The sequence below is a fragment of the Vibrio sp. F13 genome, from assembly GCF_020806305.2.
Taxonomy (GTDB): domain Bacteria; phylum Pseudomonadota; class Gammaproteobacteria; order Enterobacterales; family Vibrionaceae; genus Vibrio; species Vibrio crassostreae_C.
Window position 1 is genome coordinate 173,014 of the sequence record NZ_CP170175.1, and the last position, 56,178, is coordinate 229,191.

The window sequence follows — 56,178 nt, forward strand, 5'->3', positions numbered from 1 at the left end:
ACCAAGAACGTCTTTCGCTTGGTGAAGTTCGTTGGTCACTTCTTGAATCTGTACAACTGAGATTTCGTTGTTCTGCTCCGTCGCTTTTTCAACAGCGTAGTTCATGCTGTTGTCGCGCGGGTTATCGATGAACATGTCTTTCGTTAGGTTGCCCTTTAGGAAAGAGTTGGTGAAATCACGGTTGAATACTTTGTGTAGGTTCGAATCGTCTTCGATCAACAAACCACTTTCTACAAAGCTATCAATCTGTTTACGCCATGTGTCTACCACAGTGTAAACGTAGTGTGCGCCTTTAATACGGCCTTCTACTTTCAATGAGTCGACTTTCGCATCAACCAATTCAGGTAGGTCGTAGTAAGCTGAGTTATCTTTCAGGTTAAGTGGGAACTTGTTGCCCGCGTTGGTAATTTCGTACTCATCACGACACGCTTGGCTACAACGACCACGGTTACCTGAGTTACCCACACTTACTGAGCTTGAGTAACATTGACCAGAGAATGCGATACACAGAGCGCCGTGTACGAACACTTCGGTTAATACGTCGTGATCGTGTGCCACTTCCGTCAGCATCTTGATTTCAGGCAGGTTCAACTCACGAGACAAGTTAACGCGCGTCGCGCCAATCTTAGACAAGAACTTAATCTGACCTTCGTTGTGCGTAGTTAACTGAGTCGACGCGTGAACGTCTAACGATGGGAAATGCTTCTTAACCAGGTTGAATAAACCCAAGTCTTGAACAATGATGCCGTCCACTTTGGTGTTCACAAGCTGGTTCAGCAGTTTGGTGATGCTCTTAGTCTCGTGCTCCAGTAGCACAACGTTAAGAGTCAGGAACACTTCACAGCCGTATTCATGAGCAAGGCGAATCACACCATTCAATTCGTCTAACGACAGGTTAGAGGCTCTGTTACGAGCGTTGAATGTGTCTAAACCACAATAAACTGCATTAGCACCCGCTACGATGGCGGCTTTTATCGCTTCTACATCGCCACCTGGGGCTAATAACTCAATTTTTCTGCTCATTTTTGAAGTCGCTCACTTACTTATAATTTTTAAGCCGCGTATTCTACCCACATCACGATCTCTTTACCACCGTACAACACTTTTCAAACTAAATGACCTCAATAATGCCGAACGAATCCGATCTACCTATCCTTTATTCTTTACGCCGTTGCCCTTATGCAATGCGCGGACGAATGGGCATCGCACTATCACAGCAAAAAGTGTTACTTCGAGAAATTGTTACCAAAGACAAGCCTAGCGAACTATTGGCCAGTTCGCCAAAAGGAACAGTGCCTGTATTGGTGTTACCCAATGGACAAGTCATTGAACAGAGCTTGGATGTGATGAACTGGTCACTTCAACAAAACGATCCTCAAGATCTTCTGCGTTCAAGCAATCCAACGCTTAGCGAACAAGTTCAGCAGCTCATTAAAACCAACGATGAAGAATTTATTGGTCACTTAGAAAGGTATCGTGCATCGGTTCGTTACCGAAACATCGATGTTGAACAACGCCGACAAGCCTGCGAAACCTTCATTAAGCAGTTAGAAGTGCGACTTACCGATCAGCCCTACTTTTTTGGAGAAAGCCCAAGCTTGGCCGATTTTGCGGTGATGCCTTTCGTCAGTCAGTTTGTGCGAGTCGAAAAGAAGTGGTTTGTGAAATCGGAATATCAAAACGTAGGACGTTGGTTAAGAGCGCACCTTGAAAGTAAGCTCTACACCCAAGTCATGAAGCAATACCCTTTGTGGAATGAAACCAAGCACGATTGTCTTTTTGGTGGATAATGGTAATTCAAGGATAGAGAAAGCGTAGTAATCAAGATAAGTACGTGACACTGTATCTTCTTTGTAATGAGCAGATATTCAAAGGCTTAACTGGGTTTCCGTTGTCTCTTTACCGGTAACTACTGTCTCTTAACTGGCAAACACAGTCTAAGCTAAGCCTTTTGTTCATTTTAACCTGATCACTGAATCGCTATCGAAATCTCGACTTCAGTTTCACCTTTGTATAGTTCAAAATCTGTCGTGTAAGTTCTCACATGTGGGCAGTCAGCAGCGCTGAAATACGCCCACACTTCACCCCATAGATCGATGACTGTTTGAGGAAGTTCACCTTCAGCAGAAAACGTCAGATATTTGCCTGCTTCAATCTTGGTTTCAATAAGATTATTTAAGTCTTGATCCGTTAACGCATTAGCACACGCGATAACATCAAACTCACCCGTAAAATCAGACTCGTAGTTAGTGTAAACGCCATACACTTTTGAATCCGGTGTTAATTTCGGAAATGCTTGGTCAAAAAAGCCCTGCCACAATTGCCCTATCTTGGCTCTTGCTGGGTCCATCTCATCGGTATTGGTGGTTCTTACTGAAAACCCATACGCCTTTACGGCTTCAATCGTTTCTACTTTCATTCGTTCTATTCCTAAGCCAATTGACGATCTAACTGTATTGAATCCAATGTTTTATAAGATAACGATGCTAATCTTGTATCTCTTTATGGCCACATTTTTCACAGACAAGGTGACGAGAAAACTCATCCATTGACGCGACAAACGGGCCAAGGAACCAACCTTTTATCATGCCTGCCCAAAACTCACTTCGCTTTTGGTTAGGTTTGTCTGCAAACGCACTCGTCTTTCTGACCAACACAACAACATGTTGTGTCTCTTCTCTGCACGCGGTGCAATAGCATTGTTCTATGGTGTTATTCATTTGAAAGCCTATGACGTTTTGAATGAAATCTGCTGAAAATGAGGGTTGTCGACACAAACTTCTAGTGTGGAAAGGTCTGTGAGTACGACAAGTTGTTCTACACCTTGAATACTGACCTTAATGCACTCTTCACGGCTATCATTGCGTTGAGTATCTAATCCGACACATTCAATCTGCTCGCCAGATTTCAGCGTTAATTTGATTGGGTATCGGTGCATACACACAATCTCAATATAATCGTAATCGTTGCAACTAATCATAATACCCTTCCAATTCATCCACCACGCTAATGCGACATGCCATACTATTCAATATCTTTACAATCAATAAGTTACTCGTATCACAATCGCATTGCCATAATCAGATTATTGAGTAATTTGTTAAATTTAATCTCGTTCTCACCATTCACATTTCATCTGTGAACGACAATTTAAGGCTTCAAGAATCCTTTCCAATAATGGTACAAACCACCAATGTCTGAAGAACACATTAGCGACATTGCGCCTTTGATTTGTTCTTCGCTCCATTCCCACCATTTCATTTCTAGCAACTGAGCGATTTCAGTCTCATTGAAACGATAACGGATATGGCGTGCTGGGTTTGAACCGACAATCGAGTATGGCGCGACATCTTTAGTCACAACCGCTCGACTTGCGATGATGGCTCCGTCACCAACCTTAACACCACTCATGATCATGGCTTCTGTACCAATCCACACATCGTTACCAATCACGGTATCACCAGAGCGTTCAAAGCCGTCTATCGCACCTTCAAACTTCTCATCGTCTTGATAGAAAAACGGGAAGGTACTCACCCACTGGTTTTGGTGGCCTTGGTTGCCCGCCATCATAAACACGGCGCCAGAACCAATCGAGCAGTAGCTGCCAATGATCAGCTTATCGATGTCGGTTCTATCCGGTAATAGGTAACGCGCACAGTCATCAAAGCTGTGGTTATGGTAGTAACCCGAGTAATAGCTGTGCTCGCCCACAATTATGTTTGGGTTGGTCACTTGCTCTTTAAGTGACTTTCCAACAAACGGGCTTTCAAAATAGTTTTTCATGTTTGTACTCTTAGTTTCGTTCTTTTAGTTGGGTACTTTTGTTGCGTGTTTATGGTTTTAACAGGTTTATCTTAGTGTAAATGCCAACGTGCCCTATCGACCGCCTGCAATATCAATAAACGAGCCGGTGACATACGAAGCTTCGTCTGATAATAACCACGCGATAGAGTTCGCGACTTCTTCTGGTGTGCCACCTCGTTGTAACGGTAACTGCGAAGCTAGTCTGTCTACGCGATCTGGCTCTCCGCCGTCTGCATGCATCTCAGTATAAATACAACCTGGCCTTACGCCATTCACTCGGATATTGCGTGAAGCTAATTCAAGCGATAAGCCTTTGGTGAGTGAATCCATCGCACCTTTCGATGCTGCGTAATCCACGTACTCAAACGGTGCGCCCGTTCGCGAAGCAGCAGACGATACATTCACAATAGAACCCGTACCGTCAGCTTGTTTAATAAAGGCTTTACTGCAAAGGAAGCAGCTTGATACGTTCGATTTCATCACCTTTTCAAAGCGATCCAATTCGATGTCAACCAAAGGTGACTGAGTAAACAAAATCCCGGCATTATTGACCAAGTGAGTCACTGGACCTAGCTTGTTACGAGCAATCTCGAATAAGGATTTCACGTCCGATTCAACAGACACATCCGCACGCACGCTTATGGCGGTTCCGCCTTGTTCACGAATATCATTAACTAGCTCTTCCGCTCGCGATTCATTGTGTATGAAGTTAACGCATACAGCATAGCCTTGACTGGCCAACAATTTAGACGTCGCTGCGCCAATGCCTCGGCTTCCGCCGGTTACAACCACTACCTTACTCAATGAAACCTCCTAATGTTTACTTATTCTGTGCAACCTGATTGTTGGTGACAAACTGATCGTATCGATACAAACTAATTGTTCGATACGATCTGAACCCACTGCGATCGCCACGCCGGCGCTTCGAATGGGTCTGGCCAAAACTCAGTTTGCTTTTGAATTAAACCGTCAACCACCGTGTGAAAGGTGATCACTCGGCCTTTCAACACACTGTCAGTGACCGAAACGTCCGTGACTACCGTATCACCTTCACAGACAATCGAATTGAGCGTGAATTCCCAAACACCATTGGCTGGGTATTCAGTATTGATTGCAGTGAAGTTGTCGCGCCCTAACGTCAATTCAGACGACTGCGGCCAATAGCCTTCAAAATCTGCGGTTAACCATTCAACTGCCTTTGCAAAATCATTACTGCGCATTGCATCCCAAAATCCCAATACCACTTGTTTTGGTGTCATTATTCTTCCTTAAAGTTATTTACGTGTGGTGATTTTTAAATGTCTGCTTCGTTATGCGTACTTGCTAATGATCGTTAAAAGATCATCGACACTGTTAGCAATGTAGTCCGGCTTGGTTTGCCAATTTTCAGGTTTCGATCGGCTATAACCTGCTGCAACGGCAATCACTTTTGCGTTTTTACCCAGCGCGGCTTCAATATTGCGAGCAAACTGTGTGTCCGCTTCATGGTCACCGATGTACATCAAACAAAGCTCGTTAGTCGGATCGGCGCCAAATATGTTCTCGACACATTTCACACCACCAAATGGATGGGGTTTTTGGTTACCGTTCGAGACATCGTCATAGCCCACGACCGATTTAAACAAATCACCAATGCCATAACTGTCGAGCACACCACGAATATTCAATTGAGAGTTTTGAGAGCAGATCCCATGTGGAAGATGAGCAAACTGATTAACCACGGTTTCCATTCCTTCAAACAAGGCAACGGCTGTTTGGTTTTTCTCTTGATGCTCTGCCCACATTCCACCAGCGGTCAACATTTCATCGTGTGATAAACCGTAATAATCGACATATAAGGCTTGCCAGTTTTTAGCCCCGTGGTTGGCTTCATGATAAAGCGCTTCGCTAAGCAAATATTTAGGTAAGTTGTCGCCTGACAAGTGTGGCGCGACTAAAGAGATAATGTCTTTTGTGATTGCGATATTCTTTGGAACGGAATTGACTAAGGTTCCATCGTAATCCCACAGGATGGCATCTAACTTCATACACTATCTCTTTGTTTCGATTAATAATTTGAATTTATCATTCATAAGCCTATTTAGGGAAATCTTATTGTCTTGAATTTGAAAATTAGTCCAATCCGAACAATGCTAGAGAGCAAACCGTTACTAGCAAACAATAACCAAACAGCCTTTGTTCACATCACTGCTTTATCAATTGCAATATATGCGTATAATCCCCGCTCCATTGCGCTATCGTCGTTAAAAATAGCGCCATTCAACATTTTTTATGAGTACCCAATGTCGAAACTATTTTTCAAAGGCCGTATCGAAACAAGACAGAACCACGTTCTTGCTGGCTACAACGTAAACCGCGATGTGAAAGCGGGTACTGAAGAATCTCCAATCGCAGTAATGGTTCAAACTGAAGCGCGCAAAGCAGAAGTTGAAGCACTAGCCGCTGAAAATTCTATCTTCGTTACTGTTACAGTCGACGAAGACAAAGAAGAGAACACCATCGAGCTTGATACTCTACTGAACAAGCCAAAAACGATGACGTTTGAAAAGACCCCTAACCGTAACGATCCGTGTTCTTGCGGCAGCGGTAAAAAATACAAGAAGTGTTGTGCATAAGGCTTCTCACTCAAACTGCCAATAGCACGATGAGTTAAGTAATATCTAACGGGAAGATCATTGAGGTCTTCCCGTTTTTATTTGCCTAAGCCAAACTCACAAACTCACAAACTCAGTCGAGGTTGTCTGGTGTATTCAGATATGTTCCACATTGGGTACATTTGTAATCACCTGTCGCGCCCGAACCTGTAACACCAAAAGATAGAAACTCCGATAAAATTCGTTGGAGTAAGCTCGGTTCTTTATCTTCAGCTTGTGGTGCCTTTTGCACTTGGCTACTGAACATCGTGTACCTATGCAGTGTAAGTTCCTTACAGTTACAGCAGAACGCTCTCGTCTTCTCACTTCCATACATAATATCTATAGCCTTAATTCAAAGCACAAATTCAACACATGGCAAATATGCCACATGTTGAGTTAAATCTATATATTTTCATGAAGTTATGAGCAAATTAAAGCGTTTCAAAGAAAGGTAAGCTCTCGACTGTTAAGTGACGTGTTGATGAACAAAGTTATTCAATTCAGTCACGCTTCTGATGATGTAAACCTCTTTCTCTTTAGCACGCAATTCTAACTGCGCTTTAAAGTCGTCATTCCAAAATTTAGGACACAGTTTTAGTGTCTTATAACTTTGTATCGTGCCTTTTATAACTGAACTTCCATCAGGCCAGCCTTCAGGTTTAACGAATAGACCTTTGAGCATTCGCTTGGTTACAAACCAGTAGCTAATTGAATAAGGAAGGTCGATATAAACCAAGGTATCAGCTGCATCTAAACGTGTGTTGAACGATCCTAGAGGGCCAAAACCATCGATGATCCAGCTTTCTGACTTAAGTATGCTCTCATGAGCCTGCTCGAATACTTCACGTTCAACAAACTCTCCGTTGGCCTTATAAACAATAGAATCTAACTGGTGAAGCTCTATCCCTGTAGCTAGTGCTAACGCCTTGCTGATTGTGGATTTTCCACTCCCAGGCTTGCCAAAAACCGCGATCTTTTTCATATGACTTCCTCTATTCAGATAAAACCCATAAGACAGCGACAAAAAACCCACCTTACGGGTGGGTTCGATAAACAAAGCGCATCAACAATCCCACCATTCCTATGGAATGATGATAATTCGTTGGTTAGATTGCGCTAAATTCAGTTTCATAAAACTACTTTTATATACTGTTGCTTAGTTGTCAACACAATGACTAATGGGCGATATCATCGTCATATCGCACCCATTAATAGTCTTAATGAGTGCTTATTGATCTTGGTTATTTTGCTTTCTTTTTCGCCACTGTCGCTTCTGATAGCTTGCTTAGTACACCCGATACTTTCTTAACGACCTCGTCACAGCCATTGATCGCGTGACGCTCTACCAAGTAATTAGGATCGTTGTAAGACAACCATACTTTCTTATTAGAATCCTCAGTGACTAACACCTTCTGCGGTAAATCTATCGCGACTTCTTGAGCACATTGCATTAATGGTGTCCCTACTTTCGGGTTACCAAAGATGATGACTTCCGTTGGTCTCAATTCAAGATCGACCTTACTCGCGTTTTTCTGATGGTCGATTCTCGCAAACAAGGTCAAACCTTTGCTCTTGGCGATTTCTTCAAAGCGGTCAGCGGTCTCTTTCACTGAATAATTACTTTGGTATTTAATCAAACCATCAGAAGCCGCAGCTGAAAATGATGCCGAGAGTAAAATGGCGCATAGTGGTAGTAATTTTTTCATCGTCACCTCTGAGATTTAACCTAATCAAACTTACATTCATAGCGCCACTTCCAAATTCAGCGACGTAACCCATGTCAGTATAGACGCGATTCCATTCTCAGTTTGCAGAGAGGATCACTTTTCTAATGCGTCTTATTATCATCAGTTTACCTAGGGTTTATTCACATCGTTAACTCATGGAGTAACTTAAAACAAGAGAGCTAATACATATAGCCAAGCCAATCAATATCCCCTAAAGGCCATTGTTTTCCGTTCAATGGCTTTACATATAGGTCATCAATTTCTTCAACAGCGACGCCATAACTAAGGTGCTCATGAAGTCTTAACCAAGAGTTAGTACTAGTAATTTGGATATACCCTTGTGAGGAATAGAAATCATGAAGATCTGATATCAAAATAATGAAATCGACATCCCTATTCTTTGCATACTCATCCAATTCACACAGCATAGATTTACCAACACTTTGCCCTCGGACATTCTCAGCAACACAAAAATCAATAACACCTAATACTTTGTAAGCACTGTCACCAACACTGACCATACGGTAATCAAGACCAAGGTAGCCGACCAGTCGTTCTTCACGGTATTGCAGAGCTCGCATATGAGGGAGTTGTTTATAATAAGAACGCTCTACCTGATGATCGGGGAAAGAGCTATTTCTCAGAGCGGTAATGGCTTGATGTTGCTTTTTGGACACTTCGATTTCGGATATGATTTCCATACAGTCCCTTGTAATTTCTGACTCATATTTATTATTGTCATGAGATTTACATCAAATGTTCATACCCAATCAGTGCCACGACTTAGTCCCACATTTCTCACATTGGTATTCGTAATCACTGTCTACATAAAAACCGGGAACATTATGGTCACCTCTAAACAATAACGTCACCAGGTACTCCATCAACACGCCTAACTTCCATTGTTTCTTTTCAGATTCAGCGTCCGCTTTAGATTCAGCATCGGAAGCGCTAACAGCAAGGTGCGGGGTAAGTGCGTCGCACTGCTCACAGTGATAAGGGTGTTTAATATACTTATTATCAAGCATTTATATAAGCCAACTGATATTTATAAATTTGATACATACTAACAACTTATCACTCGGTTCTCGAACTTATTGTTGTCCACTAGAGTTTTATTAGAAAGAAATGAGACACAAGGTAAGTGCCATGCATCTTGAATCAGTTACCATCGAGATCTCCCTCATTGAAAAGCTAAAGCTATTCTTACGCTAAGGATGAAATTAACTTTTACTTTAATAGCCCTTTTTCCGCAGCACCTTCAAGTTGCACTTCTAGCTCTTTCCATAAGGCACGACTGCCTTTAGAAATACGCTCGCCATTGAAGGTCAGTACTTTGTCTTTGGATATGTTGTGCTTCTTCCAGCTGTGACCACCACCATGGATGTTATGAAGCAAAGGCGGCACTCTATCGATCGCCTTACAAAATCTAGCTTCTGGTGACTCACCGGCTTCGAACTCAAGCCATAAATCCAAATACTCGCTTGTTGAATGGCTCGGCAATGATTTCAGCAACCGCTCGACGCAGTTTCTCTCTTTGAGCTTGTTTTCTTCGGTTTCACTGGCATAAATGATGGTGTCTCCGGCATCGATTTCCCCAAGATCATGAATCAGCAGCATCTTCATTACTCGCGTAATATCGATTTCTTCATTGGCATAGTCTTTCAACATGAGTGCGCTCAAACAGACGTGCCAACTGTGCTCAGCGGAGTTTTCATATCGATCCAATCCAACCGGTTTTGTCTGTCGATGAACATCCTTTAATTGTTCAATCTCGACCATGAATTGCAGAATGCCTTTGATTTCTTCCACGATGAGCTTCCTTAACTTAAGTTGATGATTTAGCGGTGCGGAGGGTTAACCTAACGACAGACAAGCGTTACTACCAATGAACCGACATTTTGTAATACGCAACACCCGATTTTTCAAATTCAGAGCCTTCTACAGCCATCCCAAACTTTTGATAAAAACCTAAAGCCGTTGTGCGCGCATCGCACCAAAAATATTGGATGTTTGATTCTTTGAGGTTAGAGATGGCATGATCAATCACGTTTGAACCGATTCCCTGCCCTTGGAATTCAGGCAGCGTGGCAAACTTTCTCAGCCTCGCTTCATTGCCTTGGATATAGATAGACGCGACACAAACCAACTGCTCACCAACAAACGCGCCGTAATGCGTTGCTTGTTCGTCATCTGGCACCATACAAAACGACATCGGTTTATCAGGCCAAAGCACTTGATGCCTAACCGGAAGTACCTCCGTCGCTGAAAGCTGTTTTATTTCCATATTATCTCCAATGTTCAGAAACCTACGTAAGTATGCAAGCTTGAAATGAAGCAAATCCTTTTCAACATTAATTTACTATTGAGTAGTCTTGGCATACATTTCACAAACGACTTCGACGTTTAGAAAATTACTTGTGCGCCAAAAAGGCTGGCGTTCAAAACCTCGAGTTGCATTTCTTTGTTTGTAGCCATCCGGATTGCGACCAAAATAAGATGTTAACCTTGCCGTCATATCATTTTCGAGCGAAATTCCGCTAATCGAAATATCGTAACCGCCCTGACATGGAGATACCCATACCCTCCCATTAGCCCCACTCAAACTAATATTCTTTGTTGTTATTTGTTGCTGATGTAGAACCAAAGAAACTGGCAAACGTTTATTTAAATCAGACACTATTCTATTCATTAGGGCATAAAGAACTTCAACTTGATTCATTCGGGACCTCTAGTAACGACTAAACATTGAAACAGAATTGGATGACGCTACCATTTGAAATTATCTATTGCACCGTAAACAAAGAACTCAAATTTGATTTTTCAATACTTAGAGCTAAGTTGTAGCTCACATCCTAACTTTAGATATCAGCTATCTGTATTCCATTAAATGATAACGCTCTAATCCCTCTCCTTTTGTGAATGAGATAACAAAACCTTGCGACTGGTAAAAGCCAATAGCATGTTCATTGGCAGTCAAACACTTCAAAGTCAGATCAGTGTAATGTTGTTTGCAGGTATTGAGTAAAGCAGAGCCTACTCCAGAACGTAGCGTTCGCGGGCACACATAGAGGTGATGGATGAAACTCTCAGGTTCCCAAACAGAGGCAAAACCTAAAACCTTGTCGCCAGAAACAGCCACCCATATCTGCTCACCTTCTGTATCTAATTCGAAATCGGATAACTCAAAAGCGTCGGCATCAGCCCAATGAAAGGTGTCCTGTCTTGATTCTAGATAGAGCGCCTGTAAAGCGGTTAAATACTTGGGTTGATACCTTGTGACTTCCATGTCGCTCCTGCCTATCCGTATGACCAGAATTAAGGTTGTTGACTAAGCTTTTCTACCTGTTAGCCATAGGGTGTTCAGGGTTTAACTGAAGCAGATCCCACAAGTTACCGTAAAGATCTTCAAACACAGCAACGGTGCCGTAGCCTTGCTCTTTAGGCTCTCGGACAAAGTTAATGCCCAAAGACGTCATGCGTTCGTAATCACGCCAGAAATCATCGGTGTTTAAGAATAGGAATACGCGTCCACCAGCTTGGTTGCCGATGAAATCGTGTTGCTCTGGCTTAGAAGCTCTAGCAAGTAACAGGCTCACACCGGCTGAATTTGGTGGAGCAACAACAACCCAGCGCTTATCTTCTTCTGGCAGATACGTGTCTTCGATGAGATCAAACTTAAGCTTGTTTACATAGAAATCAAGCGCTTCATCGTAGTCTTTTACCACGAGTGCAATGTGGACAATATTCTGTTTCATAACATACCTTGTTGGGGTTTTAGCTGCGTGGAATGATGCCATGAAGCAGGTAAAGACACTAGGTGTCGCATCATAAATCGTAGTATCTCGTCCGTCACAATCTAAAAGGTATACATCATTTATAACTGCCAGAATCCGAGCTCGACGCCACCTTGAATGACAATGGCACACATCCCGTGACGTGGTAACTCCATTGGTGGCACCGCAACTTCGGCGCCTAGTTTCTCGGCTGCAGTTACTGCAGACTGAATATCCTCAACCAACGTGTAATGACGAACAGTTGGTTCTTCAGTTTCACGAAGCGGTGCTCGAATGCCAATTACCCCGCCATTAGATAGCTTTGCGGTGCGCGCCCCACCAAGGTTCACATCTGCACCACTGAATTTCACGTTGTAGAGCTGAGCGTATGTTGCACAAACGACATCGACCTCTGGGGTAACCACTTCAAGATATTGCACCTTCATCAAATTTCCTTCTCGTGTTCTTTAAGACTCTCAACCTGCATACAGCTGTGTAGGTGTTTCTCATCAATAATTAATCGGTTTAATATTACTAAGCGATTTGACCGCGCATGATAAATTGCGGGCCTGCTGCGCCACCTAAATACTGTTGATTGGTATCTTCGAAGCCGCCTTTCTTATAACAGTTGAATGCGGCGGGATTTTTGCAATTCACGGTTAAATAAATCGACTCATACGCTGAGTAATTCGCTTTTAAATATGGAAACAAAGCCTCCACCGTGCCTGTTCCTAAACCTTTACCTTGCTGGTTTTTATCAAGCACAAAAGCTCTTAGCCCAATGCTTCCTTCAGGGCAAAACTCATAAGAATCTGCGTAAGCGATATCTAGCTTAAAGAAACCAACAACTTCGTTATTAGACTTAATTACGTGCAAGTGCGTCGTTTCACTGCCGTCTAATAAAAACTCTGCAGCTGTACCAGCGAACTTAACCTGTTCATCGGCGAGTTGGATGGCCTGAACTGACGCCACATCGGATTCTTCAAGCCTTTCGATAGTTATCATTGTTGTTCCTTCTGTATAACACGCGTGAAAAACCGACTAAAGCTCATCGCTAGTGTCTCGAGAACCGTAGTTTGGGAAATGCAACCTTAGTACTCAGTTAATACGTTTAGTCCATCCAATAATTTAGAGCAAAGACCAGCATTTGGTATCCAACCAAAAGGTCATGACTTAATGAATATCTTGGCAGAGCCTAAAGAGATAACCGTCAGGAGTTTGAACGATGAACTGCTTCTGAGTCGCGATCGAATCCCCACATTGATAAGACTTTGACTCTAACGCTAAGTAAATAGAATCAGCGGCGCTTTCGTTAACTCTCTGATAAAGTGGTTCGATATCGATAACGTCCCATTGGAAGTTAACACCACGCCCTAACGGAAACTCCAGATCACCTGAAAGCCATTTTCGACTTTTGCCCGCAATCCCTTCAAGCATCACATCAACACCGTCAAGCGTTAGATAAACAAACTCTTCATCTGAGCGCTCGTATTTCACTTCAAACCCCAACACATCGACAAAGAAGGATTTGCTCACATTAATATCGAAACAATAAAGCTCTGGAACTACTCGTAATGTCATGATTTACCTATTCACTAAATAGCGAGAGATTAGTAAGAATCTAATCAGGATTTCCACTCTAATATAGAGTTAATTAATCTGTGTACTTTAGCTAGCTTTATAAAGCCTTTCGTTAATCTCCCAAAGCGCGTTTCTGTTTGAGTCATATGTTAGAAGTTCAATAGCTTCTTGGTAGTCGCACCAACGGTAATCTGTGTGTTCACTTGATAGTTCAGGATCTTCTGTGACTTTAACTGAGAAGGAATGCTCAGGAATGACGAATGGATGCTCAGTCCAATTGTAATTCCCTGCATAAAAGACTTTTGGAAGCATGCACATTGAATCAAGCTGCTGCCAGTTATCACCGACTAACTGAGTTTCTTCAGAAAGCTCTCGTTTTGCTGCTTCAAGAATTGATTCATCATTTTCGCCACCACCGGATATTGCCTGCCATACACTATTGTCACTTCTGCGTACGATTAAAAACCGAGGTTTGGTGTCGACTATTTGATAGGGAAAGACTAAAACTTGAAAAGGTGCTCTCATTGATATGCCCTCCAATCGTTCACGTTTACGGCGCTAACTTCCCAAGGATGACCGGGTCGCTCAACAGATTCGTCAGAGGAAGAAACAATGGCTCAGGTAACTCATCTAGCTTAAACCATTTCCATTGCTTACATTTATCAGGCTCTGTCACCTGTGGTTTGCCGCTAGCATCAGAAGCCACAACAAACAGCGTTATATAGTGCTTGTTCTCTTTCTCAAAAATATCATTGGTAAAAGAGAGCTTTTCAAATCCACTAACAACGAGGCCAGTCTCTTCGAGTGTTTCGCGTTTGGCACACTCTTCAATGCTCTCACCCCATTCAAGGTGTCCGCCCGGCGTTGCCCACGTATGAGCTCCGTGAGAACCAATTCGCTCTCCAAGTAACACTCGCCCTTCACGTAGAATAACCGCAGCGATACCTACTCTTACTTCCTGACTCACTTAAAACTCCTTAATTCTTACCAAAAGACAAACGAACAGCTAAGTGACTAACAATGCCGAGATTACGCTCAAACTTACCACTAGCGCCAAGCCGAGTTAAATACCAAATGTTGAGAATGATCTCGTAAAGCTCTGTCGATCACACCCAAGGAAACACTTTTACTTGCTGCCATCTAGCCTTATAACCAGCGGTCATTTTGTTGTAGTTCGCTTCTGTCATTGCTCGCTTATTCGGTTTAATCAGCATATCAAACGCGTCCTCTACACCGTATGGTGCAAACAACTTGATATCGCCTGAATCATCCAGAGTAAACCCGATAGCAAGCGCAGAAAGCCAAGACTTGATACCTTGTTCAACACGATCGTATGGTTGAATCAAGCAACCGAACTTCTTAGCGTAACGCTCATGGATGGTCGCTTGGTTCTTTACATCCACGTCGACACGATGACTTAACCGCGAACGAATGCGGTTTTTGAATTCGTCCTCAGTGAGGGCTGATGCATTATTGAAATAGACAATATCTAAGTCTTTAACTTGGTCTAGAAGCGGTTTGTTTTCGATATCATTCCAGATTATTTGAGTGATGGCGCCGCCTGCAATATAGAAGTTTGGCAAACCCACCTCACGACATACGTTGGCTGTTTCGATTAGCTCAGGAACTTGTTGAATGAGGTTCTTTAGTTTTTGTTTATTCATCATTCCCTTTTTATCTAATCACGAATCGTACATTGCCCAACGGAAATAAGGTCTTTGACCATCCATTCGCTCAACCTTTGCACCCAACCTTTTGTAGAAATCATGCGCTTTCTTATTGTGCGGACTTGCCGTCCATGAGATGTGAGAGGCGGATGATGACTTCGCTTGTTAACAGACAAGAATGCCGCGCATTGCGAATCAGCTTACAGTGCTCTCAGGTTTTTGTTTCGCAGACGTTATTGCTTGAGCTATTTTGGCCCTGTGGTTTATTTCCCACTCAGCGAGTGTTAATGACGCCTCTTTACTTGCTTTCTTTGAAGCCATTCGAAACACTTCATCTTTTCTTGATTTAGGAATAACGACAATACCCTCTACATCAGCAACAATGATATCTCCCGTATACACCTTTGCTCCCCCGCAAGTGATTGGAGCACCCAATTCAGAATAGACCTCTTTCTTTCCCGGTACTGGATGAACACCTTTCGCAAAAACTGGAAAATTCATATCTGAAATTTCATTCAAATCTCGAATGACACCATCAATAATAAAACCTTTGATACCTCGACTCTTAGCGACTGCGCATACATTACCGCCGGCTACTGCATATTCGCTATCAACTCCATCCACTACAATGATGGAACCTTTTGGTGCTTCGTATATGGCTGAATGAAGCATTAAATTATCACCAGACGTTAACTGGACAGTAAACGCTTCTCCAAAAATTGGCGGCATTCCCTGCCAAAGAGGACCAATACTAAAGTCAATAAAGTGCTCGTTACTTAGTATGTTTCCGTAATCGGTTGTCGCTAATTTAGAAAAATCTCGCTTCATATTTACTCTCCACTTTCAAAGTGGGCAAATACCTCTGCACCAGTCATATTATGTGTTTCATTTTTAAATTCGTAGTATTCGGGCTTTTCATCGATGAATATCTGATGAGTTAACTTGTAGTCATCCCCAGACATCAATAAACCGACAGGAAGGTGATACTGATTATTTGGCACTAAAAAGTAAAACAAGTGAGTACCACATTTACCGCAGAACCCTCTCTCAGCCCAATCGGATGACTTATATCTCACTACATTTGATTCACCTGATATTTTGACGGAATCAGAGCAATCAATGACTAACATCGGACCGCCAGACCAATTTCTACACATACTACAATGACAAGCCCCCAATTCATTACTGGCGTACTCTACTTCCAACTCAACTGAGCCACATAGGCACTTTCCTTTACCTTTCATGAATCCTCCAATCTTTGCAGTGTGTGAAATGAATAGCAGATAACGCTTTTTATACCGATGACTTAATAAGAAAGGTTATTTTTTGTTTCCCTTCTTCGACAGATACGCGGCATACTTTTTAGAAATCCAATTATGAATATGAAGCCCTGTTTTACGAACAAGATACCAATCTATCGCAACTAGAATCACCAAACCGATTACAGTTCCCATTACAAAACCCCCATGCTCATTGAAATGCCACTCTACCAAATAGTTAAGAAAGGCACCGTGAACCTAAACTAGATATGGATAGTTACTTTAACTCAGGAAGAATGACGAGGCATAACGCTTAGCTACGCTGTAAGTGGATGTATGCCATGTCTGAGCGAAGCGAGTTCGGCACGCGTTTACGAATCAGATTTAGGCACCTTGTTATATGTTTTACTTACTAATATGCCAAGCCATTACACCACTAGCAATAAGTAAAAATATACCAATCAATCCGACATTAACTGCAAAACTTACTTTATTCGTTTCGTCTTGAAAGTCATTGGTTCGGGACACAAGTTCACGATGAATCATTAACGACAAAAAGTCTTGATTAGCTGGATTGTTACCATCAAATGTAATGCCTGCCAATACAACAAGTAAAACCCCGCTATATGCAATGTAGTCAACCAAGTCTATTGTGGATAGGTAATCAAAAAAATTGCGAGAAATTAGCAGAGCTACCGAGATCACAACAAGATAAGATAAAATCCCTTTGAGAAAACCCTTCATTGAAACTCCCTGTACATATAACAGCTATCAGACAGAAAAATTCTGCACTTAACTCCAGAATAATTTTGTCTAGTTTCTAAGATAGATAAGTAATATACAACCAAGCCATTGCATAACAATGACTTATGTCACAGCTAATTTCAGGCGTGTGAAAAACCGCCTACTTTAGTTCATCTGGAATGCGGCGATCTTTGTGGTAATACTCTCGGTCGCTCTCGTTGATTTCGCGTATCACTTTGCATGGGTTGCCAACTGCGACGACATTGGCTGGGATGTCTTTGGTGACGATGCTGCCTGCGCCTATTACTGAGTTTTCACCAATGGTGACACCGGGAAGTACGACTGTGTGCGCGCCAAGCCATACGTTGTTGCCAATACGAACGGGGATATTGAACTGCGCTGCTTTTAGCCTGAGTTCTGGGCTGATGGGATGTGTGCCAGTGGCAATGGTCACGTTAGGCGCTATCATCACGTTGTCGCCGATGAATACGTCTGTGTCGTCGACCAGAGTCAGATTAAAGTTCACGTATACGTTGTTGCCTAGGTGCGTGTGACGCCCCCAGTTCGCATGTAATGGTGGTTCAATGTAGCAGCCCTCACCGACTTCGGCGAACAACTGCTTCATGATTTGTTGTCGTTTATCACCTTCGCTCGGGCGAGTATGGTTGAAATCGTATAGCACTTCTAAGCATTGAGTTTGCTCAGCAACCAAATCAACGTCGTCACAGTAGTAAACGTCTTGGCTGTGCATTTTAGCCTTTATATCCATGTTTGAACCTATTTGATCATTGCCTTATGTCGGCATAAATAAAGAAACAGATGGATAATTTGAAGTTTTCACTGGCCTTAATGCAAGTTGGATGAATTAACGCGGCCTGATGTTTTCAGCCACACGCCACAGCACACCACTTGGGTCAGTGATACAAAACTCAAGCATTCCCCAAGGCTGTTCAACAACCTCGGAAACGTTGACTTCAAATTCCGACACTACATTAGAGTTTTGAATGTGTTGATACCAACTTTTTACGTCTTCAACCAGCAAGTGCATCATGTAATTGTGACAGTGCGCAGGTTCATAAAAATTTTGCAGAAGGAACGCACAACTGCCGTGTCGTAGATAGGCGATATCGTGAAATTCAGACATCACTTCGAAGCCGATTGACTGGTAAAAACGCTTAGATAAATCGAAGTCTTTCGCGGGCACGAAAGACTTAATTTCTGAGACTTTGAGGTTTTCCATCCTAGATCCTTATAGTGCTGATATTCTGGTCCTGACACGCTTAACGCTTTAAGTGGTTACAGCGTTTATTCAGAGTCTTGCTGAAATGAGTCGACTTCGGCTTTAGTTAGATAACGCCACTGACCTGCTTCAACATCTAAACGAACATCACCAATCTGCTCACGGTGTAGTCCAACAACTCGATTCCCTACCGCAGCAAACATTCGTTTTACTTGATGAAACTTACCTTCTGTAATGGTCAACAGCACTTCTTTACTGGTAATCACTTCGAGTTCTGCCGGACGCGTCAGTTTTTGTTCGCCCTGCAATTGAATGCCCGCTTTGAACTTGTCAGCGACATCATCTTTGATATCTCGTGACAATGTCACGCGATATACCTTCTTACATGACTTGGTTGGCAGAGTGATGTTGAATGACCATCGCCCATCATCGGTAATCAAGACTAAGCCTGTTGTGTCGGCATCTAAGCGCCCTGCGATGTGCAGTTCTGATGCTTTGTCTATCTCGATGTAGTTGAACAGTGAAGGATAAACTTCATCGACATTAGAACAGATAGTACCCGCAGGCTTGTGCATTAAGAGGTATCGAAATTCACGCAATTTAAGCGGCATGCCATTAAACAAGATGGCGTTGGTTTCATGAACCTGAGTCGATTCATCGGTGACTGTTTCACTGTTTACGTTCACCTCGCCATTATGGATGCGTTCAATCGCTTCAGGCTTGGTTAGGTCAGTGCTTTTACATAGGTATTTATCAAGGCGCATTAATCGTCGGCACCACATTTAGCACAAGGCTTGTAAGTTCGTTCACCTTGCTCGATAACCACATAGTCACCAACGCACTTGTCACATAAAGCGAGCTTTGGGTAAGCCTCTTTTTGTTTCTTTGCGTTAATGTTGCCTTCGGTGGTGTATACGGTTCTCATCTTGATGCCTTTGTTTGAATAACGTGAGAGGCGCAAATTGTATCACTGTTTACAGCTTTGATTGGAGTGGCGGTTCATAGATAAATTGATTTTAAGTACCGCTATTCCAAGTTCCCGCCCGTAACGGCTTAACCATGAACAACAAAATCAACGTGCCACGCCTATCAGTGGTAAAATGATAAAAGCTCACCAACTTATGAAGTCGATAATGAAAGATTGTAATCAATGCGGAAAATGCTGTATCAAATACGGAGATGGCGACCTTGCCGCGACTCAAGAAGAGATCGATTTGTGGGAGTTGTTCAACCCAGACATCTTTGAATATGTTCGAGGAAGCGAGATCTGGTTCGACCCTGAATCTGGCGAACGTTTAACTCGCTGCCCTTTTCTGGAGCTGGTTCCGACGAAAGACACCAAGGCTCAAGCCAAGTACACATGTAGCATTTACTTAGACCGACCAGAAGATTGCCGACACTACCCAAGCCTAATTAATGAGATGGTACGAGATGAGTGTGAAATGATTGAGGTGGTGGATTTACAAGACACGAAGAAAGCTCAAAGGAAACTCGACCTGTTGATGAAAGACAGCCGCCCTTCAAGCTATTCGTAAGCGATGATCTTTTGAAGATCAATCTTCAGTATTAGCTAGTAGCCGCTAAAACCTTAAGCCAAATACTGGTTCGCTTCTAACCAATCAAGCGCAACCAGTGCCGCCAATGAGCATACCGCTCTGTCGTTGCCATCCACAAACTTAAGCTCTTCAATTTCGGCATCCGGAGACAGTTCGCCGGTATAATCAGCAAGATAGCAAGTCAATTGCACCGATACGCCTTCCGCTTTGCCATCAGCTTGGCCTGTAAACGTCTCGACGTATTTGATGGAGTCAGGCACTAAATCAACTGAGATCTCTTCTTTGATTTCGCGAACCAGTGCTTGCTCATCACTTTCGCCAGCTTCACGCTTACCACCCGGTAGATAGAACAGTTCTTTGCCTTTTGATCTGACCATCAACAGCTTGCCGTCTTTGATGAATATCCAAGCCAGCTTATCAATTACCTTATGCATGTCGTTAGACCTTATTTCTGTTTTAGTTCTCGTTCTTACTGAATCAAGCCACACCATTAGTCGCGACCAAACAAAGCCTGGGTATGTTACACGCTGGAAGGAATATACTCTATTGAATCGAATAGGAAATATCATCGCCAAAACGAAAAATGACAGCGTTCGAGACAATTCTCGTCAACTGTCATCGGCGATGTTTACGAACTGCTCTCTAGCTGCCCGCGAATAGTATCAATCGACTAGCCACTTAAGCGCAGAGTCATGGTCTTCGAATGACTTAATCTCACCGGACACAAACCAACTGCCTACTTTTGATGCCATTTCTTGCCAGCTTTTATCACCATATATCGCGATTTTGTCTATCTTCGAATTGAGCTCTAATCCAAGTTTAAAATCGTCCCAAGCAGCACGTAACTCCCAACCCGTTAAGGTGGAGATGTCGACCAGCATCTTGAGTTCAGATGAATCGAGTTCTTCTAGCGTGGTATTTAGAATTGGCATCATTGCTTGATAGTCATCGTGTGTAAGCTTGCCTTTCGCTTTAAACACAACGATGGTTTCACCGCTAACACGTTCAATTCCAAACGATATTCCGTGACGTTCGATACTCATAGTCTAGCCCTTATAGTGGAAATTAGACTTAGCTTAGAGGATTAGACAGCAAAGAGATGAGAGATTGGCGTCAAAACAGACAAGCATCCGAACGGGTTTTAGTTACTGACATTTTAACGGCGTTTAATCGCAACGACCGAGTATGTGTGCCAATGCTTCACCCTACCCAGCGACGTGAGTGCTTGTTCGTCTCGCTCATGGAATCGTACTATCTCAAAGTCGTTGAATAAGCTGAGTACTTTGGCTTTCGTTAACGGCGTTGTTGGAGTTCGATAGCCATGTGCCCAACTGTCATCGACGCCCATGAAATCACCTGCAAATACGCCACCTACTTCAAGACAGTATTCAATATTGTGCCAAACCCCGTCAAAACGCGTTGGGTCAGCAAAAAACAGACTCGAATTGGCAATCACTACGCCAGATTTTGGGTAATCATAGTGTTCAAATCCACTTTCAGATATCTCGACCAAAGATTTGCGACCAAAACGATCCCGACATAGTGCAATCGAATCAGGATTAACGTCGAAGCCATACACTTGATACGCTTGTTGTTCTAAAAAAGCGATGTCACTACCTGTTCCACAACCACAATCAATCGCAACATTTAAGCCTGACTCATTCAGTTTGATTGCGAATTCAGTTCTCTTTAAATGAGGTTTGCTTAGTGCTTTTTGGTAATACTGACGCCAGATCTCTGAATGTTCATCCATGGCGTTTATCCAACAGTTCGCTTAGGGATTGAACTTGTACGATACGTGGATGCTGTGACTTAAGCTCAACTCCTTCCGTGTTCAACCACACCGCGTGCAAACCCGCTTCAAGTGCTGGGTAAATGTCTTTCTCTAGAGTGTCGCCAACCATGGTGATGTCTGGTGGTGCAACACCGAGCTTAGAAATAATGGCAGGATAGAACCCCGACTCGAACTTAGAAAAGCCAATGCTCGCCTTACAAAAGTAACCCAAGATATATTGAGACAGGCCAACGCGCTCAAAGGCACGAATGATGTCGTCTTTACTGGAATCACCAGCATTGGTGGCAACGTAGACTTGATGATTTTTAGAGAGTTCAGCCAGTAATGCACGAGCACCACTCACTTCTTGTACCGTTTCCCAGTCACACATCTTCCCTTGTGCGTCTGGGAAATCGACCATCAGCGTATTGCCCCAGTCGAATAAGACTATTTCTGTTAATTCGATTAGCTTTGTCATCTTGCCTCCTGCATACGATGAATTATCTAATGTTTAAGCGAGCCTATAAAAACTTCTCGATAAGGATCTCGTCAAAGTACTGATCGCCAATCTTACCGTGTTTCTTAGCCGTTCCGACGATTTCAAAACCTTGCTTAAGGTATACCGCTAACGCGCGCTCGTTGTCTGCTCTTACATAGGCGAACAGTTTTTCATAACCTTTGGCTTTCGCTGCTTTGAATGTGTAATCAAACAACTGCTTGGCGACGCCCTGCCCACGGCTATTAGCATCAACATAAGTGCCAATAATACCAACATGGTCAAAGGCCTTAGTGTAAGTAGCAAATGGTTCTACATTCTGAAAACCAAGCAGCTGGCTTGTCGTCTCGTTGACTGCAACGCTAAATACACCACGTTCTGGGAACGACTCAATGAATACCTTTTCTTCTTCAACAGTAAAAGTCTGGTCCAAGATCGTATAACGCGCTTCGATAATGATTGGATTCAATACATTAATAATGCCTTGTGCATCTTCTACCACGACTTCTCTGATTGTTAAGCTCATACTTCTCTACCTTTTTATTGCTTTGGGCAGATTCTATATCGCTACAAGCCATCTCTTTGATAGGACAGAATGTTGTCGAAGGCGATATCAAAGTAGAGTTCGTAGCTATTTTGTTCAACATAGCCCAGATGTGGAGTCGCAGTGACGTTTGGTAAGGACAGTAGCGGTTCGATGTCCAGTTATCTTGCTTTAGTCAAAGACACCTAAAGTGCCATGCCTCGAGATTCAACATGGCACTCACTGGGGAGTTCACTGTTGATAAACCACTTTGAAACGCTCCAACATAAGTAACATGTCTTCACTTGGTGAGATCTTGAGCTCTTCACATTCACGAGAGAAGAAGTTCCAGTGCGCTTTTCTCCACCATTCTAGTGTTTTGTCACCCTCGCCTTCTGCAGCAGCAAACTCCGCACTCACTTCGTTGTATTTGCACGACGAAACCGACGTGATCTCAACAATACAGACGGGCTTGCCATCCCAGTCAGTGACGACTTGCAAGTGACCAACTACTGGTCTCGTCTCGCCTTCATGGCTGTACCAATATTCAAGGCTGCAAGACGCTTGTTTTTCACCCTTGAGAATTAACTGGGCGCAGAGGTTGGCGTTGTATTCATCAGCACAGTAATAGTCGGCACTAAAAGAGGTGTATTGCGAAGCAACGTCTGCTGGTAATGTGTTGAGGTAGCTATCAAGATAAGCTTTGCTTCTTTCTTCCATGATCTTTCCAAATTCAATATCAGGTTGAGCCGATAAACACTTATAGATTAAGCATCTGGCTGCATTGGGAGTAACCTATCAAGTCAGGTTATAGCTGTAAACCGAGTGAATATCAAAATGTGGGCTGAGAAAGAAGAATATAGGTAGGATTTCGAGGCCAGTACAAGGAGATTCAAAAAGTGAAAGAAGAGCCAAAAGCACCTTTAGTCGGTGCTTTTGGCTCTTAGTATCTCGTTACTAATAGCTCGTAACTGACGGGGTATTAACGGTTCAAGAAGTCGACCGCTTTGTCTGGGAAGTCGGTAAACACACCATCAACTTTGACTTGGTTGTAGAAGACATCCAACATGCCATCAAAGTTATCAGCATAAGCTGGGATTCTTCCTGGGTCAGCACGGAACGTGTACGGGTGAACATCTAAGCCCGCGTCTTTTGCTGACTTCATTAACGGTTTAATAATGATGTTATCTTTGGTCGATGCATCGTCCACCAACATTGGCTTCCAAGGGCCTATTCCTTCCGCATAAGACGCCACTTTTTCCATGCCACCAGCTTCAAACATCCAGTCGTAACTGTACGGCGTTGCTTTGTCACCTTGGTAGGTCATGGTTTCATTCCAATCTGTATAGGCCATCAACTGAACGAGCTTAAGATCCATTTCCATCACTGGCATGAGCTCATCGTTAATGCGTTGAAGTTCATTGGCGTCAAAACACTGCAAATACACTTTGTCGTCTTTCGATAGGTAACCATATTGATGCAAGGTCGCAAGTACCGCTTTGGAGATGTCTTTGCCTTCGTGACGATGGAACCAAGGTGCTTTAATTTCAGGATAGATGCCCACGTCATAACCTAAGGTCTTATTTAGGCCTTGGATCAGCTCGATCTCTTCTGCAAAGGTAGCGACACGAAAATCAGACTGCCACATTGGGAAGCGCGTTGGGTACCCTGCCACTCTTTTACCTTGGTCATCGAGGTTAAAGCCTTCGGTCACTTTCAGGGATTTAATCTCAGCGAGCGTAAAATCAATCGCGTAGTAACGGCCATCTGAACGAGCACGTGTTGGAAAGCGATCCGCGACATCGGTGACTCGGTCTAGATAATGATCATGCAAAACCACCAATTGGTCGTCTTTGGTCATCACGACATCTTGTTCGATGTAGTCGGGTTTCATTGCATAAGCGAGCGCTTTAGCGGGTAATGTGTGTTCAGGTAAATAACCAGAAGCACCGCGATGCGCAATCACTAAAGGATCTGCTAATGCATTTGCAGATAAGCTTAGTGCTAATAAGGTCAGAGACAGTGACGTTGTTTTCATTATTGTTTCCCTTGATAAAACAGAAGCAGGATATACCTGCCTCTGTTGTTATTTATAGATGTGATTCAGTAAATACACTACTGAGCTAACGCTTCTTTCTCTCGTTCGAGATCTTTTTGTTTATGGTGCGCACGCTCACCTAAGAAGGCGTACAGCAGACAGATGATTGAAGCTACACAAGCGCCGACCAAAATAATGAAGCCGCCATCCCAACCGTAATGGTCAACCATAAAGCCGAGTATTGCGTTCGCAGCAACCGCGCCACCTAAGTAACCAAACAAACCTGTTAGACCAGCCGCTGTACCTGCAGCTTTCTTAGGTGCAAGTTCCAGTGCATACAAACCGATCAGCATTACAGGACCATAGATAAGGAAACCAATCGCAACCAGTGCCAACATATCAACCGTTGGGTTACCCGCAGGGTTCAGCCAATATACCAACACAGCGACTGTCACTAGAACCATGAACAAGATACCTGCAGGTGCTCGTCGACCTTTGAATAGCTTATCTGAAATCCAACCACACAATAAGGTGCCAGGGATACCTGCCCACTCATACAGGAAGTAAGCCCAAGATGATTTATCGACAGAGAAGTCTTTTGCTTCTTTTAAGTAAACCGGAGCCCAGTCGAGTACGCCATAACGGATAAGGTAAACAAACGCGTTAGCAATCGCGATTGACCACAACAGTTTGTTAGAGAAAACGTACTTAAAGAAGATCTCTTTCGCCGTCATTTCTTTCTCATGAGACGTATCGTAGTCGTCTGGGTAATCGTCTTTATGTTCTTCAATCGGTGGTAAGCCGCAAGATTGAGGTGTATCTCTTACAGTAAACCAAACAAAGACAGCAACGAGAGTGGCAAAAAATGCAGGAACATAAAAAGCGGTTCGCCAATCGTCGTTAAAAGCCCACAGCCCCAACAAGAACATTGGGCCAATCAAACCGCCACCCACGTTGTGAGCAACGTTCCATACTGACACTATCTCACCACGTTCTTTTCGTGACCACCAGTGGACCATGGTTCGTCCACAAGCTGGCCAACCCATACCTTGGAACCAACCATTCAAGAACAGCAGGATAAACATCGCAGTGATGCTGCCTGTTGCCCAAGGCATAAAGCCAAAGCAGAACATCACCAGTGCCGACATTAACAAGCCACCGCTGAGGAAGTATCGAGGATTAGAACGGTCAGAAACACTGCCCATTAAGAACTTAGATAAGCCGTAAGCGATAGATACCGCCGCTAATGCAACCCCTAGTTCTCCACGGCTAAAACCTTGTTCAATGAGATAAGGCATCGCCAAACTAAAGTTTTTACGGACTAAGTAGTACCCCGCATAGCCAACGAAGATGCCAAGAAACAGCTGCCATCGTAGTCGTGTGTAGGTGCTATCGATCTTATCTGATGACAAGCGATCGATATGCGCCATAGGTTTGAATATTCCAAACATAGGAACCTCATAATTATTGGGCGAAGGAAGAATTTAAATGCTCGAACGAAAAAATTTAGCGCTCATTCGAAATCAAGGGAATTGTATGTGCTTCAGGATTAATTTCTGTGATAGAGGTAGTTATTAACAAAAAATAACTTTAAATACAGCATATTAGTTTCATTTAATTAGACTGCGCTTCATATTTTTGTTTGTATCTGTTTAATTAAACATCAGAACTTTCGAGTACGAATAAATCCAAAAAGAGCGAGCGAACATAAATCAACCAACAACAACTTTGTTATTACTGCGAATGCATAGTGAATAACAACAATTTTGGTTGAATCTGTGGAGTTATGAAGGTGGTTTGGGCTATTGGTTAAAGAAGTTCGCTAAAATCAATGCAAACAAAAAGGGTCTAGATTTCTCTAGACCCTTTTAGGTAATAACGCTTGGTGGCTTGATGTTGGCTAATTAAGCAAACATTAGCTAATTACTCGAAGTATTAGCTAGCCACACGACGTGACTATGCGTCGATGTAAAAAGCTTCTACAGTGCCTTTTAGAGTAATAAGCATTGGCTGACCAAAACGATCTAGCGCTTTTGGAGAAGGGATCTTAACCCAACCTTCGCTGATGCAGTATTCTTCAACATCAGTACGCTCTTTACCATTTAGACGAATGCCGATTGGGTATTCGAAACACTCAGCAACGTGGTGTGGGCTGCGTGGGTTGCCTGCAAGATGATCTGGTAAAGCTGGTCTTGAATTAGTATCGCTCATGTTCATTACCTGTATGTACGTAAATAAAAAAAGTGCGTCATTCTAGTCAATATAGGCTTTGTGCTCAACAACTGCTGCAATAAATCGTCTTGATCGTTTTAATCAACAGCTAGTTGTTTGATTTAAAGGCGATATCGGCATGAGTTTCAACGAAAATTTAACAGGTTTATGCATTATGGATGAAAGGGAGAAATTCATTACTCGAACGGCAGATAAACTAATATCAGGCTTTTATTCCGAGCTTATCGATTAAGCTCAATACTCATCACTTTATGGTTCGGTTCTGATTCGATATTTACGATTGACCAACCTAGCCCTTGGTAGAGACCCATGATATTGGTGTACGCGTAGAGTTGAGTTTGCACTGCAGAAGAAACCTGTCTGACACCACGATTAATCAGTTCACTGGCAATGCCTTGACCGCGCCATTGAGGGTCGACAAACACAGCGTTGATCCACACTACATCACGAACTTGGTGAGGTTCTTGAAAATAGGAATACGCCAAGCCACCAATGACCACATTATCGCGAAGTACTGTTATTACTGGAGGGAGTTGTACGTTTTCTTTATATGTATCTTTAAACTTGAAATCAGACCATTCACTTTGAAATAAGCCCTCTAACTCATGCCAATAAGGTGAGTTTTCATCGCAATTTCTAAAGATTACTTTCTGCATTTTTCCGTCCTTTTAAAGAGAGTAATTCGGCTATCCTAGCCTTGTTTAATCTAAGTGTAGGTAAAGCTACTCTTCTTCGTCGTAATCGTCTGCTGGGTCTTGATTAATTTCTTCGCCGCATCCTAGGCATTCACCTTGCAGATCCTTAGGCATCACAATAATCAAACCACAATGAGGGCAAAGATCGCCTTGTTGAAACATCCTGTATTCCTTCTACTTAATGGCTATTGCTTAGGATATTTTTGCTTACTCGCTTCTAGCCAGTCGTGAATCACTTGGCGAGCGGATTCCGACGGAGGTGCATTTCGTTTTCCGCAGATTTGGTCTATTTCAAAAGGAAATGCTTTGCTCGGGACGCGGCGTAAACCTATGGTTAAACGCTGAGGCTTGAGCATGCGGAACACCACATAACGATCGCTCATGATTCGGTTGTGATACACGCCAATACAGTGCTTCTGCTCGATGCCTTCGTGTTCAAGGTCGTAATAATCCGTGAGCGGATGAATGTTGTCATTGCCAAGTAAAGGAACGGGATAAGGGATGTCTTTATCCATTGGGCAGTTACCCTCCAAGCGTCGTAATTGGCGTTGCTCCGTCCAGCGGTCATGCAGTTGCTCAAACATCGCAAAAGAGTTCTGACTGGTAATCGCACGCAGTGGATCATCCATCTCCAAATCTTGCCCTAACAATATCGCATCTTGGAACATCGCCATCTTCGACGGTGCATTAAGTCTACCCTCTTCCACCATTGCAATCCCTAATCGGCTGCCAGTTAGAAATGGATGAACTTGGTCCAAACGCAGGGCTGTGTATCCAACTTTTGAGTAATGCTTAAACTTAAGGACTCGTCTTTGCAGCGGTTCGAGAATACGAACAATGTGGTCGAGTTCATCACCAACATTGTAATGAAGCTCTAGCTTGTCGATGAATTTGAGTGTCGCCTTGCTGCCGTCTAAGCCCAACTTGGTAAGGATCTTCTTCTGCCCTAAGCGACTTAGTGCCAGTGCTTTCTTGTTGTCGACACTGTATTTCATGCAGATCAAAGCCAAAATAACAGGCCTTAATTCAAGCAATTGCGCGGCTTCATAAGTATTCGCAGCAAGCCACAACATCTGGTATTGGTATTCTGGAAAGTCGTCGGTGATTTCACGATAACGCGCAGGTAATGAATTTAGCCAACGACCATTCACGTCAAACTGTTCAACAAGGTTGAGGCTCAGCCCAATGCCTCCATCAAGCGGTCGTCTACCATCTTCAAACACATGAAAGCCGACGAGCTTTTGAGACCAGTCTCGGATCTCAATATCGTAGTCGAAACCTAATGTTCGAGTGGGAATGGTTAGTAGTGCTGTCATTGATGCCTCTTCGTTATTGGCGCATTGAACTATCAAGCCTATCTAACAGCATAAGCTAGCGCTTCAACCACTATATCAACCTTTTGTAAATTTCTTACCAATCAAAGCGATATAAATACGATAGTGCTTAGAAGAACATTGAATGATGATTTTACGGAATATGAGATCTCTTCGATATCATTTGCGTCAACAGAAACTATGCTTGTTACATAACTCACAACAAGAGGCTTTAATTATGGATTACCGACATATTCTGGTCGCACTTGAACTGTCTGACGACACCAAGATTCTCATTGATAGAGCGACCTTCTTCGCTGATAAACTGGAGGCTGGCATTTCATTTGTTTATATCGATGGTACGCATGGAGAAATTTATCCAGAGCTCGTTGATATTCAGGGAAATGACGGTGATTTACCCATCAATGAAGATGCCGTTAAGCATTTGAAAGAGTTTGAAGCCTACGCCAAACACCCAATCAAGCACATTTTCGTGGGAACGGGTGATTTGAACGATAAGCTCAAAAATGCCATCGAAGCAAACGGAGTTGACCTATTGCTGTGCGGCCATCACCATGATTTTTGGCATAAGCTCATCTCCCATTCTAAACAGATCATCGATACTTCCCCTATCGATATTCTCGTTGTTCCAATGGAATAGAAGCTCCAGTTCGACACTCAAAAATAACCGGCTTTGCCAACCTCTATCGGTATTATTGGTTGGCTTGATATCCTCTTCCACACACTCATCCTGACCGAAATCTCCTATTTCCCACTTAGAGTAATCATTTGTGATCTTGTCAGCCTATCAACTCGTAAGCGTCTAATAATTAACAAATCACGTCATTTCGATTTGAATCAACGTACTGAAATGTACGACCCAGACCATGCCTTCATCAATCAATGGACAGGCGGTAACGCAGTCACAACAAGCCTCACAAACCAGGACGCATTATGAAATTTAAAACGGTACGACTTGTATTAGGTGACCAACTCAACATTGAGCATTCATGGTTTAGACAGGTTAACGATGACGTTATTTACATCATTGCTGAGCTAAAACAAGAAACAGATTATGTTGCCTCTCACGTTCAAAAAGTGGCCGCGTTTTTCTGTGCGATGGGTTACTTCGCTAACGAACTCAAAGAACAAGGTCATCAAGTACTCCACCTTACTCTTGACGACACAACGCAATTTGAAAACCTAGACACACTTTTAAAGCACTATGTACACGAATTCGGCGCAGAGAAATTCGAATATCAAAGGCCAGATGAATATCGCCTCTTAGAGCAGATGAACAAGCTCAAGCTGACCAATGCGACCAAAGGTTGTTGTGATACAGAACACTTCCTCTTTCCATTCGAGGAGATAGAACAACAGTTTCCAAAAGACAAACACATCATGATGGAACACTTCTATCGCCGAATGAGAAAACGTTTCGACATTTTGCTAGAAGACGGAAAGCCCGTTGGCGGAAAATGGAATTACGACGCGAACAATCGAAATAAGCTCAAGAAACAAGACATCGAAAACCTACCTCAGCCGCTGATGTTTACCAATGATATAACCGACATTTTGCAACGTATCGAACGTCACCAAGTACAAACCATTGGTCAAGTCGGTAACCAGTTACTATGGCCGGTGAACCGCGCACAAAGCTTGTCTCTACTCGCTCATTTCTGCCAAGTCTGCTTGCCGTTATTTGGGCAGTTTCAAGATGCGATGACGACAGAGCACGACTCTAAATGGAGCTTGTATCATAGCCGTATATCGTTCTCGCTGAACAGTAAACTGCTGAGCCCTAAAGAAGTGATTGATGCAGCACTGTCGGCCTACCAAGCATCCTGTCTTCGAGACAGCTCACCAGATAAGCCAAGCATCGATATTGCACAGGTCGAAGGATTTGTACGCCAAATACTGGGGTGGCGAGAGTACATACGCGCCGTCTATTGGGCAAACATGCCTGCTTACGCCAACAAAAACCATTACTCAGCACATAATAACCTGCCCCATTACTTTTGGGACGGACAAACCAAGATGAACTGCATGAAGCATGCGATTGACCAGTCTCTTGAGTTTGCTTACGCGCACCACATCCAAAGGTTAATGATCACTGGCAACTTCTGTTTAATCACGGGTATAGACCCTGACCAAGTCGATAGTTGGTACCTCGGTATTTACGTCGACGCGATTGAGTGGGTTGAAATGCCAAATACGCGAGGTATGGCACTGTTTGCGGATGGCGGGATCGTAGGAACCAAACCATACTCTGCCAGCGGTTCCTATATCAACCGCATGAGTGACTACTGCAAAGGCTGTCACTACAAGATAAAAGAACGCAGCGGCGAGCAATCTTGCCCTTTCAATAGCTTGTATTGGCGCTTTATGGACCAGCACCGCGATGCGTTAAACCGCAACCCACGTATGGGCATGTTATATCGCTCTTGGGACAACATGGATGAGCAATCACAACAAGCGATTCTCGATACTGCTGAACAACGAATCACAAACTTGGAGAACTTATAATAGTGGAGCAACTCAGATTACACATATTGGTGGTCGGTGGGAGCGGCGGTATTGGTTTCGCTGTGGTTAAACACCTATTATCTGAGCTCTCTCGGTTTGATTTTCTTGATGTGCATGTAGACGCGACTTACCACTCTCAACAGCCGGAACTAGAAAACAATCGCTTGAGCTGGCACAAAGTCGACGCCACCGACGAAGCTGATATTAAGCGCTTGAGTTCTGAGTTTGAACAACTTGATTGGCTGATCAACTGCGTGGGTATGCTCCACACTCCAGATCTTGGACCGGAAAAGAACTTGTCGTCCATCGACCCTGAGTTTTTCCTCAAAAACATCTCTGTGAATACCCTGCCCAGCTTGTTATTAGCAAAACACTTCACGCCGATACTTAAAGCGAGCGACAATCCAAAGTTTGCTGTGGTATCCGCAAAGGTTGGCAGTATTTCAGACAACAGATTAGGCGGTTGGTATAGCTACCGCTCATCGAAAGCAGCCCTAAATATGTTCATCAAAACCATGTCGATCGAATGGCAACGCACCATTAAGAAAGGCACCGTGTTGGCTCTGCACCCGGGCACGACAGACACAGCTCTGTCGAAGCCTTTTCAGACCAATGTCCCTGAAGGTAAGTTGTTTGAGTCAAGCTATGTCGCCCATCAGTTGGTCGATATTATTCGCACTGCCACACCGGCTAACAGTGGGCACTTCTACGCTTACGATGGTGAACAGTTAAATTGGTAGTTGATACGAGTGTCCGTCTTTCATTAGTGCTAAAAAAGAAAACCCAACAGAGTTGAAGCTCCATTGGGTTTTTATTTAGAAAGAACGCCTCTGTTTTAAAAGGCGTTTGGTTGATATCTAGCTAAAGATCAAAACTGATCATCACGATTATTCAGCCCAATTGAACTTAGTATCGTCAACACCTTCTTTCTCTTCTTTAGCTCGCTCGCGTCGATGTTGTTCTTCAATTCGCGCAGCGTCTATCTCTTGCATGATGGCTTCGATATCAGCCAAGTCGTCGGTTTCCGTAAACTCACCCGTCAGTTTGCTGTCTGGCTTCAAGTCGCCTTTCTCGTACAGCGCCCACATTTCCTTGGCATACTCGGTTTTTGCCAGTTCAGGAGCAAACTGAGCGTAATAGTCACGGATGTTATTGATGTCACGAGCCAGCATCCACTCAGCGTTGTTGTTAGCCGAAGCGTCAACCGCTTGTGGTAGGTCGATAATTACTGGACCGTACTCATCCACCAATACGTTGAACTCAGACAAGTCACCATGGATCAAACCAACACACAGCATTTTAACTACGTAAGTCATCATCACGGCGTGGTCTTCGATCGCTTGCTCTGCTGACATCACCACATCGTTCAAACGTGGTGCAACGTAACCCTCATCGTCAGTGACCAGCTCCATAAGCAGTACGCCATCAAAGCAACCATAAGGGACAGGCACACGAACACCCGCTTCTGCCAGTTTATATAAGGCATCCACTTCAGCACTTTGCCAAACCTTTTCTTGTTGTTCACGACCAAAGCCAGAGCCTTTTTCCATCGCTCGAGCGCGGCGGCTATTTCGGACTTTTCGGCCTTCACGATACGCGGTCGCTTTTTTGAAGCTGCGTTGGCTTATTTCCTTATATACCTTGGCACAACGGATCGTATCGCCGCAGCGCACAATGTACACCGATGCTTCTTTGCCACTCATGAGTTGGCTTGTCACCTCGTCGACTAAACCGTCGTCAACTAAAGGCTGTATTCTTTTAGGTATCTTCATGCCGCCTTTATACATCACTTATCTTACAGATAGAAATATTAACTTGAGAAATGAATGACGAAACGATTAAAGGATCATCAAAATTACGACAAAGGAAGGAAATATTGGAGTTAACGGGTTTAGATCATGAGGATTGACCTGATCTATTCAGATTATGGGACTAAGACTTATTACGACGACAACGTTCAGAACAGTAGATCACGTCATCCCAACAGCGCTGCCATTTTTTACGCCATGCGAAAGGCTTTTGGCAAACAGGACATATCTTAGTCGGTAAATGGGGTTTCTTGTGCATGGCCGTTCCCTTCTTGAAGCATCCACTTCCTGCGTTTACTAGAGATTCCCTATTACGCTCGTACCTCGCTTTAGGGAATGACGAAGGTAATGCGAACAAATCTAGATTCCCTATTACGTTCGTACCTCGCTTTAGAGAATGACGAAGGCAATACGAACAAAGCCTAGTTCTCTATGACGTTCGTTCCTGACTTTAGGAGTGACTGCGTAGTGATTTGTGACTACTCCCGACTCCGTCATCCTCGAGAAGGAGGAACGACTGAGGCGGGGATCTGCTTCATCTAGCTCTATTTCTGCGCAGATAAATTTAGCAAGAACCAAAGTAACAACCTAAGCGACAACCTTGTACTGCTTCTCCATCTCACTCACACCTAAGCCAGAGTGTTTTGTCACTTTAAGCTGAACGGGCACTCGCTCTTTCAGTGCTTCAACGTGGCTAATGACACCGATCATCTTGCCTGATGCATTCAAGTTATCTAACGCGTTAAGGGCAATGTCCAATGTGTCACTATCCAACGTGCCGAAACCTTCATCTAAGAACAGAGAATCAATACTGGTTTTGTAGCTCACAAGATCAGAAAGCGCTAATGCCAACGCCAAGCTCACCAAGAAGCTTTCGCCACCTGATAACGTCTTGGTATCACGCATCACATCGCCCTGCCATGTGTCGAGCACTTGCAGTTCTAAACCATCGTCGGCTTTGCGTTTAAGCTCGTAACGACCATGCAAACGCTGTAGCTGCTTGTTCGCAAGGTACACCAAGTTTTCCAACGTTAAACCTTGGGCAAACTTACGGAATTTATCGCCGTTCTTAGAGCCGATAAGTGAGTTCAGACGTGAAATATCATCAAACTCGACTTGTTGCTCGTCGATCTGCTTAAACAGATCTTGCTGATTGCTGCGGTTCTGGCTATCCGTTTCAAGATTGGCAGAAATTGCGCCGATCTTGGTTGCATGGCTTTGTTGTGCGTTTTGACACTCAGTCGTCGCTTCTTCAACTTGCTGTTGGTTTTGCTCTTGCCATGCTTTCGCATTTTCGTGGTTTTGTAGCTCCACTTTCGTCGTTTTAGCGGTGTTCAACCTTGCTTGCGCACTGACAATCGATTCGTCTAAAGACTTCTTCAGGCTTTGAAGTTGAGTTCTAACCTCTTCATCCAACAACGCCGCTTCAAAATTCACCTCATCTTCGAATGGGCTAGCTTTCAGTGCATCTAACCAAGCATTCAACGCTTGTGTGTGACTGAACTGCTTGCTGACTAGCTCGTCCGAGAAACCAGTGTGTTTGGTTTGCTCGGTTCGATGTTCCAGTTCACTGCGGTTAAGCACTAACTGAGCGGCATCAAATGCATTTACCGCTTCAGTGATTTTTTGCTTCATCGCATTGCTGGTGGCTTGAATGTCTTTGTCACCAAACAACTCTGTTCTTTCAGCCGTTACACGAGTCAGCTCTAGCACTAGAGACTCACTCTCTTGCGTCAGTGTCGCAAGCTCTTTCTCAGCGCTGCTTAGCTTGTCGTCTAAGGTTTTCAATTCGGCATTTTGAGTAATCAGTTGCTTCTCAATATCGGCCTGTTGCTGTTTGGTTTTCTGCCATGTGCTTGATGCTTGCGATTTCGCAGTAAACCAATCATCGATATGTTCAAGTTCAGGCGCTTCGATAGAAGTTTGAACAATGCTCTCTTTCAAAGCGTTCCATTGCTGATCTTTCGTTTGAGTTATCTGAGTCACTTGTTCGTTTGCGACTTGGTTTTGCTTATTCAGATCCGCTAAGCGCTGCTCAGCTAACTCTAAATTAGACTGCGCTTTATCAGCTTCGACACTCGCAGACAGGCGTTTTTTTTCAACTTCAGAAAAATGTGCTTTGGCATCAACTAACGCTTTGAGCTGCTGAATGGTGTAATTTAATTGCTGCTCACACTGCTCGGTGAAATAAACCACTGCCGCTTCATTACCTAAATCATCATTGGTTAGCAGCGCTAGTTCCGGATCTGCATCGTCGAAGCCAATTAAGCTCTGTTGAAGCTTGCCGACAACGCCTTGCCAATTCAGTTGAGCTTGTTGAATGTCCGCTTGCGCACGTTGAATGTCATCGTTAAGCACTGCAATCATAGGGGCAAGAGAATCTAACTGCTGACGATGCTCTTGGCCTTCTTTCTGAATCGCTGCTAATTCTTGTTCCTCAAGCTCTTTCTGGGCATTCAAATCCTTCGAACTTTGTGATTGTTCGATCGCATGGTCTGTTGAACCACACAATGGACAATCCATACCTGGCTTCAATGACGCTCGGTATTTCGCAAGGTCACCTTCTTGATCAATTAAGCGAACTAAACGTTCAAGTGAGGTCTTTTTTTCTTGGTATCGCAGAAGCAACACTTCACGCTCTTTCGAAAGCTTGTCGACCAACTGGGTGTTGGTTTGATGTGCCTGTGTTTTTGCGTGCAGCTGTTGTTGGGCATTTAGGAAACCACGATTGATCTCGAGTAATGAGTGCGTATTGCGATTCCAAAACTCCAACAGATCTTTTTGCGAATTCAACACTTGCTCGCTAGTGTTGCCTTGCAAGGCTTCCCACTGTTGCTTTGCACTACTTTCTAGCACAACCAATTCAGCTAAAGTTTTATCTTGTGTTGCTTTAGCGTCTTGAGCAGATTTGATAATCGTTTGCTGTGCATCAACCGCAGACAACGCTTGCTTCGCTGAATTCAACTGCTCTGAATGCTGGCGCTCTAGAGTACGAACTTGCTCGACCTTTGCTTGCCACTGACCTAGGTATTTTTCCAAATGCTGGTCAGCTTGATGCGTATTTAAGTACTCAGTACTGCGTTGATCTTGTTGCTTTAGTGCATCTATTTTTTGAACCAAAACGACCTGTTGATTAAGCTGCTGCGTATGTTGCTCGTTTAGCGTGTTCGCTGCATTAACGGTCGCAGTTTGCTTATCTTTGAGTACGGCAATTTGGTTGTCTAGCGGACGCACGAGATCGATGATCTTATCTTGATCTTGTTGCTCACTTTTTACCTGTTCGACAATCGCACTGCTTTGAGTCAGTTTAGTTTGCGCGTCTTGCATTTCTGCATCACGAACGGCAAGTAACTTGGTGCTGTTATCTAGGTGAGCTTGAGTAGTGTTCACCTCTTGTTCGCAACGCTTTAAATCTTTGTGCATTGGGCGCAGCTTTTCAGCTGGTGCACTGTTTGCCAAACGCTCTAGTGCAGGTTGGTTTCGGTCTAGTTCATCTTGAGCTGTTTTAAGATCGTGATCACTGGCCGCAATAGTTTGCTCAGCTTTGGTCACGTCTTTCCACCAGCTTAGATGCGCTTGCCACTCTTTTAATTGCTCGGCTAAACGCTTCTGCTCGGCTTCTAGCGTTTCACGCTCTGCGGTCAGCGCTTGGATTTGCTCTTCAGACAGTAAGCTCACACCTTCTGCTTTCGCTTTAAGGTGATTAAGCGACTCTTCACTCGACTTGAAATGATCGTAGATGCGCTCAGAGATCAGGCTATAGACTTCTGTGCCCGTCAGCTCTTCAAGTAGCTCGGCACGGTCGTTTGCATTGGCATTTAAGAACGCTGCAAATTCACCCTGAGACAACATGATGGATTTAGTGAAGCGTGAGAAATCGAGACCTGTTACCTGCTCCACCAACTTTGTCTTCTTGGTCAACATGGTTTCTAAGACTTTGTCGGTGTCCGCATCAGCAAACTCACACGTTGGCGTTTGTAATGCGCCATCGTGTTTTCCGCGAGCACGCTTTTGATGGAAGTTCGAGCGGTACGTTTTGCCCTGTACTTCAAACTCCAGCTCAGCAAAACACTCACCCGTGCCACGCGTCATTAATTCATTGTTGCCCTTAGCGATGCTCTTTAAACGCGGTGTGCGGTGGAACAATGCCAAACAAATCGCATCAAGAATGGTGGTTTTACCCGCCCCTGTTGGGCCAGTAATCGCAAACAAGCCATTTTCCGCAAACGGTGATTGGGTAAAATCGAGCTTCCAACGTCCTTTCAAAGAGTTCAGGTTTTCAAATTCTAGGCTTAAAATCTTCATACTGGTTACTCTTCTACTTTGTTTGGTGTTTGAGCGCTTTCAGACACTTCAACCATTACTTGTTTAAACTTCACCGTCATTCGCTCTAAACGTGCTTTTTCAGAATCGGTTTCAAACTCTTCTAAGGCAATACGCTTGCTAAACACGTCCATCGGGCTCAGTTCAGATAAGGTTTCTGCCGACTCTTGCTCTAAAGCTTGGTTACGGCGTTCTCTTGCGCGGCGCAATTGAAGCACTTCCACATTCAAACCTTCGGTTAGTGCGCGCATACGTTCTTGAAGATCCGACAAGTAATCTTGCGCTTGCACTTCTATCGATAACCACACGCTTTGTTCGCTATCTAAACCTATGTATTGGTTCAGCTGAGATTCGATCTCGCTCAAGTCGCCTTTGATTTCAGCTAGGGGCTGGAACGTTGGAACTGGCAATTGAGAAATGGTGCGCTCGCCCTCAACAAACTCAACCACACATACCTGCTTTTGAGATTTAAGTTCATCAAAGCTTAATGGTATTGGTGAGCCGCAGTAACGAATGTATTCACGCTTTGCCACCACTTGTGGACGGTGGATATGACCAAGTGCAATATAGTCTGCGTCTGGGAAGCCATCAGCGGCAAAACCATCAAGGTTGCCGACATAGATGTCGCGTACCGAATCCGATTGTTGAACACCCATCGCCGTTAAATGACCCGTAGCGATAATCGGCATGTGCTCGCTGTTTTCAAACTCCGCACGTTTTTCTACAGCGGCATCATAAACACTTTGGTAGTGCTGTTTGATTGCATCTCCGAGTTGCTTCTGACGCTCAACGCCTGTGACGCCCGCCTGGCTGGTCAACACATCGCGAGGGCGAATAAAAGGAATAGCACAAACCAGCGCTTCTACATCGCCGTTCTTGCCTTTTAGTTCGACAACCTGAGTCGCATGATCTTCATTGGTATTAGGAATCACGTCTGCGCCCATGTATTTGAGCAGCTGTTGTGTCTCTTTTAGCACAGACACCGAATCGTGATTTCCACCTAACAACACCAGTTGACAGTCGATCTTGTTCGAGTCGACCACGAACTTGTTATACATCTCACGAGCGTAACTCGGCGGTGTGCTGGTATCGAAAATATCGCCAGCAACAATGATCGCGTCGATGTCGTGCTCTGTAACTTGCTCAAGTAACCATTGTAAGAACCGTTCATGTTCATTCTTACGGCTTTTATTGTAGAAGTTTTGGCCAAGGTGCCAATCGGACGTGTGAAGAATCTTCATTGCTGCTCACTGGAAGTCTGTAATACCTTTAATCTACCAAAATAGTCGAGATAATTCCCTTTTATAAGCTTGTGAAAACCAACTAATTTCAGGCTTTGGACCAACTCCGCCCATAGCGTGACCAATCGTTATTTTTGACATAAAAAAACCGCTCAACGTTAGAGCGGTTATAGGTGTCCATGACATTAGCTGTAAGTTATTTCACAGAGGTCATTAAAAATTGTATGAAGCACCCAGTGTTACTGTGCTAAATGCGACATCTTTGCTGCTTAGACGAACTTTATTGCCATTGATATAAGCGTAGTTTTCTATGTTCACAGCATCTGCTTGCGAGATCAGGCGAAGTGTTAAGTTCTCCACTGGGTTGTATTCCACACCAACACCAAAATGGAAACCAGCACCAGAATCGTCACCGTAAAAAGCACTGTTGCTAGAGTTCAAATCTACGTAGCTCAGACCTGCGGTTACAAACGGACGAATTGAATTATCAAATGTGTAACCTACGTTTGCTGCAACAGAAAGAGAAGTTGGTGAAAGCAGCTTAGTACCAAACTTTTCGTAGTCAGCGTAATCCGTGTAACCAAGTTCAATACCAACAATGCGGTTAAATTGGTAACCACCGTAAAGGCTGTACCCCATGCTTTCAGCATCTAAATTGCCGCCGCCATCAGTGTCTGAATCTTGATACACACCAAGGCCGGCGCCAATGTATGGACCGCCCTCGATACCAGCAGCAAATGTAGGAAGTGAAACTAAGCCAACTAGGCCCAATAGAAATGATGATTTAAGCATGAAAATACCCTTTTTTTGTCTGTCCTACAGCAACGTTGACCAACAGCCAATAGTTTCCGACACTATTCCGCCTGTTGCGTTACTGTTTAAAATAAATTAAATAACCAGCTCCTAATGAATAATAAAACACTGTTCATTTACGGAGCGAATGAGAAAGTACCACAAGATTTTTAGGTCATCAAACGAACAATCATAGATATTTAGTTCAGTCTTATTTATGAGACAGATGTATTTCCTGAGAAGTAACGAGTACTAAAATACGTATAAACCTGATAGTAAACCTGAGCATTATCAATATTAAGTTCATTATAATCATGCCGTTACCGTACTAACTAAATTGTTACTCGTTCTCAAAAACAACCTGAATCTTCACGCCTAAACATAAAAGCCCATCCTACTCCTCTCTTTTTCCAATAAAAGATATAAAGAGAAGAATGAGTTTAATTTTGGGAGGGTATTTATTTAGAACAGCCTGCTATTAAAATATATTTCAATTTAATTCATATTATTAACGAGCTTCAGCGAGACTAGCCAAATAGTTATTCGTTAAATAAAAGCCGCTGAACTTCTCAATAAAGTCCGCAGGAACGGTTTTATCGGTCAAGCCAGATTCAATCAGCGCCACTTGCCACTTCTGTACTTTCGGGAAGCCTTCAAGCATATCAAAACCAGAGCCCTCTTTAATTACTGACGCTCGGTGCAACAGTGGTAGCCAAGCGATGTCGACGTTAGAGATGTAATCGCCTTTGAAGAAGTCGCTGTCACCCAGCTTGTTCTCGGCCTTTTGGAAGGATTTTTGAAGATTCGCTAAACGTGTCTCAAAGGTTTCTTTGTCTTTACTGCCCATCGTTCCACATTGCGGCATGTAATGTTTGCTTGCCTGATAAGACCAAGCGCGATCTAGTGCTTTTTGCTCTGCAGACACCTCTTCTATCGGCGAATATTTATCGTCTAAGTATTCAACAATTGCATCTGACTCAAACAGAACTGTGTCATTTTCTGTAATCAATACTGGCACTTGTCCGTTTGGCGAAATATCTAGGAACCATTGAGGTTTATTATTTAGCTCAATGTATTCAATTTCAAATGGGACATTTTTCATTACTAAAGCACCCATTACACGTTGAACAAATGGGCAGTTTTTAAAGCTAACAAGTTTAATCATGGTTGACTCCGAATTAGGTCATTAATTTGTATTTGTACCCCTAAGACGAACGCCAAAACCGAAAGACGAAAAATAATTCTATTTTTTTGGAAATAATTAAATGCGGAGATAATTAAAGGCAGTCACTTTAAGTCGTCACTTTCGGTAGGAACTTTAGATAATATGTTTGAATGCCTAATTACGAGCGGCTAAACGATCAAAGATATTGCAATAGACGCCATGATCATGCCAACGACAAATTCCAACACCTTCCACGCTCTCGGGTTCTTAAACATTGGAGCCAAGAAGCGAGCGCCATATCCAAGTGAAAAGAAGAACACGAATGACGCCGATACCGCCCCAGCGCCAAACAACATTTGATCCGGTTGATATTGCGTTGAGATAGACCCCAGCAATACCACAGTATCCAAATACACATGCGGGTTAAGCCAAGTGAACGCCAAACACATCGCAATCGCTTTGGTTAATGAGTCTTTAGTTTCTGCCGTGGCTTCTAAGGCGTGGTTTTCGGTAAATGCTGATCGGAAGCTTAAGAATGAATAGACACCCAAAAAGATAGCGCCACCATAACGGGCGAACTGCTCAATTTGTGGGAACTGCTTAACGATTGCGCCAAAGCCCGTCACGCCAAAGCTAATCAGTAAGGCGTCAGAAATGGCACATACAGCACAAACTGCCAATACGTGTTGGTTCTTAAGCCCTTGCTTTAAAACAAACGCATTTTGAGAGCCAATCGCAAGAATCAGCGAAAGGCCAAGGGAGAAACCTGCAAAGTAAGTCGACATCTAAGGCTAGTCTCTTAACGCAACTCAATACTCATAAACTGGCTGTGCGGGTCTAACACATAATCAGCAAAGGGTTCACAGTATCCGAAGCCAAACTTTTCATACAGGTTACGCGCAGCCTTAAAGTAGTCTTCTGAGCCGGTCTCTAAACTGATTGTTTGATACTGGCGGGCGGTTGCTGTATCCAATACGTGCTGTAAAAGTTGGCTCGCAACACCTGACTTTCGAGCAAACTGTGAGGTTCTCATCGATTTGAGTTCAGCGTGTTGGGTATTTAGCTCTTTAATGGCAACACACCCAAGTAGTTGGCTGTCTTTCCAAGCACTGAAAAAAGTAATCTCTGGTGACTTGAGCCCATCTAGATCCAGTGCATGAACGCTTTCGGCTGGCGAAGTGGCGTACATATCAGCGAGGTGCTCTTCAAGTAATTCAATGACTTCCCCACCCGACAAGTCATCCACCTTAATTTCTATTGAAGCACTGCTTTCCAATGCTGTTCTATTTTCCATTGAACCCTGTGCATTTATTGCTGATGTCATTGTTTCAACTCTCCTTGTTTAGTTCGCTTATTTAGCTTGAGTGATTTGGTTTTTATCAACAGCCCACTTTCCTGAATTGTTTCCTTTTCAAGAACTCGGTTTGAATCAGTAAAATTACTGATTAATCATAAAATTATAAATGTCACACTGGGTTTACCTAGATACCATATTTTTCCTATCTCGTCTCGTGATAAAAGCGTTCCGCAAAGCCCGTATGGTCGCTGCATTGAGGGAGCAACACCTGTTTTAGTTAACGAATAAGTAGTCAGGGCAAAGTGAATAGCGATGACACGCGTACTGATGTTGTTGGCAGCTTAAACATCCCTTTAAACGGTCTCATTTAAAACGACCATAAGTTAGAAAATAAAACGCTTTCATTGATCGAATATTTGATTGCGATTTTCCAATTTCGGTATATGATGCGCCACCCTAATTTTTCAGCTTATGCTGCAGGCAAATATGTCCGCCAACGCACTCTATACCGACCTATCCGGTTACTATGATTTAATGTGTGTAGATATTGACTACCAAGCGCAAAGTAACTGCGTACGTAGACTCCATCAAATCTTTGGAAATGAAGGAAAAACACACCTCGACTTAGCTTGTGGCACTGGCCCACACGTTCGTCATTTTATTGATTTCGGTTACCAAAGCGGTGGCCTAGATCTTAACAAGCCGATGTTAGATATCGCAGAAGTTCGCTGCCCGGAAGCCAAGTTCTCAGTACAAAACATGAGTAACTTTGAGGTCACGGAACCACTCGATCTTATCACTTGCTTCCTGTATTCCATCCATTACAACGATGGCCTTGAGAAGCTTAAAGAGTGTATTGAAAGTGTGCATCGTGCGTTAAAGCCAGAAGGTATTTTCTGTTTTAACGTGGTTGATAAAGACAAGATCAGCAACGACCTGTTTGTTAGACACACAACAAACCAAGACAAAGACGATTTCACGTTCCGTTCTGGTTGGTATTACTCTGGTCAGGGTGATAAGCAAGCGCTAAAGCTTAGCATCGAAAAGACGACTGCTGGTGAAACTCAAGTGTGGAATGATGAACACCCAATGGTGGCATTCTCGTTTAAAGAGTTAATCGAGATATTGAAGCCCTACTTCGAGGTTAATATCTTCGAGCACGATTACGACAAGCTGATTCCTTGGGATACTCAGTCCGGTAATGCGCTGATCACATGTGTCAAAATCTAGATTAATAGATAAACGGCAAATTAAACCAAATCTATAGATCAAAAAAGAACCCACACTCGCCATTCTCCTTTTAGAGCATCAGCCAGTGTGGGTTCTTTTGTATCAAGCTATCAGTTACTGAACTCTAAATTAGAAGTCCGCTGTCATACCTACGTAGTAAGTACGTGGCTCTTCAACATAGCCCATGCTCTCTAGCTCTTGTGATACAGCTTCGTCAGTTAAGTTCGTGATACCTGCACGTAGTCGTACTGAAGCATTCACGTTGTAGACAGCACCTAGGTTCAGCGTTGTGTAAGCGTCTTGAGTTAGATCGCTTTCGATCTGACGTTCACCACGGTAACGCGCACTCACGAAAGTACTTAGATCGTAAGTTGGGCTCCAGTTCAGTTTAACTAAACCCGAATGCTTGTAACGCTCAAGTAATTCGTCACCAGTAGACTTATCTTCAGTGTCTAAGAATGTGTAATTACCAGACACACCCCATTCATCAGTAATTTGGAATTGGCCTGTAAGCTCAGCACCTTGAACTACAGCCTCTGATACGTTTGTATAAGTACGCTTACCATTCACATAGCCAGTTGAGCTTGAACTATCAGCGCAACCTTTACCCGATTCAAACACTCCGCCGTTCTCACAATAGGTTTCATCACGATCAATTAGGTCGTTGATTTCATTTCGGAATAAGGCACCTTCAACATTCCAACGAGGTTGGCTATAAATCGCAGCGATCTCATAGTTCAAGCTGGTTTCGGGCTTAAGATCTTCATTACCATGTAAATCACATACGCCTTTACAGCTATTAACTGTGTAGTCTGTCTGATTTTGAGTCAATGTTGGTGCTTTAAATGCTTTACCCACACCACCCTTGATGATCAGGTCATTCGTTGTTTGATGAACCAAGTACACACGTGGGCTGAACTCTTCACCGTACAGTTCATGCTTATCTAAACGACCACCAATGGTTGCCGTTAGTTGATCCGTCATTAACCATTGGTCTTGAACAAATAACGCACCTTGATAAGCTTCAGATGTACCATTGACTAAGTTTTCTTTGTTGGTTAATTCACTCAACTGGTAGTCCATACCAAACGTTACGGTGTGACTATCACCAAGATAAGTGGTCGCCGAAGCTTCAACAATTTGAGTCAGCTCTTCGATGTCACTGCTATAGTTAGTATCTGAGTCCGCAGCATCATTATCTGTCACATTTTCACGTGAATAACGTACTTGCGTGTCACCCCAGCTCCAAAAACCACTATGTGTGATCGCTTGGCTCTGACGTACAACACGTGTGTCAGACTCAATCACAGATGATACGTTTTCCGCAGATGACTCACGTTCGTCGTCACTGTAACCAAAATCGAAATCAATGGTTTGGTTGTCTGTTGCATTCCATGTCAGGCTCGCGAGTAAGCTTAATGTCTCTCTTTCTTCTAACGCAGTAATGTCTGAACGATCGTAACCAGAGCTATGCATACCAGAATAGGGTTGCCAAGCATCACGGCTAGTTTGGTTAACAGATAGGCGAGCAAACAACTCGTCTTCAATCAACGCACCAGATGTCGTGAAGCCCATCGAATACTCTTCCCCTCCATCACCATCAAGTGGAGATGAAGTGTCCATGCTCAGTGTAGAGCTCCAATCGTTTTCTGGAGCCTTAGTGATGATGTTGATTGTACCGCCCATACCATCTGAACCGTAAAGTGCAGACATTGGGCCACGGATTATTTCAACACGTTCGATCGAATCAGCAGGAATCGTTGATAGGTCGAAGTCGTTACCACGGATGATGGCACTTGCAGAGCTTAAACGACGACCGTTCACCATGATAAGAGTGTAATCTGAATCCATACCACGAATAGAGATCATCTGACGGCCAGCACGTGTGCTATCAAAATCAGACTCAACACTCGTTGATTCGGCAACGATGTCTGCCAAGGTAATACCAGGGCTGTCTTCGATGTCTTGCGCGGTGATAACCGACATTGAAGCTGGCGCTTGTTTTAGTGCCATCTCGGTACGAGTTGCCGTAACAACCATTTGCTCATCTGTTGCTTGCGCTTCTTCTTGCGCCAACACGTTAGCTGAAAGTGAGGTACAAATAACAGCGACTGCGATCGAAAGGGGTTTACGAACCAAAAGAGGTTTGCGAATCAAAAGAGATCTCTCAGACATGATATTCATTCTTATATGTGATTGGTAATGATAATGGTTTGCATTAAACAACCAACTACCACTCTTATCAACGAAAGTTTCATACCAAAAATCGATTCTCGTTATTCACCATTCAAATAATGAAAGAGATCTATATCCAACTTGATAGGTATTCGTAATTTTCATTCACCCTGCAGATGGATTATGTATAAAGCTCTTTGAATATATTGCGAACCCAGCGACACATCGGGTCGTTATGAAAGCGCTTATGCCAGTATAAGTAGACGTCTTCTGATGGGTGGCGCAACGCTTTAGGCACGCGTTTACAAACAAGATCTCTTTGCGTAGCGGCTTGTTGAGCAAAAGGTGTCGGTAAATGAAAGATGATGTCGGTTGCTTCTGCCATATCCGGCGCGACGTTAAAATTGGAAAGCTGAATTGGAATGGACAGCTGGCGCTGCTTATCAATCAAGCCAAGATCTTTAAATCGACTTTCGATCGAGAGCTTCTTATCCCCTTGCAGTGAGATTTGACCAAGTTGGCTATTCAACAAGTCATCAACCGTGATCTCTTTGTCCGCCAAAGGATGTTTTTTACTCATCAGCAAACGGTAATCGCGGCTAATCACGAACATTCGATACAAATTTTGCTCTGAACTTAACGGCTCGTGGGTCGACAACACAAAGTGCGCATCACCGGATAACAGAGGCTCAAAGTGTCGTTTAGGAATCGAGTCGATATCAACAGTCATGTTTGGCGCTTGTTGACGTATCTCCGCAACTACCTTGGGCAGCAAGTGCGCGACATTAGGCACTAAACCAAAGAAGCGAACCGTACTGTCACTGCTTTGCGGTTCGAATACATCGCCATGTACCAGCTTTTCTAAACGTGTCAGTACCGAATTGAGATCTTGCTTAATGGCTTCTGCTTTTGGCGTTAACTCATAGCCATAAGCCGCTCGCACCAATAGATCATCATTGAAAACGGTACGCAGTTTTTGCAGAGATCGGCTCACCGTAGGTTGGCTCATATCCAGCGCCAATGCCGTGTTGGAAACGTGCTTCTCTTCAAGAAGGTGTTTAAGAATAACGAGTAGATTGAGGTCGACTTGAGCAAGATTCATTATGCAAATATTAACAATATATAAAATTCAATGTGCGCATAGTGCTATTTCTTAACATGTAATACAATTGATAATCACTCCTATTTTGATCTAGAGCAATATGCAGAGCAGAGTTTAAGGTTAAGTGGGTTTTAAAGCTCTAAGTCAGAACTGTTTAAACATAAAAAAGAGAGGCACAATGGCCTCTCTTTGATCGTCTACTTTATATTGCTAGCGTTGAGCTATCAGACTACAGCTTTGTCCAAGCATCTTGCCAGTATTGGCTATCTGCTGGAGCGTAAGACGCGCTTGCACACCATGCCGTGTATGGCCAAGGCTTACATTCGTACAAGCCATTATCGCTGCCGACCACAATGTCACCCGCTGCGTAGTTTGTGCCCGCTTCATATGGAGGGTAATCACCTGGAGGAGGTGTTGTTCCGCCACCGTCTTTAACAGCGAACGAATCGTTTACCATCACCATTTCACCGTCAGATGCTTTACCGACTACTTCAAGTGCATATTGCCCTTCCGCTACATCGTATAAGTCGATGGTAATAGCACGGCTGTCCGTTACGTTAACCTTAGTTTGCTCAACCACAGTACCTGCACTGTTGATCACCATAGCGGTAACATCTAATGCTTCATTTGATGTCAGTGTCAGATCTAAACGCACGTTGCCGTTATCTGGCGCATATTGTGATTGAAGTCCTGAAACCGAAAGCTCTAAGTCATCGCCCGGATCTGGGTTACCACCACATGAAGAGTCTGAAACTTTTCTCCAAACGCCCCACTCACCTGTTGTTCCTGGCTCTTCGCCGCGAGTGTACCAACCTGCTCCCCACGTTGAACCGTCATGAGATACTTGGTCACCTTCAACATAAACGGTGTCGGCATCCCATGCAGCAGCACAGTTAGAACCATCAGTTACAGACACTTTACGGTCAACGGTTACGGTTTGGTTCGCGCTGTCTGTCACGCTATACACAAGTGTGTAGTTGCCGATTTCATTTACATCGACACTGCCAGTGTGTGTAATAGTGCTTGTCAGGTCGCCATCTTCAGCATCATTCGCCGTCACGCCTGCCATAGCATCAAATGCAGTACCCAACACAACTGTTGTGTCAGATACGCCATTAAATACTGGCTTCTGGCTGAAAACCTCTACCGTTCTCGCTTTAGTGGTTTCGTTATTATCGCTGTCATTCACTCGGTAAGTCAAAACGTAAGTGCCAATAACACTGGTTTCAACGTAACCTTCAACATCGATTGATGACGTTAGATCGCCGTCTTCTTTGTCTGTTGCCGTCACGCCATCCATAGGATCAAACGTTGTGCCGTGAAGAACACGCGTATTTTCGACACCTTTAAGAACGGGCTCGCCCTCGACTGGTGGTGGCGTTACCTGACCGTGTACAAACGGGCCGTAGTCTTTAATGAACTGCTCGTTGTATTGTTGGCCGTTTTTGTTGGTGCCCATGTCCCAGTTGATAGACCAAGTCATCACACCACGTAGCGGTTGACCTTGCGCCGTTAGGCTATCAAATGCGTCGTATAAATCTTGTGGCTCTTGTACAAAACCGGTTGCTGCAGCATCGATGCTTGAAGGAATACCAAACACGAGCTTGTCATGTGGGATCTTGTGGAAACCACGCGTTCCGTTGATAAGAGAATCAGAAATGTAGTAGATGAACTCTTCTTTTAACGCATCGTTGTTTTGAGCAATCCAACCCACGCCTTCAACCCAGATACCATCGCCACCTTGGTTGTAGAATTGTGGGTTAATCCAGTCGTAATAGCCTTCTAGATTATCGATATAAGGAACGTACTTACCGCCTGTCGTGAGATACGGGAACTCAGGCGCCATAGTAATAAGGAAGTTTTCACCTTCAGCACGGTAGTGGTCTTTTACCAACTTAAGAGCATCAGGAATCACGGTTTGATTGTTTGCTGCGGTTACGGCTGCTTGTTCAAGGTCAATATCTAGGCCATCGAAACCGTAACGCTCAGTTAGACGGATAATCTCATCAGCAAAGGCTCTTTCATCACCGGTTTCTAGCTCTACGTGTGCATCCGCACCACCTAAAGCCAACAGCACAGAGCGACCTTGCTTGTTGAGTTCCGAGATTTGGTCAATAAATTGTTGTTCTGAAAGCCCAATGGTTGGGTCCAGTTTAAAAGTTGGGATTCGACCATCAGCCACATCGTAGACCTTCATGAATGACACATTCACGATGTTGTACATTGGGTTCACTTCATCCAGCGTCACACATGGCGCATTACCACCTTGGTAGCCGCCACCGTCACACCAGTTATGCCAATAGCCAACCACCACGCCAGAGTCTGGATTCGTCATATCTGAACCATTCGCATAAACAGCGCCAGACATTGCCGCCATGCCGAGCGATACTGCTAATTGTAGAGCTTTACGTTTCAACATTAGTCCCACTTCCTTACTTAACAGCTGTGCCAATCACAACCGAACCAATTCATTGTAATCATGAATATTTATAGAAAAGTAATGGAATTTTTAGGAAAAGATGACCTTTGATTTAACTTGTGATTTTAAGTCACAGATTGAATATCAGAATCAATATGACTTTGACTTTTCATTCAAATTGAAATGCTAAAAACTGTTATTTTCGGCTGAATGCATTGACCATATAAATATTTGATCAACCTTAATTCACTAAGATAATTAACCAAAAATATAAAAAATCACCGATAGGAAAAAATAAACTATAAATCGGCAAAAATCATCCCAAAGACGCCGTAATTACTGACCTAAGACCAGATACCATTGCGAGTGATATCACTAAAACAGCTTGGATATAGCCATCATACATGTGCTAGCAATACACACGTATAACGGAATATAGGAGCTAGAATTTGTAGGATTTTGAATGTATACGTCGGGAGTTTTTCAGTTAACCGTCAGTGCCAGATGAATAATATGCATCCAATAGTGAAATAAAATTCACCTTATCAAGTTCATTAAGTTGATTAATTCCAGCCGCTGCTTTTCTTCCTCCGCCAGTCGCAAAACTTGAGCAAATTTCGTCTGCGCCCGTTCTATTTGATAATGGCGCACGTAAGCTCACCGTGTAAGACTCGCCGTCTTGGTTTTTCGTTAATACTGCTTGCGCTCGGTTTGGATCTTGATTAACGATTTCATTACCAAATACGCCACTGATGCGCCTTGCCCACGTCTCACCTGGCAGTTCAAACACACGTGCGACTTCACTTTCATAAACAGGAGCAAGGTTTGATAACTGCTGGCGATCATTTTGATAAGCAGCTCGCAGTCGATAAAACACAGAGTCTTTATCATCCAAAAGATCAAACGGATTCGGGTATTGATAAAGGGTTTTGTAGAGCTCAGCTGGCGTGAAATGCAAATCACTCAGTGACGAACCGTAACCGTTGTAGTTAACCAAGGTACCTAGCTCTTCTAGAAACTCTTTTTGAGATTGAGCGAATCCATTTTCATCCGCTAGCCGCGCCGCCACCGTTTTTAGATTGTCGCCAAAGGCAGCTGCGATTGCCCAAGCCACATGCGCACCATTCAGCTTCTGGTTAATCAGCAAGCTCGTGCAGCTCTCTGGCGCGGTATCAATCAGAGTATCTAAATGACTAGAAGTTGGGACATCCCCTGTTCGGTGGTGATCGCAATAAAATACATTGATGTTTGCGTCTAGCAGTGAGTGCAGTGCAGGCAGGTTTTTCTCCATCGATACATCTAAAACGGTAACGGAAGAAACATCACCTTGCTTACTCGGCTCCATAGTTTGAGTAACAACTTGAGAGACCAACTTAATATCACGCTTAACACCAGTAATGAGCACGCTCTCTCTTGGCTCACTTAATCGCAGCTGTAACAACGCGATTATGCCATCTGCGTCTCCGTTGAATACGTCGTAGTGCATGTTGTTCCTTTTACTCTCAATCAGATTAGGCTTGAAGTTTATATCTGTATTTTTACAAGCACCGTTGTTTATTATCAATATCAACTTGTTAGGTGATATAACTCTATTGAACATAGCGGTTATTCACGGCTTGTGCTATTGATCAAAAACTCAAGATTATACGAAATACGCTTAATCTCACTTCAAAACTATGAGCGCGTTCCTTGTATGGCTTTTGAAAGTTTAATATCGAAGTTGATAACCTTTTGTTCATGTACATAAAAGTGACCACAACGAACCGTTACGCTTTGATACAATGAGAGTTGGATTAGTTAGGTTTTTACTCGAATTGACATTTATAAGCGTTTACAATGACTTTCGAGTTAGCGAAAACTTTCAATTCAAACCACAGATCCAAAGGTACACTGCATTTCCATGATCAACTTCGAACCCAAACGCCCTTATCAAACCCTCGGTCTTATCTTGAGAAAAGAACTATCTGATGGTCTTTACCCGATTGGAAGTCGTTTACCGCCCGAGCGAGATATTGCTGAGCGTCTATCCGTGAGCAGAGCTGTGGTTAGAGAAGCAATCATCATGCTGGAACTTGAGGGACTCGTTGAAGTAAAGAAAGGCTCGGGAGTGTACATCGTTAACTTACCGACTACATCAACAGTGGCACAAAATGAAGATGTAGGTCCTTTTGAAATGCTTCAAGCAAGACAGTTATTGGAAAGCAGTATTGCTGAGTTTGCTGCAACACAAGCAACCCCTGCTGATATCGAAAAAATGCGTGAAGCTCTAGAAATTGAGCGCCGCGAAATTGAAAACAATGTCCAAAATCCGGTTGGTGACAGAATGTTCCATCAGTGTATTGCCGAAGCGACACAGAATTCTGTGCTGGTCGATATTCTAAAGGAATCGTGGGAACGTCGTGAGTCTAGCCCTATGTGGAAGATACTGCATACACATATCGAGATCCAAGACTATAGGAAAGAGTGGCTAGATGATCATGCTGCTATTTTGCTAGCAATGAGACGCAAGAACCCAATCGAAGCCAAGCAAGCGATGTGGCAACATCTAGAACATGTGAAGATTAGGCTTTTAGAGCTTTCTGATTTTACCGACCCTAATTTTGATGGTTATCTGTTTAACTCCATTCCCGCTATCGCGACATCAAAAGACAATCTTTAGAAAATAGGTGACATAAAATACTTATGTCACCTGATTTTTACGGAGTGATCTCCTCACCAGTTTCTACATTGAGCTTAAAAGACTGGCCCGCATGGGCAAGTATCAAAGTATTTTCGTCAGTTAACACGTAATCTATTGGTTGTTTTAAGCAACTCATAACCACTTGATGTTGCTGCTGTTCTTCTATGAACCATTCTAGATGTTTAATATCTTTCTGAGCGTCAGATTCAACATTCCCTTTGAAACCATCACCGTCATCAATTTCACTTGTTAACTTAACTACACAAGAAGGATCACTCATCATTCCAAGATAATAAGTTTCTTGTTCATGGTACAAATCAACACTCCCCCCCTTAATAACAACTTCGAGCGGGGTATGGGCTCGCCATTGCATCGATTTGGGTTCAGATAGCCTAATGTTGTCGACAATAACGACCCCGTTATCTGCAACTTGTATTATTGTTCGCACAAACGACTCACAACTCTCATAAGCATTCGCGAGATCTAGAACGACACATTGAAACTCATTGCTATCAATTCGAGTGATTACTGTTGCTTGAGCTGTTGCGCAATCTATCTTCTGACCTTCAGTCGCGTTGGTAACGCTATCGTCTAAATTGACACCACCAAATAAGGGTAAATTATGCGCCTGCGTAGTTCGAGTCCATAAACTATGATGTTTGCTACCAAACCTATAGCCATAACTGCCACTCGGAGTAAGAACATTAACGCCATCATCGACTAGTGCAACATTCCCTTGATCAGCATGGCGATGAGAACTATTACCAAACTTACTTGCTCGGTAGTACACCGACATTTTACTATGGGCAGTTTTACCTAACCCTGCGTATGAATAGTAAATGTTGTTCGACGCAGGGCTCACGCACAGAGCAGTCTCGTCAGAAACAAACGCCTCATTTGAAGTCATTAACGTATTAGAAACGGTTGAATGTTGATCCGATTTTTCAAATTGTAACTGCGGATACGTCGGTACTATATCTAATAAATGGAGCTTGTAAGTCTCAATATTGGACTCTAACTTCTTGGACTCTAATATCGACTTCGTACAACCATACCGTGGTGCATATATTCTGAGTGGATTTTGCGCAAAGAAACCAGGCCACTCTTTACCTTCTCTCTTGCACCAGAAGCCATCACCAAAGGGATGAATTCGATCGTTATTCGCCACAAAGTCCAAAGCAAACTTAACGTAATTCTTATAAAACGGGTGATTATAGAAAGAAAAGCCACTTAAACGCTCAACCGACAAGAAAAACGGATGGTGCCACTTGGTATAGGAAGAAGAATAAAAAGGCCCCTCAACCCAACTGCCATCTTTTCCGCCATAGAAAGGCAACACACCTCGGTAAATCATTAAGGCGTAATTAAGCCAACGTTCACAAGTTTTAAGTTCAAACTCTTTGTGTAACACAAGGGCAGCAACGCCTAAGTAAGCAGGCAAACGCGATGTATGTGAATGTCCCGGGTACTGTTTAAACTTATCTTGCTCTAAGCGCTCTTCCATTTGATAGGCATATCGAATTAAGAGCGGCCTGACGAATGAACACTCGTCGGTCGTCAGCAATGGAGACAACCAATGATAGGCAAGATACAAATTTCGCGTCATTGACAGGCCAATTTCATCTCCCCACGTACAAGGCCTTAACAGTGACGCCGGGCCTTCAGGGCTCCACTCGGATAAGCGCAATAAAATTTGGCATGCCTTATGTCCTGCCACCTCATCACCCCACACCTTATATAGTAATGTTAGTGCGATAAGATCGCGATCAATCCAACGTCTTACGTTAGCGATAGCTGTACGCTTCCCTTCTTCATTACCACGGCGATAATGATTAGAATATAAAATGTCATCTATATCAGTTAGTTCAACACTATTGCGTAACTTGTCTCTTGCACTTAATGAAGCATTGCTGACTGCGTCAATATCTTCATCGAAATACATCATAAACTGGTCTTTATTAGTACACAGTGAGAATAGTGACATAGCGTCCGGTGCCAAGTAGTTTTCTGACTCCGTCGTGATTTCAAAAACAATCCAATCAGATTTTGCTAGAGTATTGAGGCAAGTCACTCTCCAGCGATAGCTACCTTGAGGTAACTGAAATGTCGGTTGTAAAGGAGACTGCACCGATTTCCAATCCCATTTTTGCTCACCGTCTTTGTCTTCAAGTTCGATGTTATATGCAGAACCATACTCTCCTTGAGGCCAATTGAAACTTGGGGGATTGACTGAGGAAATTTCGTTACAAGGCGACAAAAAAATTTGGAAATCATGCGTTCTTTCTAGTTGTAGCATGTGTTACTCCTCTATTTCGACCAATGATATTGCCCTGTCTCTGCATCAATATGACCAATTTGCTTCGCTGGGGTCCCTGCAAAAATCGAATATGGGGGCACATCGGATGTCACTACCGAATTAGCACAAATCAATGAACATTTACCGATGCTCACTCCTGGAGTGACAACAACACCAGATGTCAACCAAACACCCTTTGCGATTGTGACCTTTCCGCTTTCCAAATCACTACGACCACTAAAGCTCTCTGAAGTCGGGTCAAATAAATGATTAGACGCAACGACAGAAACATGTGGCCCTACCAAAACGTCTTCACCAACCTCCACATCACCATTAATGTAGCTGTATAGGCCTATATAACTTCGTGTTCCGATTTGGTTTTCACCAATGCGAACGATAGCTCCTGGAGCAACTCGAACATTATTGTTGGTGAAGCCTAAGATTTGAGCTCTCGACTCGTCATCATGTTTATTATTACTTTGTGTTGTATATAGGGTGAATTTTCTAAATTCCTCATCCGAAAGTTCACCGCCAAATTTTTGTTGAACCGACATATCATCACCTATAAATAAAGGGAAGTAACAGTAACGACTTCCCTTATTGATTATCAATATTTTCACTGACACTAAATAAGCTAATCCGATAATATCCCTGGGTTAGCTTAATTTAAAAACCCAATATCGAATTGAAAACACATTAATTAAAATGAGACCGAGTCAATGCATACTCGACACCACGAATCTCAGCTAAGCCTTTTAAACGGCCTATGCAAGAATACCCTGGGTTTGTTTTTTTATTTAAGTCGTCAATAATTTGGTGACCATGATCAGGCCGCATTGGAATTAAATCACTTTGTCCATTATTAGTACGACGATTTTCTTCTTTAAGAAGTGCAAATATCACTTCATACATATCAACATCACCATTGAGATGAGCTGCTTCATGGAAGTTGCCGGGTTCTTCTTCGCGCTTTGTTGAACGCAGATGCGTGAAATAAATTCGATCACCAAAAGTTTCAATCATCTTCACAAGATCGTTATCGTCTCGCACGCCATAAGACCCGGTACACATAGTAATACCGTTCATTTTGCTCGGTACACGATGCGTCAAGAATTCGATATCTTCAATCGTAGATACCACTCGCGGTAAACCAAGAATTGGGCGTGGTGGATCATCAGGGTGAATGGCCAACTTCACGCCGTACTCTTCACACACTGGGGTAATTTCGTTTAGGAAGTAAACTAAATTTTCACGTAACTTATTGCCGTCAATGTGTTGGTACTGATCCAGTTGCTCTCTAAACTCTTGAAGAGTATAGCCTTCTTCCGCACCTGGTAGACCAGCGATGATATTCGATGTTAGCTGTGCAATTTTGTCATCAGGCATGTTAGAAAAACGAGTTCGAGCAAGTGCAATGTCTTCTTTTGAATACTCTTCATGTGCACCTTCTCGTTCTAGTATGCATAGCTCAAAAACAGCAAAGTCAATATGGTCAAACCTTAATGCTTTTGAGCCATCTGGGAGTACATACTCTAAATCTGTTCTCGTCCAATCAAGAACTGGCATAAAGTTATAGCAAACTGTATCAACTCCGCATTCAGATAAATTGATAATAGATTGCTTATAGTGCTCTATCCATTGAATGAAATTTCCAGTTTGAGTCTTGATCTCTTCATGAACAGGGATACTTTCGACAACTTCCCATGTAAGTGAATTTTCTTCTATTAACTTTTTACGTTTTAGTATTTCTTCTTTAGACCATATTTCACCATTCTTAATATGATGTAATGCCGTTACGATTCCTGTTGCCCCAGCCTGACGAATATCATTAAGCGTTACAATATCATTTGGACCATACCATCGCCAAGTTTGCTTCATAAGTTATTACCTATTATTAATTTTTTTGATGAAGCCTTATTAAGGCTTCATCTGATATTTTATTTAATTAGACAGTGTAAGCTTTTAGTTTTACATCATTTAACTTACCAGCTCGTAGTAATAGCCAAGATATAAACCCGACAATCGCTGCCATTAATACAAATAACATTCTTCCCCACATAGGG

At 43.3% G+C, this 56,178-nt stretch carries 67 protein-coding genes and 2 pseudogenes (2 of these 69 cut by a window edge); 8 read left to right on the top strand and 61 right to left on the bottom strand.

Annotated features, from left to right (window positions below; translation table 11 throughout):
• A protein-coding gene (locus LMH68_RS00710) for a peptidase U32 family protein (RefSeq protein WP_017063916.1) crosses the window boundary here: on the bottom strand, positions 1 to 1,023 show its beginning. 1,233 nt of this gene lie to the left of the window's left edge; only the first 1,023 of its 2,256 coding nucleotides appear in the window; its start codon is at positions 1,021 to 1,023; its stop codon lies off the left edge, out of view.
• Positions 1,024 to 1,196: 173 nt separating this feature from the next.
• On the opposite strand from LMH68_RS00710, the gene LMH68_RS00715 reads away from it, so the two are divergent.
• Positions 1,197 to 1,790, top strand: a complete 594-nt coding sequence (locus LMH68_RS00715) for a glutathione S-transferase (RefSeq protein ID WP_017063917.1) — start codon at positions 1,197 to 1,199, stop codon at positions 1,788 to 1,790.
• Between the two features lie 179 nt (positions 1,791 to 1,969).
• Here LMH68_RS00715 and LMH68_RS00720 read toward each other — a convergent pair whose 3' ends face one another.
• From LMH68_RS00720 to LMH68_RS00750, 7 genes are all read right to left on the bottom strand, one after another.
• The gene (locus LMH68_RS00720; RefSeq protein ID WP_017066534.1) at positions 1,970 to 2,419 is read right to left on the bottom strand and encodes a GyrI-like domain-containing protein; all 450 of its coding nucleotides are present in this window, start codon (positions 2,417 to 2,419) and stop codon (positions 1,970 to 1,972) included.
• 67 nt (positions 2,420 to 2,486) lie between these two features.
• Entirely contained in the window at positions 2,487 to 2,720 is a 234-nt protein-coding gene (locus LMH68_RS00725) for a hypothetical protein (protein WP_102428709.1), read from the bottom strand.
• Between the two features lie 8 nt (positions 2,721 to 2,728).
• A complete protein-coding gene (locus LMH68_RS00730; RefSeq protein WP_004733849.1) occupies positions 2,729 to 2,980 on the bottom strand; it encodes a Rho-binding antiterminator in 252 nt (83 codons plus the stop codon).
• A gap of 170 nt (positions 2,981 to 3,150) precedes the next feature.
• Complete coding sequence (gene catB, locus LMH68_RS00735; RefSeq protein ID WP_017063920.1) at positions 3,151 to 3,783, bottom strand: type B chloramphenicol O-acetyltransferase; 633 nt, start codon at positions 3,781 to 3,783, stop codon at positions 3,151 to 3,153.
• Between the two features lie 93 nt (positions 3,784 to 3,876).
• A complete protein-coding gene (locus LMH68_RS00740; RefSeq protein WP_229647307.1) occupies positions 3,877 to 4,608 on the bottom strand; it encodes a glucose 1-dehydrogenase in 732 nt (243 codons plus the stop codon).
• 71 nt (positions 4,609 to 4,679) lie between these two features.
• Positions 4,680 to 5,063: a nuclear transport factor 2 family protein gene (locus LMH68_RS00745; RefSeq protein WP_229647306.1), complete on the bottom strand. Its 384-nt coding sequence runs from the start codon at positions 5,061 to 5,063 to the stop codon at positions 4,680 to 4,682.
• Positions 5,064 to 5,114: 51 nt separating this feature from the next.
• A complete protein-coding gene (locus LMH68_RS00750) occupies positions 5,115 to 5,831 on the bottom strand; it encodes an HAD family hydrolase (RefSeq protein ID WP_229647305.1) in 717 nt (238 codons plus the stop codon).
• 255 nt (positions 5,832 to 6,086) lie between these two features.
• Between LMH68_RS00750 and LMH68_RS00755 the strand changes: the two genes are divergently transcribed.
• On the top strand, positions 6,087 to 6,419 hold the full coding sequence (locus tag LMH68_RS00755) for a PBPRA1643 family SWIM/SEC-C metal-binding motif protein (protein ID WP_229647304.1): 333 nt from the start codon (positions 6,087 to 6,089) through the stop codon (positions 6,417 to 6,419).
• 112 nt (positions 6,420 to 6,531) lie between these two features.
• On the opposite strand, the gene LMH68_RS00760 is transcribed toward LMH68_RS00755, so the two are convergent.
• From LMH68_RS00760 to LMH68_RS00875, 24 genes and pseudogenes are all read right to left on the bottom strand, one after another.
• Complete coding sequence (locus LMH68_RS00760) at positions 6,532 to 6,774, bottom strand: hypothetical protein (protein WP_029235167.1); 243 nt, start codon at positions 6,772 to 6,774, stop codon at positions 6,532 to 6,534.
• A 132-nt stretch (positions 6,775 to 6,906) separates the two neighbouring features.
• A complete protein-coding gene (locus tag LMH68_RS00765; protein ID WP_065583646.1) occupies positions 6,907 to 7,422 on the bottom strand; it encodes an adenylate kinase in 516 nt (171 codons plus the stop codon).
• 259 nt (positions 7,423 to 7,681) lie between these two features.
• On the bottom strand, positions 7,682 to 8,146 hold the full coding sequence (locus LMH68_RS00770) for a DUF302 domain-containing protein (protein WP_017066540.1): 465 nt from the start codon (positions 8,144 to 8,146) through the stop codon (positions 7,682 to 7,684).
• 200 nt (positions 8,147 to 8,346) lie between these two features.
• Positions 8,347 to 8,868, bottom strand: coding sequence for a GNAT family N-acetyltransferase (locus LMH68_RS00775; protein WP_136974254.1), 522 nt, complete (start codon positions 8,866 to 8,868; stop codon positions 8,347 to 8,349).
• A 69-nt stretch (positions 8,869 to 8,937) separates the two neighbouring features.
• A complete protein-coding gene (locus LMH68_RS00780) occupies positions 8,938 to 9,195 on the bottom strand; it encodes a hypothetical protein (protein WP_017066541.1) in 258 nt (85 codons plus the stop codon).
• A 202-nt stretch (positions 9,196 to 9,397) separates the two neighbouring features.
• Positions 9,398 to 9,979 carry an HD domain-containing protein gene (locus LMH68_RS00785; RefSeq protein ID WP_017063928.1) on the bottom strand — a complete coding sequence of 194 codons (582 nt, stop codon included), beginning with the start codon at positions 9,977 to 9,979 and terminating at the stop codon, positions 9,398 to 9,400.
• Between the two features lie 70 nt (positions 9,980 to 10,049).
• Entirely contained in the window at positions 10,050 to 10,454 is a 405-nt protein-coding gene (locus LMH68_RS00790) for a GNAT family N-acetyltransferase (RefSeq protein ID WP_229647303.1), read from the bottom strand.
• Between the two features lie 75 nt (positions 10,455 to 10,529).
• Positions 10,530 to 10,889: a histidine kinase gene (locus tag LMH68_RS00795; RefSeq protein ID WP_102333301.1), complete on the bottom strand. Its 360-nt coding sequence runs from the start codon at positions 10,887 to 10,889 to the stop codon at positions 10,530 to 10,532.
• Positions 10,890 to 11,039: 150 nt separating this feature from the next.
• Positions 11,040 to 11,456: a GNAT family N-acetyltransferase gene (locus LMH68_RS00800; protein WP_102333300.1), complete on the bottom strand. Its 417-nt coding sequence runs from the start codon at positions 11,454 to 11,456 to the stop codon at positions 11,040 to 11,042.
• Positions 11,457 to 11,508: 52 nt separating this feature from the next.
• Positions 11,509 to 11,925: a VOC family protein gene (locus tag LMH68_RS00805; RefSeq protein WP_229647302.1), complete on the bottom strand. Its 417-nt coding sequence runs from the start codon at positions 11,923 to 11,925 to the stop codon at positions 11,509 to 11,511.
• A gap of 119 nt (positions 11,926 to 12,044) precedes the next feature.
• The gene (locus LMH68_RS00810; RefSeq protein WP_017061800.1) at positions 12,045 to 12,389 is read right to left on the bottom strand and encodes a VOC family protein; all 345 of its coding nucleotides are present in this window, start codon (positions 12,387 to 12,389) and stop codon (positions 12,045 to 12,047) included.
• A gap of 88 nt (positions 12,390 to 12,477) precedes the next feature.
• Positions 12,478 to 12,948, bottom strand: coding sequence for a GNAT family N-acetyltransferase (locus tag LMH68_RS00815; RefSeq protein WP_102490764.1), 471 nt, complete (start codon positions 12,946 to 12,948; stop codon positions 12,478 to 12,480).
• A gap of 168 nt (positions 12,949 to 13,116) precedes the next feature.
• Positions 13,117 to 13,524, bottom strand: a complete 408-nt coding sequence (locus tag LMH68_RS00820) for a bleomycin resistance protein (protein WP_102333299.1) — start codon at positions 13,522 to 13,524, stop codon at positions 13,117 to 13,119.
• A gap of 87 nt (positions 13,525 to 13,611) precedes the next feature.
• Entirely contained in the window at positions 13,612 to 14,049 is a 438-nt protein-coding gene (locus LMH68_RS00825) for an NUDIX hydrolase (protein ID WP_102333298.1), read from the bottom strand.
• 25 nt (positions 14,050 to 14,074) lie between these two features.
• A complete protein-coding gene (locus tag LMH68_RS00830; protein ID WP_102333297.1) occupies positions 14,075 to 14,491 on the bottom strand; it encodes a nucleotide triphosphate diphosphatase NUDT15 in 417 nt (138 codons plus the stop codon).
• Positions 14,492 to 14,630: 139 nt separating this feature from the next.
• Entirely contained in the window at positions 14,631 to 15,188 is a 558-nt protein-coding gene (locus LMH68_RS00835) for a nucleotidyltransferase family protein (RefSeq protein ID WP_102333296.1), read from the bottom strand.
• Between the two features lie 18 nt (positions 15,189 to 15,206).
• A pseudogene (locus tag LMH68_RS00840) lies at positions 15,207 to 15,356 on the bottom strand (GNAT family N-acetyltransferase); the annotation flags it as partial.
• Between the two features lie 30 nt (positions 15,357 to 15,386).
• Positions 15,387 to 16,019, bottom strand: coding sequence for an RraA family protein (locus LMH68_RS00845; protein WP_229647301.1), 633 nt, complete (start codon positions 16,017 to 16,019; stop codon positions 15,387 to 15,389).
• Positions 16,020 to 16,021: 2 nt separating this feature from the next.
• Positions 16,022 to 16,435: a GFA family protein gene (locus tag LMH68_RS00850; protein WP_017068325.1), complete on the bottom strand. Its 414-nt coding sequence runs from the start codon at positions 16,433 to 16,435 to the stop codon at positions 16,022 to 16,024.
• Positions 16,436 to 16,855: 420 nt separating this feature from the next.
• Entirely contained in the window at positions 16,856 to 17,194 is a 339-nt protein-coding gene (locus LMH68_RS00855; RefSeq protein ID WP_229647300.1) for a hypothetical protein, read from the bottom strand.
• Positions 17,195 to 17,354: 160 nt separating this feature from the next.
• Entirely contained in the window at positions 17,355 to 17,963 is a 609-nt protein-coding gene (locus LMH68_RS00860) for a sugar O-acetyltransferase (RefSeq protein ID WP_229647299.1), read from the bottom strand.
• 96 nt (positions 17,964 to 18,059) lie between these two features.
• On the bottom strand, positions 18,060 to 18,434 hold the full coding sequence (locus LMH68_RS00865; protein WP_017083580.1) for a VOC family protein: 375 nt from the start codon (positions 18,432 to 18,434) through the stop codon (positions 18,060 to 18,062).
• Positions 18,435 to 18,499: 65 nt separating this feature from the next.
• Entirely contained in the window at positions 18,500 to 19,198 is a 699-nt protein-coding gene (locus LMH68_RS00870; RefSeq protein ID WP_229647298.1) for a pseudouridine synthase, read from the bottom strand.
• Positions 19,198 to 19,359, bottom strand: coding sequence for a hypothetical protein (locus LMH68_RS00875; protein WP_017059212.1), 162 nt, complete (start codon positions 19,357 to 19,359; stop codon positions 19,198 to 19,200). The genes LMH68_RS00870 and LMH68_RS00875 overlap by 1 nt, the downstream gene beginning before the upstream one ends.
• A 208-nt stretch (positions 19,360 to 19,567) precedes the next feature.
• On the opposite strand from LMH68_RS00875, the gene LMH68_RS00880 reads away from it, so the two are divergent.
• On the top strand, positions 19,568 to 19,969 hold the full coding sequence (locus LMH68_RS00880; RefSeq protein ID WP_017065706.1) for a YkgJ family cysteine cluster protein: 402 nt from the start codon (positions 19,568 to 19,570) through the stop codon (positions 19,967 to 19,969).
• A gap of 53 nt (positions 19,970 to 20,022) precedes the next feature.
• Here the strand turns inward: LMH68_RS00880 and LMH68_RS00885 are convergent, their stop codons facing one another.
• The 13 genes and pseudogenes from LMH68_RS00885 to LMH68_RS00945 all read right to left on the bottom strand — a co-directional run bounded on the left by LMH68_RS00885 (position 20,023) and on the right by LMH68_RS00945 (position 29,064).
• Entirely contained in the window at positions 20,023 to 20,424 is a 402-nt protein-coding gene (locus LMH68_RS00885) for an NUDIX hydrolase (RefSeq protein ID WP_017059210.1), read from the bottom strand.
• Between the two features lie 228 nt (positions 20,425 to 20,652).
• Complete coding sequence (locus LMH68_RS00890) at positions 20,653 to 21,033, bottom strand: STAS/SEC14 domain-containing protein (RefSeq protein ID WP_229647297.1); 381 nt, start codon at positions 21,031 to 21,033, stop codon at positions 20,653 to 20,655.
• A 113-nt stretch (positions 21,034 to 21,146) separates the two neighbouring features.
• Positions 21,147 to 21,743 (bottom strand): class I SAM-dependent methyltransferase, encoded by a 597-nt coding sequence (locus LMH68_RS00895; protein ID WP_229647296.1) that lies wholly within the window; start codon positions 21,741 to 21,743, stop codon positions 21,147 to 21,149.
• The gene (locus LMH68_RS00900) at positions 21,736 to 22,242 is read right to left on the bottom strand and encodes an HAD family hydrolase (protein WP_017063960.1); all 507 of its coding nucleotides are present in this window, start codon (positions 22,240 to 22,242) and stop codon (positions 21,736 to 21,738) included. Before LMH68_RS00900 ends, LMH68_RS00895 begins: the two co-directional genes overlap by 8 nt.
• A gap of 43 nt (positions 22,243 to 22,285) precedes the next feature.
• The gene (locus tag LMH68_RS00905) at positions 22,286 to 22,786 is read right to left on the bottom strand and encodes a GNAT family N-acetyltransferase (protein ID WP_229647295.1); all 501 of its coding nucleotides are present in this window, start codon (positions 22,784 to 22,786) and stop codon (positions 22,286 to 22,288) included.
• Positions 22,787 to 22,827: 41 nt separating this feature from the next.
• Positions 22,828 to 22,962: pseudogene (locus LMH68_RS00910) on the bottom strand (D-2-hydroxyacid dehydrogenase family protein); the annotation flags it as partial.
• 73 nt (positions 22,963 to 23,035) lie between these two features.
• Positions 23,036 to 23,503, bottom strand: a complete 468-nt coding sequence (locus LMH68_RS00915) for an ASCH domain-containing protein (RefSeq protein ID WP_229647294.1) — start codon at positions 23,501 to 23,503, stop codon at positions 23,036 to 23,038.
• Positions 23,504 to 23,765: 262 nt separating this feature from the next.
• Entirely contained in the window at positions 23,766 to 24,821 is a 1,056-nt protein-coding gene (gene glpQ / locus LMH68_RS00920) for a glycerophosphodiester phosphodiesterase (protein WP_229647293.1), read from the bottom strand.
• Between the two features lie 77 nt (positions 24,822 to 24,898).
• Entirely contained in the window at positions 24,899 to 26,272 is a 1,374-nt protein-coding gene (glpT, locus tag LMH68_RS00925) for a glycerol-3-phosphate transporter (protein WP_029235560.1), read from the bottom strand.
• A 505-nt stretch (positions 26,273 to 26,777) separates the two neighbouring features.
• Complete coding sequence (locus LMH68_RS00930) at positions 26,778 to 27,032, bottom strand: DUF3297 family protein (RefSeq protein ID WP_017059204.1); 255 nt, start codon at positions 27,030 to 27,032, stop codon at positions 26,778 to 26,780.
• 242 nt (positions 27,033 to 27,274) lie between these two features.
• Entirely contained in the window at positions 27,275 to 27,709 is a 435-nt protein-coding gene (locus LMH68_RS00935) for a GNAT family N-acetyltransferase (RefSeq protein WP_017059203.1), read from the bottom strand.
• Between the two features lie 66 nt (positions 27,710 to 27,775).
• Positions 27,776 to 27,910 (bottom strand): hypothetical protein, encoded by a 135-nt coding sequence (locus LMH68_RS00940; protein WP_267868948.1) that lies wholly within the window; start codon positions 27,908 to 27,910, stop codon positions 27,776 to 27,778.
• 23 nt (positions 27,911 to 27,933) lie between these two features.
• The gene (locus LMH68_RS00945) at positions 27,934 to 29,064 is read right to left on the bottom strand and encodes a PcfJ domain-containing protein (RefSeq protein WP_017059201.1); all 1,131 of its coding nucleotides are present in this window, start codon (positions 29,062 to 29,064) and stop codon (positions 27,934 to 27,936) included.
• A gap of 235 nt (positions 29,065 to 29,299) precedes the next feature.
• On the opposite strand from LMH68_RS00945, the gene LMH68_RS00950 reads away from it, so the two are divergent.
• The 3 genes from LMH68_RS00950 (at position 29,300) to LMH68_RS00960 (ending at position 32,327) form a co-directional block, all read left to right on the top strand.
• On the top strand, positions 29,300 to 29,722 hold the full coding sequence (locus tag LMH68_RS00950; protein WP_017063967.1) for a universal stress protein: 423 nt from the start codon (positions 29,300 to 29,302) through the stop codon (positions 29,720 to 29,722).
• A gap of 293 nt (positions 29,723 to 30,015) precedes the next feature.
• Complete coding sequence (locus tag LMH68_RS00955) at positions 30,016 to 31,587, top strand: cryptochrome/photolyase family protein (protein ID WP_102321009.1); 1,572 nt, start codon at positions 30,016 to 30,018, stop codon at positions 31,585 to 31,587.
• Positions 31,587 to 32,327, top strand: a complete 741-nt coding sequence (locus LMH68_RS00960; protein WP_229647315.1) for an SDR family oxidoreductase — start codon at positions 31,587 to 31,589, stop codon at positions 32,325 to 32,327. The genes LMH68_RS00955 and LMH68_RS00960 overlap by 1 nt, the downstream gene beginning before the upstream one ends.
• 147 nt (positions 32,328 to 32,474) lie before the next feature.
• Here the strand turns inward: LMH68_RS00960 and LMH68_RS00965 are convergent, their stop codons facing one another.
• The 8 genes from LMH68_RS00965 to LMH68_RS01000 all read right to left on the bottom strand — a co-directional run bounded on the left by LMH68_RS00965 (position 32,475) and on the right by LMH68_RS01000 (position 42,240).
• Positions 32,475 to 33,359, bottom strand: coding sequence for a PA4780 family RIO1-like protein kinase (locus LMH68_RS00965; protein ID WP_029235559.1), 885 nt, complete (start codon positions 33,357 to 33,359; stop codon positions 32,475 to 32,477).
• A gap of 160 nt (positions 33,360 to 33,519) precedes the next feature.
• Entirely contained in the window at positions 33,520 to 33,654 is a 135-nt protein-coding gene (locus LMH68_RS00970; protein WP_081324519.1) for a DUF2256 domain-containing protein, read from the bottom strand.
• Positions 33,655 to 33,983: 329 nt separating this feature from the next.
• Positions 33,984 to 37,700, bottom strand: coding sequence for an AAA family ATPase (locus tag LMH68_RS00975; protein ID WP_229647292.1), 3,717 nt, complete (start codon positions 37,698 to 37,700; stop codon positions 33,984 to 33,986).
• A gap of 5 nt (positions 37,701 to 37,705) precedes the next feature.
• Positions 37,706 to 38,959 carry an exonuclease subunit SbcD gene (sbcD, locus tag LMH68_RS00980; protein ID WP_229647291.1) on the bottom strand — a complete coding sequence of 418 codons (1,254 nt, stop codon included), beginning with the start codon at positions 38,957 to 38,959 and terminating at the stop codon, positions 37,706 to 37,708.
• Positions 38,960 to 39,172: 213 nt separating this feature from the next.
• Positions 39,173 to 39,751, bottom strand: a complete 579-nt coding sequence (locus tag LMH68_RS00985) for a porin family protein (protein ID WP_017083561.1) — start codon at positions 39,749 to 39,751, stop codon at positions 39,173 to 39,175.
• 508 nt (positions 39,752 to 40,259) lie between these two features.
• On the bottom strand, positions 40,260 to 40,916 hold the full coding sequence (locus LMH68_RS00990) for a glutathione S-transferase family protein (protein WP_065681884.1): 657 nt from the start codon (positions 40,914 to 40,916) through the stop codon (positions 40,260 to 40,262).
• A 188-nt stretch (positions 40,917 to 41,104) separates the two neighbouring features.
• Positions 41,105 to 41,701 carry a LysE/ArgO family amino acid transporter gene (locus LMH68_RS00995; RefSeq protein WP_229647290.1) on the bottom strand — a complete coding sequence of 199 codons (597 nt, stop codon included), beginning with the start codon at positions 41,699 to 41,701 and terminating at the stop codon, positions 41,105 to 41,107.
• Between the two features lie 14 nt (positions 41,702 to 41,715).
• Entirely contained in the window at positions 41,716 to 42,240 is a 525-nt protein-coding gene (locus tag LMH68_RS01000; RefSeq protein ID WP_017059192.1) for a GNAT family N-acetyltransferase, read from the bottom strand.
• A 459-nt stretch (positions 42,241 to 42,699) separates the two neighbouring features.
• Between LMH68_RS01000 and LMH68_RS01005 the strand changes: the two genes are divergently transcribed.
• A complete protein-coding gene (locus tag LMH68_RS01005; RefSeq protein ID WP_029235856.1) occupies positions 42,700 to 43,443 on the top strand; it encodes a class I SAM-dependent DNA methyltransferase in 744 nt (247 codons plus the stop codon).
• Positions 43,444 to 43,572: 129 nt separating this feature from the next.
• On the opposite strand, the gene LMH68_RS01010 is transcribed toward LMH68_RS01005, so the two are convergent.
• From LMH68_RS01010 to LMH68_RS01025, 4 genes are all read right to left on the bottom strand, one after another.
• The gene (locus LMH68_RS01010; protein WP_229647289.1) at positions 43,573 to 45,618 is read right to left on the bottom strand and encodes a TonB-dependent receptor domain-containing protein; all 2,046 of its coding nucleotides are present in this window, start codon (positions 45,616 to 45,618) and stop codon (positions 43,573 to 43,575) included.
• A 181-nt stretch (positions 45,619 to 45,799) separates the two neighbouring features.
• On the bottom strand, positions 45,800 to 46,720 hold the full coding sequence (locus tag LMH68_RS01015) for a LysR family transcriptional regulator (RefSeq protein WP_017059189.1): 921 nt from the start codon (positions 46,718 to 46,720) through the stop codon (positions 45,800 to 45,802).
• 229 nt (positions 46,721 to 46,949) lie between these two features.
• Positions 46,950 to 49,139, bottom strand: coding sequence for an immunoglobulin-like domain-containing protein (locus LMH68_RS01020; protein WP_229647288.1), 2,190 nt, complete (start codon positions 49,137 to 49,139; stop codon positions 46,950 to 46,952).
• 487 nt (positions 49,140 to 49,626) lie between these two features.
• Positions 49,627 to 50,625: a DHH family phosphoesterase gene (locus LMH68_RS01025; protein WP_229647287.1), complete on the bottom strand. Its 999-nt coding sequence runs from the start codon at positions 50,623 to 50,625 to the stop codon at positions 49,627 to 49,629.
• 414 nt (positions 50,626 to 51,039) lie between these two features.
• Between LMH68_RS01025 and LMH68_RS01030 the strand changes: the two genes are divergently transcribed.
• Entirely contained in the window at positions 51,040 to 51,798 is a 759-nt protein-coding gene (locus LMH68_RS01030) for an FCD domain-containing protein (RefSeq protein WP_083190198.1), read from the top strand.
• Between the two features lie 37 nt (positions 51,799 to 51,835).
• Here LMH68_RS01030 and LMH68_RS01035 read toward each other — a convergent pair whose 3' ends face one another.
• The 4 genes from LMH68_RS01035 to LMH68_RS01050 all read right to left on the bottom strand — a co-directional run.
• Positions 51,836 to 54,115, bottom strand: coding sequence for a heparinase II/III family protein (locus LMH68_RS01035; RefSeq protein WP_229647286.1), 2,280 nt, complete (start codon positions 54,113 to 54,115; stop codon positions 51,836 to 51,838).
• Positions 54,116 to 54,126: 11 nt separating this feature from the next.
• Positions 54,127 to 54,669, bottom strand: a complete 543-nt coding sequence (locus LMH68_RS01040; protein WP_065101257.1) for an acyltransferase — start codon at positions 54,667 to 54,669, stop codon at positions 54,127 to 54,129.
• 142 nt (positions 54,670 to 54,811) lie between these two features.
• Positions 54,812 to 55,993 (bottom strand): mannonate dehydratase, encoded by a 1,182-nt coding sequence (gene uxuA, locus LMH68_RS01045; RefSeq protein WP_229647285.1) that lies wholly within the window; start codon positions 55,991 to 55,993, stop codon positions 54,812 to 54,814.
• Positions 55,994 to 56,060: 67 nt separating this feature from the next.
• Positions 56,061 to 56,178, bottom strand: partial view of a sodium:solute symporter family transporter gene (locus tag LMH68_RS01050; RefSeq protein WP_065583619.1) — the 3' end only. Its footprint extends 1,655 nt past the window's final position; only the last 118 of its 1,773 coding nucleotides appear in the window; the start codon falls outside the window, past its right edge; its stop codon occupies positions 56,061 to 56,063.

Coding starts and splice junctions, on each gene's coding strand:
- LMH68_RS01010 (WP_229647289.1), bottom strand. CDS start 45,618: ATGTCTGAGAGATCTCTTTTGATTCGCAAACCTCTTTTGGTTCGTAAA.
- LMH68_RS01030 (WP_083190198.1), top strand. CDS start 51,040: ATGATCAACTTCGAACCCAAACGCCCTTATCAAACCCTCGGTCTTATC.
- LMH68_RS00810 (WP_017061800.1), bottom strand. CDS start 12,389: ATGAAGGTGCAATATCTTGAAGTGGTTACCCCAGAGGTCGATGTCGTT.
- LMH68_RS00895 (WP_229647296.1), bottom strand. CDS start 21,743: ATGGATGAACATTCAGAGATCTGGCGTCAGTATTACCAAAAAGCACTA.
- LMH68_RS00780 (WP_017066541.1), bottom strand. CDS start 9,195: ATGCTTGATAATAAGTATATTAAACACCCTTATCACTGTGAGCAGTGC.
- LMH68_RS00875 (WP_017059212.1), bottom strand. CDS start 19,359: ATGAGAACCGTATACACCACCGAAGGCAACATTAACGCAAAGAAACAA.
- LMH68_RS00750 (WP_229647305.1), bottom strand. CDS start 5,831: ATGAAGTTAGATGCCATCCTGTGGGATTACGATGGAACCTTAGTCAAT.
- LMH68_RS00965 (WP_029235559.1), bottom strand. CDS start 33,359: ATGAAGATACCTAAAAGAATACAGCCTTTAGTTGACGACGGTTTAGTC.
- LMH68_RS00730 (WP_004733849.1), bottom strand. CDS start 2,980: ATGATTAGTTGCAACGATTACGATTATATTGAGATTGTGTGTATGCAC.
- LMH68_RS00805 (WP_229647302.1), bottom strand. CDS start 11,925: ATGAAACAGAATATTGTCCACATTGCACTCGTGGTAAAAGACTACGAT.
- LMH68_RS01015 (WP_017059189.1), bottom strand. CDS start 46,720: ATGAATCTTGCTCAAGTCGACCTCAATCTACTCGTTATTCTTAAACAC.
- LMH68_RS00720 (WP_017066534.1), bottom strand. CDS start 2,419: ATGAAAGTAGAAACGATTGAAGCCGTAAAGGCGTATGGGTTTTCAGTA.
- LMH68_RS00970 (WP_081324519.1), bottom strand. CDS start 33,654: ATGCACAAGAAACCCCATTTACCGACTAAGATATGTCCTGTTTGCCAA.
- LMH68_RS01005 (WP_029235856.1), top strand. CDS start 42,700: ATGTCCGCCAACGCACTCTATACCGACCTATCCGGTTACTATGATTTA.
- LMH68_RS00885 (WP_017059210.1), bottom strand. CDS start 20,424: ATGCATAAGGTAATTGATAAGCTGGCTTGGATATTCATCAAAGACGGC.
- LMH68_RS00775 (WP_136974254.1), bottom strand. CDS start 8,868: ATGGAAATCATATCCGAAATCGAAGTGTCCAAAAAGCAACATCAAGCC.
- uxuA (WP_229647285.1), bottom strand. CDS start 55,993: ATGAAGCAAACTTGGCGATGGTATGGTCCAAATGATATTGTAACGCTT.
- LMH68_RS00990 (WP_065681884.1), bottom strand. CDS start 40,916: ATGATTAAACTTGTTAGCTTTAAAAACTGCCCATTTGTTCAACGTGTA.
- LMH68_RS00835 (WP_102333296.1), bottom strand. CDS start 15,188: ATGAATAAACAAAAACTAAAGAACCTCATTCAACAAGTTCCTGAGCTA.
- LMH68_RS00745 (WP_229647306.1), bottom strand. CDS start 5,063: ATGACACCAAAACAAGTGGTATTGGGATTTTGGGATGCAATGCGCAGT.
- LMH68_RS00930 (WP_017059204.1), bottom strand. CDS start 27,032: ATGAGCGATACTAATTCAAGACCAGCTTTACCAGATCATCTTGCAGGC.
- LMH68_RS00935 (WP_017059203.1), bottom strand. CDS start 27,709: ATGCAGAAAGTAATCTTTAGAAATTGCGATGAAAACTCACCTTATTGG.
- LMH68_RS01040 (WP_065101257.1), bottom strand. CDS start 54,669: ATGTCGGTTCAACAAAAATTTGGCGGTGAACTTTCGGATGAGGAATTT.
- LMH68_RS00820 (WP_102333299.1), bottom strand. CDS start 13,524: ATGACATTACGAGTAGTTCCAGAGCTTTATTGTTTCGATATTAATGTG.
- LMH68_RS00985 (WP_017083561.1), bottom strand. CDS start 39,751: ATGCTTAAATCATCATTTCTATTGGGCCTAGTTGGCTTAGTTTCACTT.
- LMH68_RS00975 (WP_229647292.1), bottom strand. CDS start 37,700: ATGAAGATTTTAAGCCTAGAATTTGAAAACCTGAACTCTTTGAAAGGA.
- LMH68_RS00915 (WP_229647294.1), bottom strand. CDS start 23,503: ATGGAAGAAAGAAGCAAAGCTTATCTTGATAGCTACCTCAACACATTA.
- LMH68_RS00770 (WP_017066540.1), bottom strand. CDS start 8,146: ATGAAAAAATTACTACCACTATGCGCCATTTTACTCTCGGCATCATTT.
- LMH68_RS00900 (WP_017063960.1), bottom strand. CDS start 22,242: ATGACAAAGCTAATCGAATTAACAGAAATAGTCTTATTCGACTGGGGC.
- LMH68_RS01000 (WP_017059192.1), bottom strand. CDS start 42,240: ATGACATCAGCAATAAATGCACAGGGTTCAATGGAAAATAGAACAGCA.
- LMH68_RS00765 (WP_065583646.1), bottom strand. CDS start 7,422: ATGAAAAAGATCGCGGTTTTTGGCAAGCCTGGGAGTGGAAAATCCACA.
- LMH68_RS00870 (WP_229647298.1), bottom strand. CDS start 19,198: ATGCGCCTTGATAAATACCTATGTAAAAGCACTGACCTAACCAAGCCT.
- LMH68_RS00855 (WP_229647300.1), bottom strand. CDS start 17,194: ATGAAGGGTTTTCTCAAAGGGATTTTATCTTATCTTGTTGTGATCTCG.
- LMH68_RS01025 (WP_229647287.1), bottom strand. CDS start 50,625: ATGCACTACGACGTATTCAACGGAGACGCAGATGGCATAATCGCGTTG.
- LMH68_RS00880 (WP_017065706.1), top strand. CDS start 19,568: ATGAAAGATTGTAATCAATGCGGAAAATGCTGTATCAAATACGGAGAT.
- glpQ (WP_229647293.1), bottom strand. CDS start 24,821: ATGAAAACAACGTCACTGTCTCTGACCTTATTAGCACTAAGCTTATCT.
- LMH68_RS00865 (WP_017083580.1), bottom strand. CDS start 18,434: ATGGAAAACCTCAAAGTCTCAGAAATTAAGTCTTTCGTGCCCGCGAAA.
- LMH68_RS00825 (WP_102333298.1), bottom strand. CDS start 14,049: ATGAGAGCACCTTTTCAAGTTTTAGTCTTTCCCTATCAAATAGTCGAC.
- LMH68_RS00790 (WP_229647303.1), bottom strand. CDS start 10,454: ATGGAAATAAAACAGCTTTCAGCGACGGAGGTACTTCCGGTTAGGCAT.
- LMH68_RS00945 (WP_017059201.1), bottom strand. CDS start 29,064: ATGACAGCACTACTAACCATTCCCACTCGAACATTAGGTTTCGACTAC.
- LMH68_RS00940 (WP_267868948.1), bottom strand. CDS start 27,910: ATGTTTCAACAAGGCGATCTTTGCCCTCATTGTGGTTTGATTATTGTG.
- LMH68_RS00800 (WP_102333300.1), bottom strand. CDS start 11,456: ATGGAAGTCACAAGGTATCAACCCAAGTATTTAACCGCTTTACAGGCG.
- LMH68_RS00815 (WP_102490764.1), bottom strand. CDS start 12,948: ATGATAACTATCGAAAGGCTTGAAGAATCCGATGTGGCGTCAGTTCAG.
- LMH68_RS00850 (WP_017068325.1), bottom strand. CDS start 16,435: ATGAAAGGTAAAGGAAAGTGCCTATGTGGCTCAGTTGAGTTGGAAGTA.
- glpT (WP_029235560.1), bottom strand. CDS start 26,272: ATGTTTGGAATATTCAAACCTATGGCGCATATCGATCGCTTGTCATCA.
- LMH68_RS00725 (WP_102428709.1), bottom strand. CDS start 2,720: ATGAATAACACCATAGAACAATGCTATTGCACCGCGTGCAGAGAAGAG.
- LMH68_RS00845 (WP_229647301.1), bottom strand. CDS start 16,019: ATGAAGCGAGATTTTTCTAAATTAGCGACAACCGATTACGGAAACATA.
- LMH68_RS01035 (WP_229647286.1), bottom strand. CDS start 54,115: ATGCTACAACTAGAAAGAACGCATGATTTCCAAATTTTTTTGTCGCCT.
- sbcD (WP_229647291.1), bottom strand. CDS start 38,959: ATGAAGATTCTTCACACGTCCGATTGGCACCTTGGCCAAAACTTCTAC.
- LMH68_RS00995 (WP_229647290.1), bottom strand. CDS start 41,701: ATGTCGACTTACTTTGCAGGTTTCTCCCTTGGCCTTTCGCTGATTCTT.
- LMH68_RS00890 (WP_229647297.1), bottom strand. CDS start 21,033: ATGAGTATCGAACGTCACGGAATATCGTTTGGAATTGAACGTGTTAGC.
- catB (WP_017063920.1), bottom strand. CDS start 3,783: ATGAAAAACTATTTTGAAAGCCCGTTTGTTGGAAAGTCACTTAAAGAG.
- LMH68_RS00905 (WP_229647295.1), bottom strand. CDS start 22,786: ATGAGCTTAACAATCAGAGAAGTCGTGGTAGAAGATGCACAAGGCATT.
- LMH68_RS00955 (WP_102321009.1), top strand. CDS start 30,016: ATGAAATTTAAAACGGTACGACTTGTATTAGGTGACCAACTCAACATT.
- LMH68_RS00950 (WP_017063967.1), top strand. CDS start 29,300: ATGGATTACCGACATATTCTGGTCGCACTTGAACTGTCTGACGACACC.
- LMH68_RS00755 (WP_229647304.1), top strand. CDS start 6,087: ATGTCGAAACTATTTTTCAAAGGCCGTATCGAAACAAGACAGAACCAC.
- LMH68_RS01020 (WP_229647288.1), bottom strand. CDS start 49,139: ATGTTGAAACGTAAAGCTCTACAATTAGCAGTATCGCTCGGCATGGCG.
- LMH68_RS00795 (WP_102333301.1), bottom strand. CDS start 10,889: ATGAATCAAGTTGAAGTTCTTTATGCCCTAATGAATAGAATAGTGTCT.
- LMH68_RS00760 (WP_029235167.1), bottom strand. CDS start 6,774: ATGTATGGAAGTGAGAAGACGAGAGCGTTCTGCTGTAACTGTAAGGAA.
- LMH68_RS00860 (WP_229647299.1), bottom strand. CDS start 17,963: ATGGATATAAAGGCTAAAATGCACAGCCAAGACGTTTACTACTGTGAC.
- LMH68_RS00715 (WP_017063917.1), top strand. CDS start 1,197: ATGGGCATCGCACTATCACAGCAAAAAGTGTTACTTCGAGAAATTGTT.